We start from the raw sequence: 57,671 nt of genomic DNA, 5'->3' as shown, positions 1-57,671 counted from the left end.
GCTTTATCTTTCACGCACTTGATGCGCTTCGCGCACACCCTCTCCCCAACCCCTCTCCCATCAAGGGAGAGGGGCTTTCAGATTTGCTCAGGGTAGGCTGAAAGTTAGTGGGACAGGAGTGATCATGATTCAGAAACAATCCCTAGGTCGTCCAGGGGAACTTTGTAAGGGCTGCTGGGTGATGACAAACTGTGTGACAAATCGTCATTGCAGAGCGGCTTAAAGAGATGAAACAGATCAATGGCATTTGAATCAGCTGAGCGTATCCGGGTTCAGGGGCTGGTGCAGGGGGTTGGTTTTCGACCCAAAGTCTGGCACCTGGCCCGTGAGTGTGGCTTGCGTGGCTCGGTGTGGAACGATGCCCAGGGGGTGGAGATCCATCTCTGTGGTGAGGCGGCTCAGATCGATCGATTCTGCCAGTTGCTGTTGGATGATCCGCCACCTCTGGCGCGGATCGATGATCTCAAGCGCCAACCAACCGATGATCTACCGGAGCAGGCGTCGTTTGAGATCACCGTCAGTCAGCAGGGTGAGATTCAGACCGGCGTGGTGCCTGATGCCGCTACCTGTCAGGCCTGTGTCGAGGATTTCCAGGATCCACAGAACCGGCGTTATCGCTACCCCTTTACCAACTGCACCCACTGTGGCCCCAGACTGACCATCGTCGAGCGTATCCCCTACGACCGGGCCAACACCAGCATGCGCCACTTTCCTCTCTGTGAGGCCTGTCGCCATGAGTATGAAGATCCGGCCGACCGACGCTTTCATGCCCAGCCCAATGCCTGTCCCGAGTGTGGGCCAAAGGTCTGGTTGTGTGATGCCCAGGGTGACGTGATCGAACCGACTGAGGCCGGTGAGGATGCGATTCAGGAGGCGAGCCGGCGCCTCGCCCAAGGGACGATTCTGGCGATCAAAGGCATCGGCGGCTTTCATCTGGCCTGTGACGGCACCAATGAACAGGCGGTGACGACCCTGCGGGAGCGCAAACGGCGTCATCACAAGCCCTTCGCGCTGATGGCCAGGGATTGTGAGGTGATTATTCGTTACTGCAAGCTCAACGAAAAGGAAGCCGGATTGCTGGCAGAGAGCAGTGCGCCAATCCTGCTGCTCGAACAGCGGGAGGATAATGGTTTGCCGGAGAATCTGGCGCCAGGCCAGGCCTCTCTGGGTTTCATGCTGCCCTACAGCCCCTTGCACCATCTGTTACTGGCCGACTGGGATCGCCCCCTGGTGATGACCAGCGGCAACATGATCGAGGAGCCCCAGTGCATCGATAACCGGGAGGCCACCGAACAGCTGCAGCCTCTGGCCGACCTGTTCCTGCTGCACGACCGGGAGATCATCAACCGGGTGGATGACTCGGTGGTGCGGTTGGTCGATGGAGAGGCCAGACTGTTGCGAAGGGCGCGGGGTTATGCGCCAGCCCCCATACCGCTGCCCGAGGGTTTCGGGCAGGCGCCGGAGCTGCTGGCCCTGGGGGGTGAGCTGAAGAACACCTTCTGCCTGCTGCGTCAGGGAAAGGGGATTCTCTCCCAGCATATCGGGGATCTTGAGAACCTGATCTCCTACCAGGACTACCTGAAAAACCTGGAGCTCTATGCCGGCCTCTACGATCACCATCCCAGCCACCTGGTGGCGGACCGTCATCCCAACTATCGCTCGACCCAGCACGCCAGGACCTTGGCAGAGGAGCAGGGGCTGGAGCTGCTGCTGGTGCAGCACCATCATGCGCATATCGCCAGTGTGCTGGCTGAAAATGAGTGGCCACTGGATGGGGGTGAGGTACTCGGGATCGCCCTGGACGGCTCCGGCTACGGTGACGACGGCACCATCTGGGGTGGCGAATTTCTACAGGCGGACTACCTGGGGTTCAAGCGTCTGGGGCATCTGAATCCTGTACCGCTCCCCGGTGGTGTACAGGCGATCAAACAGCCCTGGCGCAATACCTTCAGTCAACTCAATCACTATCTGGGATGGCAGATGGTTGCCGATCAATGGGGTGATCTGGAAGCGGTGAAATGGTTGCAGCAACAACCCATCGAGGTGCTTCTCCGCATGGTCAGTGGTAGCGTCAACTCGCCCATGAGCAGCTCCTGCGGCCGCTTGTTCGATGGGGTGGCGGGGCTGTTGAACCTCTGCCGGGAGGAGATCAGCTACGAAGGGCAGGCCGCCATCGAGCTGGAGACCCTGGCCCGGCTTGGTCGTGAACCGGAGGATGAGGGCTACAGATTGAACCCGGTCGCGGCCGATGGCGTCCAATGTCTGCAGGCTGAGGGACTCTGGCTGGGTCTGCTGCAGGATCTGCGCAAGGGTGTTGCCATGGAGCGGATCGCCTGGCGTTTCCATGCCGGTTTGGCGATCAGCATCAGCGAACTGGCGGCGCAGCTGGCGCGGCAGGCGGAACTCGACACCATCGCCTTGTCCGGTGGTGTTTTTCAGAACAAGACCCTGTTCGAACTGGTTTCCGCCAACCTCAGCGGGCAGGGGTTCAGACTGCTCAGCCACCGCCAGGTGCCCTCCAACGATGGGGGATTGGCTCTGGGTCAGGCCGCCATCGGTGCGGCTGTCGCTTTGTCCTGAACAGGCTACATTTAAAGTTAGAGGAGGCGGTATTTGGGCGTCACAGATGAACGACCATTTTCCTACAAAATATTGGCACAAACTCACTGAAGACCGGGTGCAGTGCGATCTTTGCCCCCGCTATTGCAAGATCAAGGAGGGTAAGCAGGGCTTCTGTTATGTGCGTGAGAACTACCAGGGTGCGGTGGTATTGAATACCTATGGCCGCTCCAGTGGTTTCTGTGTCGATCCCATCGAGAAAAAACCCCTCAACCACTTTCTGCCCGGTACGCCGATCTTCTCGTTTGGTACCGCGGGCTGCAATCTGGCCTGTAAATTCTGCCAGAACTGGGACATCAGCAAATCGAGACAGCAGCATACCCTGGCTGACGCCGCTTCACCGGAAACCATCGCCCAGGCCGCACACAATAGTGGCTGCCGCAGCGTGGCCTATACCTACAATGATCCGGTGATCTTTCACGAGTATGCGATCGATGTGGCCCAAGCCTGTGCCGAGATCGATATCAAATCGGTGGCGGTTACCGCAGGTTATGTCTGCGAGGAGCCCCGGGAGGAGTTCTACCGCACCATGGACGCGGCGAATGTGGACCTGAAATCGTTCGATGAAACCTTCTATCACAAACTGACCGGTGCCCACCTGCAGCCGGTGCTGGACACACTGCTCTATCTGAAGGCGGAGACCTCCGTCTGGTTCGAACTCACCACGCTGCTGATCCCCGGTGAGAACGACTCCGATCAGGAGTTGCATGCGATGAGTCAGTGGGTGGTGGAAAACCTCGGGCCGGAGGTGCCGATGCACTTTACCGCTTTCCATCCCGACTGGAAGATGCGTGACCATCCGCCCACACCCCATACCACCCTGAGCCGGGCAAGAAGGATCGCCATGGAGAACGGGGTCAGGTATGCCTATGTGGGGAATGTGCATGATCCGCAGGAGTCGAGCACCTGGTGCCATCAATGCGGCAGCCGGTTGATTCAGCGGGATTGGTATGAATTGGGCAGCTGGGCGCTTACCCCGGATGGGTGTTGCCAACAATGCGGCACGAAACTGCCGGGACTGTTTGAAGCTGAACCTGGTGTTTGGGGGAGTCGTCGTCAACTGGTCAATCTTCAAAGAGGTGCGCTATGACAGTCAGGCAACCGGCAGTCGCCGATCTTTTCTATCCTGGCGACCCGGCCGGGCTGAGTGAAATGGTAAAGGGTTATCTGGATGCCGTGGCGCCCGAAGGTGACGCACCCAAAGCACTGATCGCGCCCCATGCCGGTTATATCTATTCCGGCCCTGTGGCGGCCCGGGTCTACGCCCGTCTGAAACCTGTTGCCGACAGAATCAAGCGGGTGGTGTTGCTTGGTCCCTCTCACCGGGTGCCTTTTCATGGATTGGCCGTCAGCAGTGCGGACTCCTTTCGAACCCCCTTAGGGGATATTCCACTCGATAAAGAGCTGATTGCCGGGCTGGAGAACCTGCCTCAGGTGGTTCATCTCGATCAGGCCCATGCCAACGAACACTCGTTAGAGGTTCAACTGCCGTTTCTGCAACAGCTTCTGACCGACTTCACCCTGGTGCCGATGGTGGTTGGGGATGCCATGGGCGAGGCCGTTTCCGAGGTGCTCAGCAAACTCTGGGGTGGGCCGGAGACTTTAATCGTGATCAGTTCAGATCTCAGCCACTTTCACGACTATGAGACCGCACAGCGACTCGATCAGCAGACCAGTGAATCGATCGTCAGTCTCGATCCCGACTCAATCCGCTACGAGGATGCCTGTGGCAGAATACCGGTTCAAGGTCTGCTGCTGCTTGCCAAAAAACTTGGACTGCAGGGTGAAATCGTCGATCTTCGCAACTCCGGGGATACCGCCGGGGATAAGAGCCGGGTTGTGGGTTATGGCGCCTACGCCTTTACCGAGCCATCATTGAGCCTTTGAAAAAAGTTTGAACCTCAACCCATGAAGAGACGTTTTCAGCGGGACCCCTGTGTGGCTCACCTTGCCTCCTGGATCGTGCAGTCAGGTCGTGAGCTTAAACCGGACCGGCAGGAGGCTGAGTCATTTCTGCAGGCACTCGATGCGGAACATCAGCAGTTCTCCTTCCGCACCTTTTCCGATTCAGCCTATACCCGCAACGGCTCAAAGGATCCTTTGGAAACTGCGCTTCACGGCTCGCTTTCCGACTGTTGGGAGAGACTTGTGCAGCTCAACGGCGCAGGTGCCGTGATAACCGCTACCATCAATCAGACCAATGGGATTGGGCGCGGTGTCGAGGATATCTGTCGTGTCCGGGCGATCTTTATCGATGACGATCAGGGGATCGATGTCGAGCGGTTTCCTGTACAACCCCATATACGGGTAGAGACTTCAACGGATCACTACCACTACTACTGGCGGGTTGAAGCGTTGCCGTTGAGTGAGTTTCAGAGCTGTCAGCAGCAACTGGCCAGACGCTATCAGGGTGATAGCCGGGTGCAGGCGCTCAACCAGTCGATGCAACTGCCGGGTTTCTGGCGCAGGAAACGATTAAATTCTCCCAGGCTGCCTAAGATCCGGGCAATATCAGAAGCTCCGTCACTGGATCGGCGGCTGGTCGAAAAGCTGCTTGGTGGATAGTTCGGAGCTGTTTTATTGATGCCGCAAGGGCACATTAGATACCGCAAATTTTCCCCAAATGAGTAGGTGGGTAGGATAGCCCCCCTCTCCCCTTGTGGGTGTATACAGTGGGAGAGGGGCCGGGGGAGAGGGGGGAAATCAACGGCATCATTTCACCAAGAATCGATAGGATAAAAGATGAAGGGTAAAAGCAGTTTTATCTTTTGCTTAGATGAAACGCTTCGCGTACACCCTCTCCCCAACCCCTCTCCCGTAAAGGGAGAGGGGCTTTAAGATATGCGCAGGTTAGACTGAAAGTTATGGGACAGCAATGAGATCACACTGAATACCTTCTATGGATTCACGATTCCAAATACAAAAAAACCCTAGCTAGGGATACCTCGTATACAACTGTTATTCAGTTTCTGAGTTAATTGACTTTTTGTCATCCGGGAGTGGTTGGGGACTGGGTGAATTGATTCAATTAACAGGTCTTGGTGGCGATTCAGAAGAACAGGGAGAAGTTATGAACAAAGTGAATAGTCAAGTGAAGCTGTTTTTAGTGCTGTTTCTGCTCAGCTTGAGTGTCCAGGGAGGCAGTCTGCCGAAGCTGAATATCACATGGAACTGCGGAGCCTGCACGCACAACGCGAAGGTCATTCCATTGATCCGGCAGGCCTACCGGGCTGAAGCCCAAAGCAGTGGTCGTTCCATATCTTCATCCGAGACGGCTGAGGTTGAGATCATCGATTTCAGACAGCGAAATCCCGGTACCCGGGTGATGCTTGGAATCATGGCGGGAAAAGATCGCCTGGGTCTGCGAATCACCTACAAGGATCTGGAGTACTACACCAGTGATACGTCTGCCAATGCGATTCAGGGAATGAATCATCTCTGTGCCGCGGTGGGAGCCGAAACCTATCAGCAGCTTGCTTGGGCAACAAAATAGTTTTTGTTTAATCTGCGAATGAACGCTCATCACCACAAAGCATTGGGAATTTGTATTTGAAACCATGGCTTTCCGCTAACTCAAAATTAGCCAAGGAGATGCATCAAAGCCCCTCTCCCTTGATGGGAGAGGGGTTGGGGAGAGGGTGAGCATCTTGCATTTGGTGTTACTTAGGCATCAATCGTACAGTATGGAAACATCAATCCTTGTAATGCGGATTTTTATACATATGAGGGTGCTGATGGATACTCCCCCTCTCCCCCGGCCCCTCTCCCGCAAGGGGAGAGGGGAGCTACTCTCTCCGTCTGTTTGGTGTGCTGATGATTGGGTGCTTTATTTAACTTTCATCTTCTTCTTGGGTATCGCTTTTCATGTCACAAATTACGATAGGCTGGAGAAACCAACTGAAATTAACCCACTAGTATCAATCTAGGTTAATGGGAGAGCAGTGATTTGAAACAAAACATATACGCACTATTTGCGGTGATTTACGTCCATTTTGTGTCCAGTCTTACGGGCTTATAACTTGAGTGTCTCTATCCGGCCGCTGCGCAGTCGTCTGGCTTCTTCAGGGTTATCGGTCTCTGAACTGGTGATGAACAGGGTATCATTCTCTGCGCCACCCACCATGCAGGCGTAGGGATCGCCGACCGGCATGACTTCACGTACGATCTCGCCGCCTTCTTTAACCAGCAGCAGACGCGATCGGTTTGGTGCGGCAACCCAGAGATTCTGTTGGCTGTCCAGCGCAATTCCGTCAGGGTAGGCGCCGTTCAGATCGGCCCAGAGTCGTCGCTGGGTCAAGCTCCCATCAGTGGAAACCGTAAAGGCGGTGATGCGGGAGGCGAAGGTCTCGGCCACCAGCAGCGTCTTGCCATCCTGACTCAGAGCGCACCCATTGGGAAAGATCAGCTGCTCCGCAGCCAGTTGCGGCTTGGCATCACGATTTACCAGGATCAATTCAGCGGGTGCCTGGGCCTCACCACCATGCAGGTCGTAACCAAAGTTGCCGGCATAGCAACGCCCGAGGGGATCGACCAGCAGGTCGTTGCAGTGAAAGGAGGCAAGCTCATACAAGTCGGCATAGAGAGCGAGTTTGTGATCCGACAGGGCAAGAATCCGGCGCTTGGTCATGGAGACCACAAGCAGACGGCCGTCCGGCAGCCAGCCCAGACCACCTGGCAGGTCATCCAGCTCGGCGACGACATGCGACTCTCCCTGCAGATTGACCCTGACCACCTGTTGGGCGTGCTGATCGGTGAACCAGAGTTGGTTGTCCTGCCAACGGGGTGCTTCAGGGAACATCAATTGTTCGAGCAGTACCTCAGTTTCCGCTCTGCCAGGAGCGAGCTGCATGTGCTTCATGATCTGATCGGCAATCGTATCGGCTGGTTGGTCTATCGGTAGGGTGAGGGCGTTTGATGGAGGCTCCAGGTCATCGAATTGGCTCTGCAGCAGCTCCACTCTCATGAAGTGATCTGGCCGCTGTTTGAGTCGCGCCAGGATCAGTTCATAGGAGCCTTCAAGATAGACAAACTGTACCGCCTCCGGGGATCGCATCAACTGGTCCCGATAGACCTGTTTCAGTGCAGAGCAGGAGAGTACGGCGGAGCGATCCATCTGCAGCTGTCTGTCGATGAGATTCGCCAGGCTGGCCAGCCAGGGTTGGCGGTCCTGATCATTGAGTGGCTCCGCCTCTGCCATTTTGGCCCGGTTTTCAGCCGGGTGATAGTGGTCTCCTTCGATAAACCGCCAGCCTGTCTTCTCAGCAAGCAGCCGACCGACTGTGGATTTACCTGAGCCGGAAACCCCCATCACGATGATAATCACTCCAGATTCCTCCTTGCATACACCCCTGACAGATGCCCCTCATCATAGCCGAGTGGGGCTCGCGCCACATCCGCATAAATAATGCCCCTATAGGCGCGATCATTTTGATTTCAACGCTGAGCCTGTTTAGGGTGTCATTCAACAGTAGGCACTTCATCATCAGGAGGTAGTTTCATGGAGTACGGCCCACGGGAGATCACCACCCCTTTTCGCCCCATACCGCTGGAGGTTCCGGAGGGTATGAAGCCCAATGAGTTTTTCAACAGTACTGAAAACCTCAACGACCTGGTGCATAACAATGGACTGTTGATGAATCCGGAGAATCTGCTGCTCTATCGCAAGGCGCTGGGGCACAGTACCGAGTTCGATACCTCGATCATCTACAACACCTCCCAGGTGATTCTGAATCCTCTTGGTCGACCGGTGCGGCGCACACAGGTGCCTGAGGATGTGCGGCATGTCTGGAACCGGATGAACCAGATCATCATCGAATATATGCTGGAGGCCTATCCCGATCCTGCGGACCATCTGTTGCTCGCCGGTGAAGCCAGTCTCGATGCGACCTGGCCGCTGACCTCGCCGGGTGTGCCGAGTATCCGTATGCTGCACAACCATTTCATCAGCTTCCCCATGGATCAGTTGAGGCAGGCGGAACTGGCCGATCCGAAAAACCCCAATCTCTCCGACGGTGGACAGCACAGTCTGTTTCAGGCCTATATGCGGGATGTCTACCGGGAGTTTTTCGACAGTGCGCTGGAGCTCAAGGTGTTGAAACCGATCAGCTCGGAAGAGTCGGGCATCAAACTGACCGGTTATCCACAAGGGCTACCCTGTTGGGAGATTCGCGGTGGTGGTGCCGCACTGAAGAACATTCGTTTCTGGCATGAGTATGACGCCATCCTGGAAGGCTTTATCGATTTCTATCGAACCTTCTTCAGTCAGGTTTCGACCCGTAACGCACCGATGCCAAGGGATGTCTACTATCCGGAGCAGATCGAGAGCATGCTGCTTTTCAACAACGATTTCCTGGCAACGGCGAAGCGGGTCAGGGACCGTTGTATCGTCGATGCCAAGTATGCCAACTCGGTTCGCTGGCAGCCTGCCTTTAAACAGTTGATCTACAGAAACGAAGCGGGAAAACTGATCGTCACCATCAGTCAGAACTCGATTGGCAATGCGATCACCGAGCTGTTGGGTGTGGTGGTCAAGCGGGTACCCGATGCCGAGGCCTATGAAAAAGCGGAGCCGGCGCTGCTGGAGAGACTGCTGGAAGTACGACGCCGACTCATCGAGGCCGATCTGGGGTCCGGAATCGCAACCGATTACTGGGCTGCCGAGTGATTTTTTGACATCGAGAATGGAGCCGCGAACAGGCTCACCTGGCCGGTATCAAAATTCTGACAACACTGAACAACAGGGCTGCCGCAACCACCACCGATGGTCCAGCGGGGGTGTCCCATTGCCAGGAGCCCGCCAGTCCCAGGATCACGGCGATGGCGCCCATCACGGCCGCCAGCAGCGCCATCTGCTCCGGTGTGCGGCTGAGACTTCTTGCCGCCGCCGCCGGGATGATCATCATCGAGGTGACCAGCAGCACACCAACGATTTTCATCGATACCGCAATCACCAGGGCGATGAGCAGCATGAAGGCCAGTCGTACCGCAACCACGGGTGTGCCTTCCACATGTGCCAGTTCTTCATGAACCGTAGTTGACAGCAAGGGTTTCCAGATCAGCATCAGTATGGAGAGAACCACCAATCCACCACCCCAGACCCACAGCAGATCGGTGGTGTTGACCGCCAGAATGTCGCCAAACAGATAGGCCATCAGATCGACCCTTACCGAGGTTTGAAAGGCCATCACCACCAAGCCCAGAGAGAGGGCGCTGTGGGCCAGAATACCGAGCTGGGTATCGTGTGAAAGATGACGGTTTTTGTTCATGCCGACCAGTATCAAAGCCAGCAGGATACTCAACAGGATCACCGAAAGATTGAGGTTGATTCCCAGCAGGATACCAAGCGCGACACCGAGCAGGGCGGAGTGGGCCAGAGTGTCGCCGAAATAGGCCATTCTTCTCCACACCACGAACACGCCTAACGGGCCGGTCACCAGTGCAACCCCCAGGCCGGCGACCACGGCACGTAGTAGAAAATCATCCATGATCATGCTCCTGGTGATGGGACTCCACATTGCCATGAATGTCATGAGTGTGGTCATGATGATGGGTATAGATCGCCAGCTCGGCCTGGACGGCTGTACCGAATAGTTCCAGATAGGCGGGGTGCTGACTGACGCTGTCCGGATGTCCGGAACAGCAGACATGGTTGTTGAGACAAAGCACCTGGTCGGTATTCGCCATCACCAGGTGAAGATCATGGGAGATCATCAAAACGCCACAGTTGAAACGATCGCGGATACGGGTGATCAGGTTGTAGAGAGCGGCCTGTCCGGTGACATCCACACCCTGAACCGGTTCGTCCAGCACCAGCAGATCCGGTTGCCGCAACAGGGCGCGGGCCAGCAATACCCGTTGATGTTCACCCCCGGAGAGTCGCTGCATGGGGTAATCGGCGAGTTGCTCAATATCCAACTCCTGCAGAACATCCTGCATGCTGAGTTTGCTTTTATTGCCGGCCATTGCGAGAAAGCGCATTACGGTCAGCGGCATATTCTCCGACAGGGTCAGATGTTGCGGCATGTAGCCGATGCAGAGTCCAGGCAGTCGGGCGACTTCGCCGCTGTCTGCTTTGAGCAGGCCCAGCATCACCCGCACCAAGGTGGTCTTGCCAGCGCCATTGGGTCCGATCAGTGTGACAATCTCCCCACGTCGCACAGCCATGTTCACATTCTGCAGTACCGCTCTTCCCCGATGAGAGATGCTAACGGTTTTCGCTTCAATCAGCGTCTCATGCTGGCTACTCATCGGCTGTGCCCTGGTTACACTGGTCGCAGATGCCGCTGATCTCCAGCGTCCATTGCGCTACGGTGAAACCGAGCTGGTCGGCATCTTTCGCGATGACGGAACCGATCCGGGCATCATCCAGTTCCGCCACCTGTCCACAGGTCTCGCAAATCAGAAACTGTGCGGTGTGATCATGACCGGTATGGCTGCAGCCCACATAGGCGTTACGTGAGCTGATGCGGTGTACCAGGCCGTTCTCCATGAGGAAATCCAAAGCCCGATAGACGGTCGGTGGGGCTGCTCTGCGGCCCTTTTGGGTCAACTGTTCCAGCAGTTCGTAGGCGCCAACCGGTTGATGGTTGGCCCAGATCAACTCCAGAACCTGATGACGCAGTTTGGTCAGACGCAATCCCTGTTGTAGACAGTAGGCTTCAGCATTTTTCAGTGCGTTTGAGACACAGCTATTGTGGTCGTGGTCAGCGCTTGGAAAGGCTGGGTTGTTCGGTTTCATAAGGCACCGCCGAGACAGGTAGCAAGGTTGTCAGCCAAGCCATTCAGCAGCTGAAAATAGGCCTCTGGCCCGGGGGTGAGTGCCATCCCCAGAGGATCCAGTATGCCGGCATTCGCCTCAGTACCGGATGTCAGGGTATCCACCAGTTTGGGTTGGAACTGAGGTTCGCTGAAGACACAGATGGCTTCCAGCCGGCGGATTTTCTGCTGCAGTTTATGGATGTGTTTTGCGCCACTCTGGCGTTCCGGACTGATGCTGACGGAACCTACGGCATTCAGACCAAAATGATCCTCGAGATAATGGTAGGCATCATGGAAAACGATAAATGGACGATCTTTAACGGCCGATATCGTGGCATGGAACGCCATCTCATCTCGATCGATTCGCTGCAGCAGTTTTTGCTGGTTGGTTCGGTACTCTGCTGTATGGTCGGTATCGAGTCTGATCAACACCTGGGCGAGGTATTGAACGATTGTGCGGGCATTTTCCGGTGACAACCAGATGTGGTTGTCCCACTCCATCTCATCATCTGAATGAGCCTCTTCATGGTGTTCTGAATGGTCATGTCGCGACCAGTCCAGATCATGGCGTACCGGCAGTAAGTGCAGGTTGGGGATTGTAAGCAGGCTTATGATGCTCTCTGAGCCGGAGTGATTGTCTATCACCCTGTTGAGTGGGGACTCCAAAGATTCGCCGACCCAGACCAAAAGATCGGCCTGGCTGATTGCCCGGACATCCGATGGTTTGAGTGTCATGGTGTGTGGTGACTGATTGCCTTTCAGCAGCAGATAGGGTTCTCCGATACCGCTCATCAGGCCGGAGACCAGTGAGTGTATCGGTAGAATGCTGACCACAACTTTGGGCGCGGCCGAACCGGAACCGCAGAACAGTAGGGTTGTGATGAAGAGCAGTAGAGCGATTGGTTTGGAACTTCTGTGAGTCATGGTACCTGATGATTCAATAAATATTTTTATATTGTTATGTTATATTGTAACATAATGCAGCGCCGTGATCGAAAATCCTAATGGTCGGGATCTTTTGACTTTCCAGTGAGCTTTTAAGTAGCCGATTCTATGCGTACAGCCTTGCTGACAATCCTGATCCTCAATCTCCTGATCTCTCAAGGGATATGGCTTGATCACCTTTACCACGGTCACGACCACGACCACGACCACGACCACGACCAGGAGGAGATTTGCGAAATCTGCTACTCGGCCCATGGCCATGGTCTCAGCACATCACCAAGCTTTCCCGTGACGCTGCCGGATTGGCATTCGATTTCCGTCGTTCGCCTTTTATCCACAACTTGCTCAAACCACTGGGTAAACTCCCAGCTGATCAGAGCCCCTCCATACACTGGTTGATTGGTTACGATTCCAACTGTTTTCAGTCCTGATCGACCGGGGGTATACGCCCTGGGTCAAGCGGATTGGAGTGTGATGATTCCAGTTTTTTGTTGAGGGTTTTATGAGTACACGTCTATTACAGAGTGCTGCCGTGGTGGCAGCGATTTTATCGACCGCAGCCGAGGCCGCTGGCGACAGTAGCTTCAATCCGGAGATCAGTCTTATTCTGGATGGTCGATATGGTTCATTCGACAACGACTCCGACTATGAACTGCCCGGTTTCATGTTGGGCGGTGAGGCCGGTCGTGGCGAAGAGGGGTTTCATCTGGGGCATAGCGAGCTGGTCCTCAGTGCCAACGTGGATAATCTTTTCTACGGCAAGATGACAGCCGCTATTGCCGAACATGACGGTGAGACCGAGGTCGAGCTGGAAGAGGCCTATATCGAGACCTTGGGCTTGGGGCATGGTATTACTGCGAAAGCGGGTCGCTTTTTTTCGGGTCTGGGCTACCTGAACCAGCAACATCCCCACGCTTGGGATTTCACCGATGCGCCGTTGATCTATCGGGGTCTCTTCGGTGACCAGTTACTCGACGATGGTGTGCATCTGAGTTGGGTTGCGCCGACCCCGATGTTTGTCAAAGTAGGTGCCGAGATCACCCGGGGTGAACGCTTTCCTGCCGCCGGTGCCAGTAACGATGGTGTCGGCGCTTCTACCTTCTTCGCCAAGGTCGGGGGTGACCTGGGCGAGAGCCAGGCCTGGCAGTTGGGCATCTCCCATTGGCGGGCGGAAGTCGAGGGCCGAACCTCGGGTGGCCATCACCACCATGAGGACGAAGAGGGCGGTCATGAAACCCCCACCTACAGTGGAGACAGTGATGTTACCGGTATCGACTTCGTCTGGAAATGGGCCCCTCACGGCAATGCCACAGAGCGGAACCTGAAGATCCAGGGCGAGTATTTCATCCGCAATGAGGATGGCGATGTGGTGATGGACGACGAGTCGGATGCACCGGAATCAACCACTTACGACGGCGAGCAGAAGGGTGGCTATCTGCAGGCGGTCTATCAGTTCATGCCCCGCTGGCGGGTCGGCCTGCGCTACGACTGGCTCGATTCGGACAACAAAGGCTCCGATGAAGAGGTACTGGCCGAAGCGGGCCTGGACAACGAGGGCCACACACCTCAGCGCTTTACCCTGATGGGCGACTACTCTCACAGTGAGTACAGTCGGGTCCGGTTGCAGTTCGCCCGGGATGAGTCCTATGAAGATAAGGACAACATCATCACCCTGCAATACATTGTGAGTCTCGGTTCCCATGGTGCCCATCAGTTTTAGGAGCATACTATGTTGAGCAGATTATCGCTGTTGCTGTCGGTGATCGGCATGATGCTCGCCCAATCGGCCAACGCCGGTCTGAATGTGTTTGCCTGTGAGCCCGAATGGGCCTCACTGGCGGAGGCTCTGGGTGGGGATCAGGTCAGAGTCACATCGGCCACGACCGCCCGGCAGGATCCCCACCACATTGAAGCGCGCCCCAGCCTGATCGCCAAGCTGCGCCGTGCGGACCTGCTGATCTGCAGTGGGGCGGAACTGGAGGTCGGCTGGTTACCCATGCTGCAACGGAAAGCGGGTAACCGACAGGTATTGACCGGACAGAGGGGCTATTTCGAGGCGGCCATGTTGGTGGATCGCCTGGATGTGCCTGAAGTCCTGGATCGTTCCATGGGGGATCTGCACGCTTCGGGAAATCCCCATGTGCATCTCGATCCCCACAGGCTGTTGACCATCGCCATGGCGTTGAGTGAGCGGTTGATCGAGCTGGATCCTGAAAATGGTGCCTTGTATGAACAGCGGCGGAATGATTTTAACCAGCGCTGGCAGAACTCGATCGAGGCTTGGGAGCAGTCCGCTGCGCCACTGAAAGGTCTCAGAGTGGTGGTCCATCATATGGATTGGAGCTATCTTTTCGATTGGCTGCAGATGGTCAATGCGGGTGCACTGGAGCCGAAACCGGGACTGCCGGCCAGTGCCAGCAACCTGACCAGTTTGAAGCAGGAGATGGAGCAGAATCCTGCCGCCGCCATCCTTTATACCCACTATCAGAGTCCGAAAGCGGCCAAACGCTTCTCTCAACTGAGTGGCATCGAGGTGGTGGAGCTGCCCTATACGGTAGGTGGTGCAGCGGAAGTGACCGATCTGTTTTCCCTCTACGACGTCACTCTCAAACGCCTGCTGAAGCTGGTGCAATGAACTGGCAGTTGTTGGATCCGGAACTGCTGCTGCCTGCCTTCCTGGCCGGTCTGCTGGTGGCATCGACCCATGTGCCCTTAGGTCGGCAGGTATTGCAGCGGGGAATCATCTTTCTCGATCTGGCTGTCGCCCAGACCGCCGCCATGGGTCTGATTGCCGCTTACAGTTTCGGCTGGGAGCCGGGTGGCTGGCAGGTTCAGCTGATTGCGGTCATGGCTGCGGTCAGCGCCTCACTGCTGCTGCATATTACAGAGCAGCGCTGGGGGGAGATCCAGGAGGCCCTGATCGGAACCCTGTTTGTGCTCACTTCGAGCGGCAGTATTCTGCTGCTGGCGGCCAACCCGCACGGTGGTGAACATCTGAAAGAGATGCTGGTGGGTCAGATCCTCTGGGTCGACTACCAACAACTGCTTCCTGTGGCATTGCTCTATGCGGTGGTGCTTTTGCTCTGGTACGGATTGCAACAGCGCTCTTCGTCGCTGCTCTTCTACCTGCTGTTTGCCATCGCCATCACCGCTTCCGTACAGCTGATCGGTGTCTATCTGGTCTTTGCAACCTTGATCATGCCGGCGCTTGCGCTCAGACGGGCAGGCCGTTGGGGGGATGGTATAGGCTATCTGATTGCCGCATTCGGTTATGGCTTGGGCTTGATCGCGGCGGCACTGCTCGATATGCCGGCCGGGGCGATGATCGTCTACACGCTGGCAGTCACGACATTGGTGGCGGGTTGGCTGGTCAGAAAAAGGGAACACTCCTTTGACTCCTAATCAACATTCGATGTAGATCGTATGGTTGCATTTCTGCTCACAGAATCATCAGTTCCTTTTGACTTGGAAGTGGCGCTGTATTAGACTTCCACCGATATTGAGTTGGTTGATTAACTTGTTGATTTTATAGCAACATTAACCAACAGTAAGAAGGAAAACTCTTACCGAGCGGGCCGGCCCTGATGCGCCGGCTTTTTTTGTTTCAAGTGGCCTCTCGTATGGGCCACCACTGATGAGGATGCACACGAATGCCTGTAATCTCTCTTCCCGACGGTTCCCAACGTAATTTTGACGATCCGGTGACGGTCCATGATGTGGCGGCCGATATCGGTCCGGGCCTGGCCAAAGCGGCGATGGCCGGTCGGGTCAACGGTGAACTGGTCGATACCTCCTTTCTGATCGAGACGGACTGCGAACTCGCCATCGTCACCAGTCGTGACGAGGAGGCCCTGCCACTGTTACGCCACGATGCCGCCCATGTCATGGCGCAAGCGGTACAGGAGCTCTATCCCGGTACCCAGGTGACCATCGGTCCTGCCATTGAAGACGGTTTCTACTACGACTTTGCCCGGGATGAGGCGTTTACTCCGGAAGATCTGAAAAAGATCGAACAGCGGATGCAGGAGATCGTCAAACGCAATCTGCCGATTACCCGGGAGGTCTGGGATCGGGAAGAGGCGATCAAGACCTTCGAATCGATCGGTGAGACCTACAAGGTCGAAATCATCAAGGAGTTCATCCCCGAGGGTGAAGAGGTATCCGTCTATCGCCAGGGTGAGTGGTTCGATGTCTGTCGAGGTCCCCACCTGCCGAGCACAAACATGCTGGGTAAAGGCTTCAAATTGATGAAAGTGGCCGGCGCCTACTGGCGCGGCGACTCCAACAACGAGATGCTGCAGCGTATCTACGGCACGGCCTGGCGGGACAAGAAGGAGCTGAAGGCCTATCTGCACCGACTGGAGGAGGCTGAAAAACGGGATCACCGTAAAATCGGCAAGACCCAGGATCTGTTCCATACCCAGGAGGAGTCTCCCGGTATGGCCTTCTGGCACGACAAAGGTTGGCGTATCTACCTTACGGTTCAGCAATATATCCGGGACAAGCTGAAAGACCATGGTTACCAGGAGGTCCACACGCCGCAGGTGATCGACCGCAGCCTGTGGGAGAAATCGGGACATTGGGAAAAATTCCGTGACGACATTTTTGTCACCGAGACCGATGACCGGGTCTATGCGATCAAACCGATGAACTGCCCGGCACATATTCAGATCTACAACCATGGGCTGAAGAGCTACCGGGATCTGCCGCTGCGCCTGGCGGAATTTGGTTCCTGCCATCGAAACGAGCCCTCCGGCACCCTGCACGGTCTGATGCGGGTGAGAAATTTCGTGCAGGACGATGCCCATATTTTCTGTACCGAAGATCAGATTCTCTCCGAAGTGCAGGCGTTTAATACCTTGCTGCTCGAGGTCTACAAGGATTTCGGCTTCGACGAGGTGCTGGTGAAGCTCTCCACCCGACCGGAAAAACGGGTTGGTTCAGACGAAGTCTGGGATAAAGCGGAAAAAGCCCTGGAAGATGCCCTCAATCAGCAGGGGCTCGATTGGGAGTTGCAGCCGGGGGAGGGCGCCTTCTACGGACCGAAGATCGAATTCTCCCTGCGGGACTGCCTCGGCCGGGTCTGGCAGCTGGGTACCATACAGCTCGATTTCTCCATGCCTGAGCGTCTTGGGGCGAGCTATATTGCTGAAGATAATAGTAAAAAGGTGCCTGTAATGCTGCATCGGGCGATCCTTGGATCGCTGGAACGCTTCATCGGAATCCTCATCGAACACTATGCCGGTGCTCTGCCGATCTGGCTGGCTCCGGTGCAGGCTGTGCTGCTGAATATCACCGATCGACAGTCCGAATATCTGAATAAATGCCTCAAATCACTGCGGGATAACGGTTTTCGGGTCGAATCGGACTTGAGAAATGAGAAGATTGGCTTTAAAATCCGCGAGCATACGTTGATGCGCGTGCCTTATCTGCTGGTTATTGGTGACCGGGAGATGGAGGAAGGGACCGTTGCTGTGCGTACTCGCACGGGTGAGGATCTTGGATCCATGCCGCTGAGCGAGTTCGTGGAACGGGCCAACGCAGAAGTGTCTCGACGAGTAAATTGAGTGTAAAAGCACTGGTTTTCCGGTGCTTTTTCTACTTTTAGGGTTTGGACTTTTTGGAGGAACCGACTATCGCTGCTGTGAAAAAGCACCGTCTTAATGATGACATTACGGCTGTAAAAGTAAGACTCATTGGCGCTGATGGTGAACAAGTAGGTGTTGTATCAATTGACGACGCTCTAAGGGCTGCTCGGGATGCAGCGCTTGATTTGGTAGAGATCGTGCCGAACGGGGAGCCCCCGGTTTGTCGCGTGATGGATTACGGCAAGTTTCTATTCGAATTGAAGAAGACGAAACAGGCCGCCAAGAAAAAGCAGAAGCAGGTTCATATCAAAGAGATCAAATTCCGGCCAGGGACTGGCGAAGGGGATTATCAGGTAAAACTGCGCAACCTGATACGTTTCCTTGAAGATGGGGATAAGACCAAGGTAACCATGCGGTTCCGCGGTCGTGAGCACGCTCACCGTGAATTGGGTTTGGAGCTTCTTGAACGGGTGGAAAAAGATCTGGCTGATTACGGTCAGATGGAACAGAAACCCGCAATGGAAGGCCGCCAGATGGTGATGGTGCTCGGTCCCAAGAAAAAGTAACTTTTTTTACGCCTTAAGGCGTACAAATCGCGGAGTTAAAACGATGCCCAAGATTAAGACTAATCGTGGTGCGGCCAAACGGTTCAAACGCACCTCGTCCGGTTCATTCAAACGTAACTGCTCTCATCGCCGTCATATTCTGACCAAGAAGAGCACCAAGCGGAAACGCCAGTTGCGTGCACCCAACACCATCGCAAAGTCCGATGTGGCAATCGCCCGTCGTATGATGCCTTACGCCTAACCTAACGAACCGGATCTGAACTATGTCCCGAGTAAAACGTGGTGTACAAGCACACGCCCGTCATAAAAAGGTGCTTGATGAAGCTAAGGGTTATTACGGTGCCCGTAGAAAAGTTTATCGTGTCGCAAAGCAGGCGGTCATTAAGGCCGGTCAATACGCTTATCGCGATCGCCGTCAGAAAAAGCGCCAGTTCCGTGCGCTGTGGATTGCCCGTATCAATGCCGGTGCGCGTGACAACGGTCTCTCTTACAGCCGCATGATCAACGGTCTGCATCTGGCTAACATCGAAGTCGATCGTAAGATGCTGGCTGACCTGGCTGTGAACGACAAGGCGGCATTTAGCGTGCTGGCAGAACAGGCCAAGGCCGCGCTTTCCAGCTAAATAACTGCTGATTTCCGGTTCAACCGGCGGCAGAGTAAGCAAAGAAGGGGAAGGCCTGAGGCTTTCCCCTTTTTTTGTCATGGATCCGCTTAACCAGGGTTTGTCAGTTGATCTTTGGTGTATCGGTAACGGTCGGCCACTGGAAAATTGACTGAAACAGCCCCTTAAATCGCTCACTTGAGGTTTAAATAGACAGATGGAAGAATCCACATTGGACTTACAAAGTCTGATTGAAGCTGCCGAAAGTGCAATCAAACAGGCCGACAGTCTGCCCGCATTGGACGAGATTCGCGTCTCCTATCTGGGTAAGAGTGGCCAGTTGACTTCACAATTGAAGAAACTGGGTAGCCTGCCCCCTGAGGAGAGACCCCAGGCCGGACAGAAAATCAACAAAGCCAAGCAGGCCCTGCAACGCTCGATCGAATCGCGAAAAGGTGAACTCGAAGAGGCAGCACTGGCACAACGGCTGGCTGACGAAAAGATCGATGTAACCCTGCCAGGCAGGGGACTGCAACGTGGTGGTCTGCATCCGGTCAGCCGAACCCTTGAGCGTATCGAACGACTCTTCTCCAGTGCCGGATTCGAATCGGTTCAAGGTCCGGAAATCGAGGATGATTATCACAACTTCGAAGCGTTGAATATTCCCGACCACCATCCGGCACGGGCAATGCACGATACCTTCTATTTCGATGCACACCTGTTATTGCGTACCCATACCTCTCCGGTACAGATACGCACCATGGAGAAGGGTGAACCGCCGATGAAGATCATCGCGCCGGGTCGGGTCTATCGTTGCGATTCCGATCTGACCCATACACCGATGTTCCATCAGGTGGAGGGATTCCTGGTGGATGAGGATGTTTCGTTTGCCGATCTCAAGGGTGTGCTGTATGACTTCCTCAGCCACTTCTTCGAGCGGGAGTTGAAGCTGCGCTTCCGGCCCTCCTACTTCCCCTTCACCGAGCCTTCTGCCGAGGTTGATATCGAGTGCGTGATGTGTGGTGGTGAAGGATGCCGGGTCTGTAGTCATACTGGTTGGCTGGAGGTTCTTGGCTGCGGCATGATTCATCCGGAGGTCTTCCGCCATGTGGGCATAGACAGTGAGAAGTACACGGGATATGCCTTCGGCATGGGAGTCGAGCGATTGACCATGCTGCGTTACGGGGTCAATGACCTTCGTCTCTTCTTTGAAAATGACCTGCGCTTTCTAAAGCAGTTTGCCTAGTAAACGGTCTGTTCGGCGTCAGTAGAGCTATAGAGTGGTAGATAAGCATGAAATTCAGTGAAGCCTGGTTAAGGGAGTGGGTCAATCCACCGGTGACAACCCAGGAGTTGGCGGACCAGCTGAGTATGGCCGGTCTGGAGGTGGATTCCGTTGAGCCGGTTGCCGCCGCATTCAATGGGGTGGTGGTTGGTGAGGTATTGGCCCGTGAAGCCCACCCGGATGCGGATAAGTTGAGCGTATGCCAGGTCAGTATCGGTAGTGAGGAGCCACTGCAGATTGTCTGTGGGGCGAAAAACGTTGCTGCCGGGATGCGCGTGCCGGTTGCCACGGTCGGTGCCCGTTTGCCTGGTGATTTCAAGATCAAAAAGGCCAAGCTCAGAGGCGTCAGCTCATCCGGGATGATCTGCTCCGCCAGCGAGCTGGGATTGGCGGAACAGTCCGACGGCATCATGCCGTTGCCGCACGATGCACCGGTTGGAGATGATTTTCGCCAATACCTGGGGCTCGAGGACCAGAGCATCGATGTGGATCTTACTCCGGATCGCAGTGACTGCCTGGGACTGCTCGGCATCGCCCGGGAGGTGGGAGTGATCAATCGTTGTGCGGTTGAGGTTCCGCGATTTGAGTCCCAGCCGGCAAGCTCGGATGAGCGGGTCGATGTAGCGCTGGAAGCGGACCAGGCCTGTCCCAGATATCTTTGTCGGGTGGTGCGTGGTGTGGATGTCAATGCACAGACGCCGTTGTGGATGCAGGAGCGCCTGCGCCGTGGCGATATACGATCGCTCGGGCCGGTTGTGGATGTGACCAACTATGTGATGTTGGAACTGGGTCAACCGATGCATGGATTCGATCTGCAGAAGATCGACGCGGGGATCCGGGTACGGCTTGCCGAGCCTGGCGAAAAGCTGACCCTGATCGGCGGTCAGGAGATCGAACTCACCGATGGGACGCTGGTGATCGCCGATGGCAACCGTCCTCTGGCGCTGGCCGGTATCATGGGTGGTGAGGATTCGGCGGTGTCTGAAGGCACTCAGGATATCCTGCTGGAGAGTGCCTTTTTCGCACCAACCGCAATCAGTGGTAAAGCCAGGGCCTATGGCTTGCATACAGATTCCTCGCATCGTTTCGAAAGGGGCGTCGATCCCTATCTGCAGGCTCAGGCGATGGAGCGGGCGTCACAGCTGCTGGTAGAGATTGCCGGTGGCGAACTGGGTCCGGTGGTGGAAGCCAGCAATGAGTCGATGATCCAACAGCGACCGGAGATTCTTCTCCGTGCGGATCGGGTCAATCGTCTGCTCGGGATTGAAATCGATCGGGCCGAAGTGACTGATATTCTCAACCGTCTCGAAATGAGAATCATCGAAATGACTGCGGGCTGGCGGGTAACAGCGCCAAGCTGCCGATTCGATATCGCGATCGAAGAGGATCTGATTGAAGAGGTTGGGCGTATCTACGGCTATGCAAAAATTCCGCCTCACAGAGGCAAATCCGCGATGGTCATGGCCGATCGTCTGGAGGCTGAGTTCAGTCTGCAAGGTGCAAAAAACCTGTTGGTGGGACGAGATTACCAGGAAGTGATCACCTACAGTTTCATCAGTCCGGAGATCGAGGCACAGGTCGACCCGGAGGCGAAAGGCATCCGCCTCGCCAATCCGATCTCTGCCGATATGTCGGTAATGCGCACCTCACTGTGGCCGGGATTGATCCAGACGGCCGTCTATAACCAGTCGAGGCAGCAGCAGCGGGTGCGGATCTTCGAGTCCGGTCTCTGCTTTCGCCAGGGAGACGGCATTGAGCAGGAGCCGATGATTGCAGGTTTGATCGCAGGTAACGCCCAGGCCGAGCAGTGGGGTGAATCGGGCCGTGCAGTTGATTTTTTTGATATCAAGGCGGATCTGGAGGCGCTGCTGAGTCTGACAGGGCACCATCAAGGTATCGGTTTTACGGCCGTTAAACATCCTGCACTCCATCCAGGTCAATCTGCCGAAGTGCGCATCCAAGACAAGGTCGTTGGCATGTTGGGCATGCTGCATCCGGAACTGGAGCAGAAGATGGGCCTGAATGGGGCGACGTTTGTGTTCGAATTGGCTTTGGAAAACCTGGCCGAGGGTGTGCTGCCGGGATTTGAGGCGCTCTCCAAATACCCATCCATCCGCCGGGATATCGCTTTGGTGGTGGACGAAAACGTCAGTTTTGAGTCGATCAGGAATCTTATTCGTGATGAATCCGGCAAAATTATTACAGACATCCTGCTTTTTGATGTCTATACTGGAGAAAACATAGATTCGGGTCGAAAAAGTCTCGCATTGGGATTGATTTTACAGGAAAAATCACACACTCTTACTGATAAGGAAGTGGATGAGGTGGTCGACTCTGTTTTACAAAGGTTGGCTAAGGATACGGGCGCGAAACTGAGAGATTAGGACAACAAATGGCACTGACAAAAGCAGATATGGCAGCCAGGCTTTTTGATGAGCTTGGACTGAACAAACGTGAAGCCAAGGAGATGGTGGAGATGTTCTTTGAAGAGATCCGCATGTCTTTGGAACGAGGGGCGCAGGTAAAGCTTTCCGGATTCGGAAACTTCGATTTGCGTGAAAAGAAACAGAGGCCTGGACGAAATCCGAAAACCGGCAAAGAGATTCCAATCTCTGCGCGTCGGGTGGTGACTTTCAGACCAGGACAGAAACTTAAGGCACGAGTAGAAGCCTATGCTGGATCCGAGCAGCAGTAATACCGATCTGCCCGCAATACCGGGCAAACGCTATTTTACGATTGGCGAAGTGAGTGACCTTTGCCAGGTCAAACCCCATGTTCTGCGTTATTGGGAGCAGGAGTTCCCGCAGCTCAAACCGGTGAAACGGCGGGGTAATCGGCGCTACTATCAACGGCACGATGTGCTGATGATCCGACAGATACGCAGCTTGCTCTATGAGCAGGGATTCACCATCGGTGGGGCACGTCAGCAGCTTTCCGGGGATACCGCAAAAGAGGATCTGCAGCAGAGCCAGCAGATCATCAAGCAGCTACGCGGTGAGTTGGAAGAGCTTCTGCATATCCTAAAACGATAAACCTTTCCTGGCATTGACATAGGCCGTGTAACTGCCTAGTATTGCCGCTCTTTCCGGGCGTAGCGCAGTCTGGTAGCGCACTACAATGGGGTTGTAGGGGTCGGGTGTTCGAATCACCCCGCCCGGACCAAATAAAAAAGGGGTTACCCATGGGTAACCCCTTTTTTTTGCCGTGATTTCAGTCTTACTTGTTGACTGTGGTCAGGCCCAGGCTTACCCAGTCCTGCATGCCACCACGATACCATTTCAGTTTATAGGCGGGATATCCCAGGTTGAGCAGGGTCTTGATGTTGCTCGAAGACTGGGGGCACCAACTGCCGTTACAGAACATCACCAGAGTCTTGGCATTACGGAAGTCGAGGTTGCCGTTGACATCCTGCACACCAAGCTGATTGATCAGAATGTCATGCAGTGTGTCAGCTTCTGCAGACACGTCAAATGCTCCCTGAACATCCACATTGATCCTGTTCCAGGGAATGTTGACGGAACCAGGAATGGTGCCGCGAATGATCCACTCAGGGGTGCGTGAGTCAACCACCATCACTTTACGATCACCATCACTGACCCGTTTCAGGTAACCCAGAACTTCCAATTCACCCACAGTATCCACCCCGGCTGAGATGGATGCAGGTTGAATGCAGAAGGGTGGGCAGTGGCGAGATGTTTTGGCAAAGGATTTCGGCATCACCGCATTCTTATCGGCAGAGCGTGTGATCATGATCTTTTCACCACCATGCATCACTTCCACTGATTGCAGTCCTGGGGTGATCTGATTTCCTTCTTCCGCACGCAATTGTGTTGTAAGTGCTACGCCACCAACAAGTGTGGTCAGCATGAGTACTTTGACAAACTTCATTATGTCTTCCTCCCGTGGCGTTAGCCGTTATTCGTAGTGTAGGTAAGAGGGCAGTTTAAGCTCTTTCTGTGACATAGCCTGTTCATAGCCCAGGTGCCCCTGCTTGGCTGCTTTATTGGCAAGCTTCGCTGCTGCCACAAAATCACCTTTTTCAAGAAGCCCTTTTGCCTTCTTGATCATTTTACCGGTATCACGCCATTCGCCACCGACTTCGGCGGCCTGTTTTCTGGCAGCATCCGCTGCATCAATCAGTTTTTGCACCTTGGCGGCAGATGCTTCGTCAGCCAAGGCTAAGGTTGTCATGCTGCTGCATAAAATGCCAGCCAGCAGGCTGAATTTGAGAACTTTTCTTTTGTGCATCGCTTTTACTCCGATCACGTAATCTTGTCCTGATAGGGGTTACTTTCTGGCGCCGGGGCCGTTGAGTGGCAGGCCATTGCTCATATAGGTCAGGAAGTACTCCAGATTACGGTATTCCTCACCATGCGCCTTGAAGGGCTTAGCACGGACCTGTTTGTTACAGCCGGTGAAACGGCGATGCAGTGTGCCTACCGTACCCCACTTCGAGCGATAGACAGGAAAGTGAGTGGTATGTCCAAGAGCCGGACTGAGAATCTCGGTACGCAGAATCATACCCGCATTCTGCAAATGACAATGGGCACAGGAGAAGTTCAGCTGTCCACGGCGGGTGTAGTAGAACTTCTTACCATCCTCATAGGCCTGCAGGGCTTTTGGATCATCACTGGGTACGACCACATTGGTGACCTGACCGCGGGACTCATATGAGATATATGAGAGGATGCTATTAATCGGGCCTTTCTTATACTTCATCGGCTTTTCGCCATTCGCTTTGCGGCAATTGTTGAGTGCCAGAGGCAGGGTCATGACCATGCCTTTATCCTTATCCCAGTGAGGATACTTGCCGGCCAGTGCAGGACCATCGGGAAAACAGTCTTTGTAGGTTTTGCCATTGGCAAATGGTTTCTCCCACATGGCTTGCCCTTCATCAATGAAAGGTTCATAGGGGGGGAACTCTTCGATCGCTTCCCAATTTTCACGGCCAACCGGGTCGATGGAGTAGGCACCATTGATATAGTCCTGGGTTTCCACATTGGGAAAGCGCTTTTTGAAGAAATTCTGGAATGCTGCCAGATCTTCTTCAGGGGTTGTAGCCTGTGCGGATGCAATGAAGCCACAGGTCATGACCAGTAAGGTCAACTTACGAAATAGTTGTTTCATGTTATTTCAACCTCAAAGGAGTGCAGTCTTGATCTTTAGGAGTTGTATGACTTAAAGGGTCCAGACGAACTCAACCACTTTTTTGAAATCAGACTCGGAAAGAATGCCGTGCTTGCCAAAAGGTGGCATTGAAGATTCCGGGTTTTTAATGGTGGCGTCCCAGATCTGCTCAGTGAGTGCTTCCTTTGTAGGATAGCGGGATTTCATTGCGATTAATGCCGGTGCGATATTACCCGGTGAGGGTGCGCCGGTGATGTTGTGACAGGCAAGGCAGTTACCTTTTTTTCTGTCGAAAGCGATTTTTTTGCCTTCTGCGATATCTGCATCGCCGGCCAGGAGAGTGGGTGAGACCAGAACTTGGCCGGCTATGACACCAATCATACCGACTTTTCCAATCCACTTTTTGGTATTACCAATCATCGTGTCCTCCAAGATGGGGGTTAATGTGGTTGTAACCTGTTGTTTAATAAGCTTTGTTGAGTTTATTCTAAGCTAACTGGATTACAACAAGTCGTTTTCTTGCCATTGTCTCTCAGGACGAATTTTTGGCTGATTGCATTGTGATACTTTGTAGTAGACCCTGTAAAGTCCTGAAAGTAGCAAAAATTATAGTGGTAAACCATGGTATCGACTATGGGAATCTGATCTGGCTTGAATATCTGGTTATGATTAAAGAAAAAAAACCATTCTGCAGGCAAATTCACTGCAGCTGAAAAGAGTGACTTTGATCGGTCAAGCCTTGGTAAATCGATGACAACAGCAGAGAAATCAGATTGGTATGTTTATATATTGAGATGTACTGATAATACCCTTTACACCGGTATAACAAATGATATCAATCGACGGATTGCTGAGCACAATCGGGGAGTAGGCGCCAAATACACCCGCGGAAGAACCCCCGTCGAACTGGTCTTTACAGAAACCCTGCCGGATCGAAGTGCGGCGTTACGTCGTGAGCTGGCAATCAAACGGATGAAAGCCGCAGAAAAGCAACTGATGATCGAGCAGACCGAATCGTCATGAGGATTCGCTCAGGATCAGGCTGCTACCGCAGGCTCGGCAGAGATAGGTGACACCGGAGATGATTCTGTTGTGCCGGATTGCACTGAGTCGATGTTGTCTGCAAAGACAGTGGTAATCGAAATAGCGCATGCTACGGGCTGCACTATTCGAGGTGTCAAAACTGTGGCAACGGTTTGCCGGTACGTTGAAGTAAGACATGATCGATCGCCACTCTCTGCCATGGGGTTTGATCGATGGCCCGTATAATCTTCGTGCAATCAGGTGCGCCACTTCATGGGGTACGGTCTGCTCAAGAAACTTTTCACCATTTTCTGCCAGCAGTGCTGAGTTGTAACGGATTTTCATATGGCTGTTGCGGTGGATCACCAACAGCCCGGCCGATTTACCCTTCAGATCAAACAGGATCTCTGGACCGCTGGGGGATAACTTGAATCTCTGTTCAGCTGAAGCCAGTAACTGGCGCGTTCTTTCCCGTGCTGCTGATTGCGCTTGTTGTTCAGTCATCTGATCCCTTAGTAACCCGGCATCGGTAAATCAAAGTTGCAATATATCACCAGGTAAGGTCGCACCGGTAGGTCGATAAATCTGCAGCGTTAACAAGCCCTAATAGGTGGTTTATAAAACAATCAGCTGACTCAATTGGATAGAAAAAAAGCCCCTGAGATCAGGGGCTGGAGGGACTACATATAGTTCTTGGCCTCTTCTCCAGGGTTGGGGAGTCCTGAGATACGCCAGGCTTCCCGGCAACCGCCAAACAGACGGGTTACACCATGCTTGCCAAGGTGCATGATTCGACAGATATGAGACATAACCGGGAGTCCACCGGATTCAAGATGTTGCTCACGGAGATAGAGAATCACAGACCAGTGATCGGGGGTTAGCTCTTGGATGCCATCCATTTGGGCAATCAATCGTCCGGTTTCCCGTGTCCATGCCTCAGTGTTGATCAGGAAGCCATCCTCATCAAACTCTAAAGGTATGTTGCCTTTACCTTTCAGAGGCGCTTGTGTGGAAATCTGTGCCATTACCAGCTCCTTTAGTCGTTTAATCAGCGATGTTCTATTGGATAAGTAAAACTAATGCACCAATAAGCTGCTGTATTGGATAATATAGTCTGAAAAATCGCTCAATCAAGTTGAGAGTATTAGCATTACCCGCTGTCTAAATCAGGGATTTCTCTGCTTGCGTACAAACTGGAGAGGGTGCTGTGAAACGAATCCTGTATATGATAATGGCTGTGTTGCATCCGCTTGTGCTAAGTGCCGATGATGAACCGATGATCTCTCAGCCCAACTACGACTCGCCTAAAGTGGTCTACGACTTCTTTCTTGATGAGCCTGAGAAAATGTCAGCGGCCCTGTTCTGGATCCGCTCACTAATGAATCCGTTGACTGAATCCCCCTATGACATGGCGCCGGAGATGATGGACATCAAGGTCGTGATACACGGCACAGAGATCGTGACACTGGTAAAGAAGAACTACGCCAAATACAAAGATGTGGTTGAACGCATGCGTTATTACGCTGCCCTGGGCGTTGAATTCAAGGTCTGTAATCTGGCTGCCAATGATTACGACTATGAGTTGAATGATTTTCATGAGTTCGTCGAGTTGGTGCCTTCGGCATTTACCGAACTGGTGCATTGGCAGCAGCATGGCTATGCCCTGATCATACCTCAGGTGCATATCCGAAGAAGAAGTCTCGAAGAGATACGCTGATCACCACGGATTGCACAAGTCAATCCGTTCAGGCCATTTACCTGTAGCTTCTTACATCAGGATATCAATTGTTATTCTGCAAACCCCTCTGTTTCGTCGTTGTGTAACAAATGGGTAATAAAAAGGGGCGGCAGATCACAATCCAAATCAGCCAAAGGAATTACCATACGCTGTTTTTTAGCAGTACTTACACATGTTACGTCCCAATCTGGTTATTACGCTGGTCATTGCCCTGTTGACGCTGATGATCTGGAATCTGCTTGGCGGAAGTTCCAGTGAGCCACCCTGGCCGAAACGTATCCAGGGTTTCTCGTTCTCTCCGGTCAGGGCCTGGCACGATCCGAGTCTTGGCAGATATCCAAGTGAAGCGGAGATCGAAGCTGATCTGTTGCTGCTGTCGGACAAGACTTATGCGGTTCGAAGCTACTCGGTCAGTGGCAGTTATCAGGCAATACCCGGACTGGCCGAGAAACATGGTCTGAATGTGGCGCTTGGTGCCTGGATCGATGGTGATCCTGCTACCAATTCAGAGGAAATCGAAACGCTGATCTCACTCAGCAGGCAGCATCATAAAAATGTCGTCCGGGTCATGGTCGGCAACGAAGCCCTCTATCGTGGTGATATCACGCTGCAACAGGCGATCGAGAACCTTACCCTGGTAAAGCAGCGGGTCTGGGCGCCGGTCAGTCTTGCTGAGCCCTGGCATATCTGGTTGGAGCATCCACAGCTGGCCGAACATGTGGACTATATTGCTGCCCATATTCTGCCTTACTGGGAGGGGCAGTCTGTGGATGCAGCCGTCGATTTCACAGTAAGTGCTTTTGAAAAGCTGCAACAGACCTTTCCGGACAAGCCGATTGTGATCGCCGAAGTGGGTTGGCCCAGCAACGGCAGACCAAGGCGTGAGGCCACACCATCGCAAGCGAACCAGGCCAGTTTTCTAAGGCGCTTTTTGCAGGTGGCGGAAGAGCGGAGTTTTATCTACTACGTGATGGAGGCGTTTGATCAACCCTGGAAAGAGCGGCAGGAGAGTGGGGTTGGTACCTACTGGGGTGTCTACGACATCGATCGAAATGCCAAATTCACTTTTTCCGAACCGGTTGTCGATGTGCCTCATTGGCGTGAGTTGGCGGCAATCTCGATACTCTTCGGTGTCATTGCTCTGCTGTTCCTGTTTCGCGACAGCGAGGGTTTACGCTCCAGTGGCCGGGGTTTTCTGGCACTGGTTGCCTATGGTGCAGCGACTGGTGCGGTATGGATGTTCTACGACTATACCCGGCAATATATGACGCTGAATACCGTACTGGTAGGTATCGTGCTTTTTATTGGCATGCTGGGTGTTCTGGTCGTGCTGTTTGCCGAAGCGCATGAATGGGCAGAATCTTTGTGGTTGAGGCAATGGCGCCGGCAGCCGAAGCGTAAGCTGTTGAAAGATGATGATCTGCCAATGGTTTCGATTCATGTTCCGGCCTACAATGAACCGCCGGATATGATGATCGAAACCCTGGACGCTCTGGCGAAGTTGGATTACCCCAACTATGAAGTCCTGGTTATCGATAACAACACCAAAGATCCGCAGGTCTGGAAACCGGTTGAAGCGCACTGTGAAAAACTGGGCCAGCGGTTTCGTTTTTTCCATCGATCACCATTGGCTGGATTCAAAGCCGGGGCATTGAATCTTACCTTAAAGAAGAGCCATCCGAATGCCCAGGTGATTGCTGTAATCGACAGTGACTATCAGGTTGAGGCGAGTTGGTTACGTGATCTCGTGCCTCTTTTTCAACGCCAGGAGACAGCCATAGTCCAGTCCCCGCAAGACTATCGGGATGGTGGTGAAAGCTGTTTCAAGGCGATGTGCCTGGCTGAGTACCGTGGTTTTTTCCACATCGGCATGGTCACACGTAACGAGCGAAATGCGATCATACAACATGGCACCATGACCATGGTCAGACGCAGTGTGCTGGAAGAGATTGGCGGTTGGGGAGAGTGGTGCATCACTGAGGATGCCGATCTCGGATTAAGGGTATTCGAGCAGGGACATGAGGCGGTCTATATCCCTAAGAGTTATGGTCGAGGCTTGATGCCGGATACCTTTCTCGATTTCAAGAAGCAGCGTTTCCGTTGGGCCTATGGCGCGGTTCAGATTCTCAAGCACCATCTGGGAATGCTGTTTGCAACCAGAACCAGTCAATTGACCCCTGGTCAACGCTACCACTTCATAGCCGGATGGCTACCCTGGTTCGCAGACGGATTCAATCTGTTTTTCAATATCGCCGCGATCACCTGGTCCGCCTGTATGCTGATCTGGCCGGTGGATTTTACGGCACCATTGCCGCTGTTTGCCGTACTGCCGATGAGTCTGTTCGTGTTTAAGATCTTGAAGATGTTTTTTCTCTATCGACGCCGAGTTGAAGCAACAGTACGTCAAAGTATTGCGGCTGCACTGGCGGGTTTGGCACTCTCCCATACGATAGCTTTAGCAATCGTCCAGGGTATCTGGACCAGTGGTTTGCCCTTTTTCAGAACCCCCAAACAGGCCAATAACTCGGGGCTTTTAAAGGCGTTGCAGGATGCCCGTGAAGAGGCACTGTTCTTTCTTGCCTTGTTGCTGGCAGCGACCGCGGTCAATTGGCAGTATGGTGCGGATTCCCCTGATGCACAGATTTGGTCGATCGTGTTGTTGCTACAGGCCATACCCTATGGAGCGGCAATTGTTGTTTCCATGATAAGTGCCTTTCCCGGCTTGTCGGCAAGGATTGTGGGTCCGATGGGAGTGATGCCAGATACGCTTGAAGATCAAGCTACTGAGATCGAATCGGGTTTGTTACTGCAAAATCCCGACAAATAATTTTCCATTCAAACAATTCAACATCCAGTGGGCCTGTTATTGCACCGGTATCTTGGTCTATTTCCATGAGAATTTGAGTGGAATATCTCAGTGATCGCGTGTCGGGACAAACGGCCAGGCGGATGCCGGGTTTATGGATAAATACTATTCTGCGTAGTCACTATGTGAATCCAATCTGCACCGATCATCGTACTAAATAGAGTGCGTCGCACACTGTTTATCCTCTGTACTTATTTTAAACAATAATGAGGTATTGGAATGGATTTGGTTTTGCCTGTCCTGGCAGTTTCAATTGCACTGGTATCGATATTGTTGGCACCCAAGGCGAGCGGGGAGGGAGCCTTTTACAAAGGACTTTCACCTGCGGGAGAGACGCCTGGTCTGGTGATGTTGATCTTTTCCCAGGTGACGACCTGGATTTTCGCCCGCTCACTGATGAATGCGGCGATACTCGGTTTCTACTACGGTTTGTGGGGTACGCTGGCCTACGGGCTCTACTATCTCTCATTCATTACCGGAGGCATGATTATCGATGATCTGCGCTTTCGCAAAGGTTACGATAGCATTCAGGCCTTTCTATTTGATCGGTTTGGCGAGTGGGGAACCGCTTGCTACAACCTGGTAATCGGGGTGCGTTTGACCAGTGAGGTATTTGCCAATTTGCTGGTCATCGGCATTCTGTTTGGAGCAGCCGGCAGTGGCTCCTACGCCTTGGCGGTTGTGGGTCTGGCTCTGGTTACCCTGGTCTATTCCATGCTGGGGGGATTGCATGCGTCATTGAGATCCGATCTGTTCCAAATGGTTATCTTTTTGGTTGTCTTGCTTATGTTGTTGGTAGTGGCCTTCAGCGGCGGACATGTAAGCCTCGACAATCTACTGTTCAAACCTTTTGAGATCGATCAACCGGGACCGATCCTGATGCTGGTGGCACTGTTGCAGATCTGGAGCTATCCAATGCATGATCCGGTGATGATGGATCGGGGCTTTCTCGCCGATCGACAGACAACGCGCCGCAGTTTTTATCATGCCGCCTGGATCAGTACGACCTGTATACTCTTATTTGGTGGCTTGGGAATATTAGCCGGTTCGCAGGCGGCAACGGGTGAGGCCATGAACGTTGTTCTGATGCGCCTGCTGGGGGATGTTCCGATGCTGCTGTTCAATGCTGCATTAGTGATTTCGGCCATGTCCACACTGGACAGTACACTTTCGAGCTCAGCAAAACTGGTGGTTGTGGATATGAAATTCCTTTCACCCACGATGAGAAATGGGCGTATGGTGATGGCGCTGTTTATGTTGCTGGGTTTGTTGATGGTCTTCGTCGGTAACAAGGATCTGTTCAGTGCCGTGGCGGTAAGCGGTACAGCCTCCCTCTATCTGGCGCCGGTGATCTTCTTTTCTCTATGGCGAAGTTGGGAACGAATCCCCGCTTGGAGTTATTTAGCAAGTTTTACACTTTCAATCTCTGGAGCTGTGCTCTATTTCATGGAGTCCACCGGTTACACCATGTGGCTGGGAGAGAGTCATAAATACACCAAACTGCTCTATATCTCCTTGAGTGTGTTAACCCTGGGGTGTTTGATGTTTTGGCTTGGGCGCCGGCAGAGTAATAGCTATAGGGCCATGCCAGCAAATGTCAGTGACTACTGAACGGTTGGTCACTTCAGGTTGATTAGGGTTATAAACCTATGCCATAGGAGTAAAAAGATTGACTGATAACACCGTACTCAATCTGGGTTGTCTGCAGCGTGCTGTAATGATCTTTGGTGGTCCTTATGGAAACCTGCAGGCGACACAGGCTCTGTTACAGGTTGCCACTGAGCTGAAGCTGCCACCAACACAGGTGATTTGCAATGGCGATTGTGTTGCCTATTGTGGCCAACCGGCAGAGACCGTGAAACTGATCAGAGAGTGGGGAATTCCTGTCGTTATGGGTAATTGTGAGGAGTCACTTGCAACAGGACGTGAGGATTGTGGCTGCGGTTTCGAATCGGGCAGTCGCTGCTCTTTGCTGGCGGAGTCCTGGTATCCCTACTGCAGTGAACATCTTAACGAAACGGATAAAACCTGGATGGGGACGCTGCCCAGGGCAATCCAGTTTACAATGAATGGCCACAGTTTCCATCTTGTACATGGTGCTGTCAGCGCAATCAACCGATTTGTTTTTGCTTCATCTCCAACGGATATAAAGCAGCATGAGTTATCCTTGGCAGGCACCGATGTGTTGATTGCTGGCCATGCCGGAATCCCGTTTGCTGAAAAACTGAAAAACAGACATTGGCTGAATAGTGGTGTGATCGGTATGCCGGCCAATGATGGAACCCGGGATGGTTGGTATCTGCTGCTCATACCCAATGAGAACTCTGTTGAGTGTCAATGGCATCGCTTGAAATATGATTACCGACAGACCCGGCAGGTGATGAAGTGGGCTGGTCTGGATAATGGTTATTGTCAGGCTTTAGAGAGTGGCTTGTGGCCAAGCATGGATAGTTTGCCGGAAAGTGAGCGCGAACAACAGGGCAGGACAATTACACTTCAACCACTCTCTTTGTGATAACTTATCAAGCCTCAGGTAATTTGAAGCTTGTGCTTTTCATTTTACCACAGGGTTACGGTTGTTCATTGAGATACCGCCTGCAGCAGGTTAACAGGCCCGATCTCTTCCAGCCTCTTTAATCCCTCCTGATTCATCACAAACAGTGAACCGACATAAGCCATGGCATTGACAGAAATCTTCTGCCAGCACTCAGTGGTGCGTGGTACCAGCAGCATCCACTGTCTCGTTATCAGTAGATTGTAGGGGGTAGAGTGGTGCTGCTCCTTTGAACCGGTCAATCTGGCGATCTCAAGCTGTTTCAGCATCTTGTGGTAGAGATGATGACAGTGATTTGACGCCAGGTTCGGGTTTTCGAACAGACCCTCCGGCAGGCAGCAAAAGGTGTGTTTGAATGGCAGTTGGGTGAGTTGTGAGATGGTGTCGGTTTCACTCTGTTTTGCAAAAACCGTTGAGAATGGGAAGGGCTCTGTTTCCCCGTAGAGTGGTAAGGGCACCATTTGCAGATGTTTGTGTTTCTGGCTGGCGCCGGCATCTTCCCCGGCGTTGTAGAAACCGAGACTGGGATACTCAGGCAGGCAGTGGCAAAGAGCAGAAAAATCCGCCATGGTCAGCAGACTCTGCTGTGATTCGAATTGTCGCGTGACAATCAGCAGGTGGTGTTCTACCACATTGAATTTATTCAGTACTGCGATGTGGGATGGGGAGATGTCACAAACCGTCAACGCGGCTTCCGGCGGTAGAAATGGATTGAAATCAGGTTCTACTCGCTTATGTTCTCGCTTGCGCTTGATGTTTTCAGCGACCCGAACCGTAAAATTCAAACCCTGCTGCCGGATGTTGTAGGAGAGGGTTTCGATGGTAAGCAGGCTTTTGTTGTCAATGGCCCGTTGTGTCGTGTCGACAACCTTTTTCCACAGGGTGCCTTTTTCAAGCTCGTTCGACATTCTTGATGACAGCTTTAGATCAATTATCCGCCTGATTCTGCGTCATTCGCTGATACAGCTCTGGCAGCAGGTTGGTCACCGTATCGACGATCGCCTGGGTTTGCGGATCAATCTCAATGTTCACCCGGTCACCGGTTTGACGACTGCCGATATTGGTGCGCTGCAAGGTCTCCGGGATCAGGTTGACTTCAAACTCATTGGCCTGTACATCACCGATTGTCAGACTGATGCCATCGATGCCTATGTAGCCTTTGGTGAAGATGTACTTTGTCCAGGCGTGCGGCAGGGAGAATCTGATTTGATGATTGTTTTCGGAGATCCTCACATCAACCACCTGGGCGGTACAAAGGATGTGCCCGGACATGGCATGTCCACCTATCTCATCGCCATATTTTGCAGCACGCTCAAAGTTGACCTTATCGCCTATCTCAAGTTCACCAAGATTGGTAATGTTCAGGGTCTTCTGCATCAGATCGAAATCGACCATTTCACCGTCGATCCGGGTTACGGTCAGGCAGCACCCGTTGTGGGCAATGGATGCTCCCGGGGTTAATCCGCTCAGTGCCTCTGATGGGAAGCGTGCCCGGTGAGTGCGGAAGTTATGTTTCTGTTCAATGGCGACAATTTCGGCGGTGCCCTGAACGATGCCGGTAAACATCAAGAATCTCCTCAACTGATGGTCTGATTCTGTTTATGATAACAACACTGAAGCCGGTCTGGTCAGTAACTCTTCGATCCCTGTTCCTGGCGACCGTATAGGGTACTGTAGAGGCCATTGTTCTCAATCAGCTCATCATGCCGTCCCTCTTCGACCACCAGGCCATCTTCAAACACCAGCACCCGGTCCGCCTGTTTCACGGCGCTTAACCGGTGCGCTATGATAATGGTGGTACGCCCGTCGAGAAATGCCTGCAGCGCCGTGTGAAGGTTACCTTCTGTGGTGGTGTCGAGTGCGGATGTGGCTTCATCGAGTATCACCACGCTGGGATCGGTGAGGACCATTCGGGCGATGGCCAGACGTTGCCGTTGACCACCGGACAGTCTGACGCCGAAACGACCAATCAGGGTTTCCAGCCCCTGATCCATCTCCATGACGGTATTTTTCAGTTGTGCAATCTCCAGCGCCTGCCAGAGTTTTTCATCGTCAATATCCCGTCCCAGGGTGAGATTGATTCTGACACTGTCATTGAGCAGTGCCGGGTGTTGCAGGACAGTGGCCACGTGGTCGCGCACGATGTCCATGCCGATCTCTTCAACGGGTACATCATCAAAATAGACGTGACCGGACTTGACCGGGTAGAGACCCAGAAGGATCTGTACCAGGGTGGTCTTGCCGCCACCACTGGCACCGACGAAGGCTACTTTTTCCCCGGCAGCGATGTTCAGCTCAATCCCGTTGAGGACTAGAGGGCCGTCTCCATAGGCAAATTTCAGATCCTGCAGCCGAAGGCTGACCGTTTTTTTACCACTGAACGGGTTTTGGTTATGTGGGTAGGCCGGTTCCAGGTCGACCTGCATCATCGCATTGATACGGCCCAGTGCGGCCTGGGCTCCGTTATAGGCATACTGGATATTCAGTACCTCCTGGACCGGCCCCATCATAAACCAGAGGTAGGCGTAGACACCCAGCATTTCGCCAATGGTGAGATCTGACCAGAGCACCATGAACATACTGACGCCGCGAAAGATGTCGAAACCGAACAGGAATACCATGAATGAGAGTCGGTTTGCCGCATCGCTTTTCCAGGTGAATGCGGCTGAGTGCTTACGGATATTATCGGCCTTGTCGATAATGCGGTGTATGTAGTGCCGCTCCCGATTACTCGCTCTGATCTGCTGAATGGCATCCAGAGTCTCTTCCAGGGATTCCTGAAAAGCCTGAAAAGCAGAGTTCTCCCTTTTTTTGAGATGTTTGACTTTGCGTCCGAATATCGTGGTGAAGTAGATCACCAGGGGATTGAGAAACAGAATGAACAGGGCCAGTGGCCAGTTAATCCATAACAGCACCACGGCTGTACCGATGATGCTCAATGCCGCGACCAGGAATTTACTGGTAGTGACACTGACAAAAGTGTCGACCGCTTCCAGGTCAGTGACCAGGTGAGAAGCGACCGTACCGCTGCCCATGGTTTCATAGGAGGACATGGAGATCCGTTCCAGCCGATGCAGCAGATCCCGGCGGATATGGAAAATCACATCCTTGGCGATCCGGGTAAACTGCCAGGTCTGCCAGACGCCGAAGATGAGGGCAAAAATACGCAGAATCAGGGTTAAGACCAGGACCGCCATAATATAGAGCACCGGGCCATGCCAGTGCTCCGGAAACAGACTGTTCATGATGCCCACAGCTGTTCCGGGCTGATTGAGCAGAACTTCATCAACCAAGAGTGGAATCAGCAATGGAACCGGAACGGCAGCGACAGCTCCCAGGATCGCAATCAGGTTGGCGGCAACCAGCTCCCGACGGTGCTGAAACACCATCTGGGTCAGCTCGCTCCAGCGGTAACTCTTTTCCCTTATGGCAGGCGGTGAGGCTATCTGATCGGCATCAATACTCATAACAGCGAAGTCTGGCCTTCATTCGTCGTAGCGCCTCAATCCGGTTCTGTGCTTCACTGACCCGATCCTGTTCGTAATATTCTGCAGCACCTGAATAACCCAGATAGGCCAGTGCACCCGGCGCCCAAACGGCACCGACAAATATCGAAGCTCCGGCATACGGATCTTCATAGAACCCTGGTTTGGCGCTGTAAGTATCGCTTTCAAGGCTGGCAAGCTGCTGATCCAGCTGGCGGCAATTCAGCCTCTCATCACCGGATTCAAAGGCTGGTCCCATCGGGCGTGGATAGAATCGTGGCTCACTGCTCTCGGCAGTTTGGCTTGATGCGGGCTGTTCGGGTGCCCTGGTCGAGCTTGTTAATAGAGGGTCTATCGGGCTGGGATGGTTTTCGATTTCAGCCAGCAGATTCTGTGAAAAGAGTACCAGAAGGGTAGAGATCATGAGTTTGAGTGGGATTGTTTGCATGATAATTCACCTCCGGTGCACATTAATCAGTCAAGCTTATGGCCTGAATTCGTGAAAAAACATGCATTTTACGAGCCAAAATCCCGGATTCAATGGCTGAAATCCTCTCTTTTTGAATGCGATACAAGTCAAGCTTCCAGCCAGTCGTCAAAAATGAGTGAGCTTGACCCGTGACCGTCGGGTTGCTGTCAATTGACTCCTGGTGGGGGATCAGAGGTCAGCCGTGTGACCAGCCTCAGAGCACTGATTCATTGAAATCGTAGATGAGGTTGCTCTCCGGTCTCTGCACAAAGTTGCCCTGTACATAGTCGGCGCCGCTGCTCCATAACAGAGCGATACTGCGTGGATCCTCAACCTGGGGAGCAATGACTTTGATGTTGCGCTCATGAACCATTTCAACCAGCTGTTTCACCTCATCCCCGGCATCGAGCAGGAGACTTCTATCCAGTTTGATATAACTGATCGGCAAATGTTGCAGTACCCGCTCGGTTTCCGGGTTTACTGAGACCCGGGTCAGAAGGGTGGAGATGCCCATTTTGTTCAACACTTCGAAGCAGATCTTTGCCGATTTCATCGATTTGGCTACTTCATGAATATTGAATTCGAAGGTCATCGTGTTTTGGGCCAATTGCCCACTGCGCCGCTTGTCTTTCAACCAGGTCAGTCGCTCCATGTTGTCCAGCAGATCGGCTGATTGGGAGACGAACAGATGCAGTGGCGTACCGTGTTTGCGGTGTTCATTGATCACGGCAACGGCGCGTCGGGTTGTCCACTGGTCCACTTTACTGATCAGACCGGCTTCTTCCGCGGCGGGTATGAAATCGGCTGCAGCATGCAGGTTTCCGTCAGGTTCCTGCAGCCTCAGCAGAGTCTGGTAGTGGGCGAGGGAGGATCCCTGCAGGGCCACCACAGGTTGGAAGAAGACTTCGAAATAGTCCTCATCCAGAGCTTTCAGGATCAATGCCTCCATATCGTGGGCTTTGTCCTCTTCACTCGCGCTCTTTTTCTCAGGAACAAAGACTTGTATCTGATTGCCGCCCGCTTCAGTCGCCTGACGGCTGGCGATCTGTGCATGTGCAATGATCGCGCGGGAATCCTGATTGCCCGGCTCCACCGGGTAGATACCGATGCTGAGGGTGACACCGAGGGTGGAGTTTTCAACTTCGATGATCTGCTGACTGAGGTATTTGCACAGATTTTCACCAAGTGCTGTCAGTGCTGCCTGATCGCTGCGCATGGCAAGCAGGCTCAGGCTGCTGTTACCAAACCGGGTCAGAATATCCTGTGATGTCAGTTGGCTTTTCAGGTGCTTGGCGACTTCCGCAAGTACCACATCCAGTCCACCTATGCCGACCGAGGCAACCAGATCTTCCGGTTTGTCGATCTTCAGAAAAAATACCCCGGTCACTTCGTTGAGGGCTGAATCCGCCAGCAGGAGCGCATCCAGACGCTCCAAAAGATAGTTTCTGCTGTGCAGACCGATCTCTTTCTCACTGCGGAAGTGGCCTGGCAAACGGTGACTGAGCTGGCTGGCGCGCCGTATCCTGTTGGTTACCGTGCTGATCAGATGTTTCGGCGCAATCGGTTTGGAGAGGAAGTCTTCGCCGCCAAAGCTCAATGCCGCCAGCTGTTTATCCAGATCCTGTTCACCGGAGAGGAATACAATCGGTATGTCGACATATTCATTCTGTTCCCTGATCACCGCCGTCAGTTCTGATCCACTGGCTTCGGGCATGTAGAGATCCATCAGAATCAGATCCGGTTTGAAATCGTTCAGTGCGTCCAGCACCTTCAGGGGGTCGGTGACACTTTGGCAATCAAAATTGGCTTTGCTGAGTATTGCATCGGCAAAATCTGCCTGGGCAGGATCGTCTTCAACGATCAAAATCCGATAGTTCTTATGGGTACCGGCGGTGGAGAGCTCTTCGATCCGTTTTGCCACCAGATAGGGGTCAACCGGTTTGGACCAGTATCCGCAGGCATCGATCCGCATGGCAGCCAGCCTAGTCTTCAGGTCCGGTGAATCGGCGATAAAGGCTACGGGAAGACCGGGCAGGCCATTGCTCTTGTTCCATAACCCGCCCGATTTCGATTCGGGAAACAGCTCGTCAAGCATCTCAATATGGCTGATCAGAAAATCGGCCTCGTTGGGATCGAGATCATAGTGACGGATGATCTCGGCAGGTGTATCAATCAGTACAGCTTCCAGGTTCTTGGCTTGAAAGTTTCTTATCAAACCTGCAGCAAGTGATTCTTCTATGCCCAGCAGATAGACTTTATGCTCTCCGTTGAGTCGCTGGCCATCCTCCGCTGGAGCCTCATGCTGTTTACTTGCCAGAGCTTCGGCCTGTTGATTGCAGGCTTGTATCGAGGCGTCTTTAAACGCATGAATCAACCCATCCAGGGCCACCACGTCATCGTGTTGAGGCTTCAGGCCGGTATTATGGTAGTCACTCAGATGGCCGATCAGCGAGTTGCCGCTCTGGGTGATTTGCGGAACGCCAAACTTGGTGCCCGATTCCGCAAGGGTGGAGATTCGTTCGATCAGGGTATCAATCAGGTCCCCTTTCCAGTCGCTTTGTACCAGTTGATGCCAGTTTTCCAGGATGGCAGAGATCCTGCCGGGTACCTGATTGAGAAAAGATTCGATCAGGCTTGTGCTGGCGGCTGTTTTACTGGAAATATCACTACTCATAGGGGTCGAGTCTTTAGCCCAGGGTTGATGACGAATGAATTTTTGGCGCAAAACCGACAAGCGGCGGTGTGGCCATCCTCTCAGGAAACTTAAGTTATCCGAAGTGCTACCTTCGATTTTAAGTCTAACTGTTTGTCTCTAATTGAGAATCATAACGTTTTGTCGTGTTCGCCGAAAGGGGGGATATCCTAGATAGGCCGCTTTTTTAGAGATTTTAACAACTCCGTGGCCACAGAGTGGCGATCTCTCTCACCGCAGATTGATTCAAGCAAACGGTTGATCGCTGAGCGGAGACAATTCAGTGATCAGATATCGGTCGTCTTCAACCTCCCAAATGATGTTGAAATCGTAAAGCCGCATGCCGAATCGGTTACGTTTTTCCTGCTCCAGATAGGATGGACGGGGATTGTTGGACAATATCTGATAAATCAGCCGTTTCAGCTGGATAACCTGCTCAGCAGAGTGCTTTTGTAACTCAGACTCAGCTTGCCGGCTGAAACTGAGTTGAATCTCTCTGCCTGGAGGTGTCGGTGCAAAACCGGCCTCAGCATCCGGGATGGCGTCGGAATAGGGTACATAGGGCTTAATGTCCAGTACAGGTGTGCCATCCAACAGGTCCACGCCACCCAGCTTCAGTTTGATCTGTTGTGCCGAGATATCCAGATCGATCAGCTTCACCACAGAGAGCCCGATGGGATTGGGCCGAAACGGGCTGCGTGTGGCAAACACCCCGACACGCTGGTTTCCGCCAAGCCGGGGTGGGCGTACAGTTGGTTTCCACTGATCCCTGATCGCTGCGTGAAACACAAAACTGAGCCACAAGTGTGAATAGCCCTCGATATCACGAAACGCTTCCGCCCGATTGTAGGGTGGGAGGATAGTCAATATCGCCTCGGCCTCAGGGATCAACCCCGACTGACGTGGAATACCGAACTTCTCCTTGAAGCAGGATTGGATGATGCCGATGGGCTGGAATTCATATTTCATGAGGGGTTGGACTGGATGACTCTCTTCAGCGGATTGAGATTGATCTCATCGAACACAGTGCCTGGATGGGCACTCAGAACCCAATGGACCACCTCTGCAATGTCCTCGACCCGCAGGTAATTTTCCGGGGCATCACCCGGCCTGAAATCCAATTCGTTGAAAAAATCACTGTCGACCATACCCGGATTGATCAGGCAGACCCGGGCTCCGCTGGTGCTGCATTCAGCCCGCAGGGACTGGGCAAATCCCCGCAGGGCAAATTTGCAGGCGCTGTAGAGGCTGCCGCGTTTGCCACCACTCAGGGCCGATTCCGATCCGATGATGATGATGTCACCTCGGCCCAGCTTTTTCAGCTGGGGTACCATCGCTCTGGCAATATAGATGTGCTGTGTCAGATTGACATCGATCATCTGACGGATCTGCTGAAACGAGAACTCCTCAAGTGAACCGAATTGGCCATAGCCTGCATTCAGAACAACGCCGTCAAGGTCCGGGTGGCTACGAATGACCTCATTCAGACAGCCAGGCAAGCGCTCAAGATCGGACAGATCGAATGTTACCTTGTGAAGCCGGTCGGGTGGATCTGTCCATGCGCTGAAGTCCCGGCCAATACCGACTACCTCATTACCCTGCTCAAGCAGGAAGCGGGAGATGGCCTTGCCAATGCCGTGCGTGGCACCGCTTATCAGCAGCTTGCGGCTGGCTTGATTACCCATCTTCAGCGACCCTTTCGATAAACTCCCTGATCTGGGAGATTTGATCTGTTATCAATTTGTTTACCCGTTTGGCATTAATCGTTTCAATTCCATTTTCGGGATTGTCGGAGACAACCTTGAGAATATGCACACGATCCAGAGGCGTTGTTGGCCTCAGGGATGCGAGGAATCCTGAAGACTCCATATCATAGGCCATTTGTGGTTGGTAGACAGCCTGAGGCGAGGCAACACAATTCAATTGTCCGTGGTTTGTAATTGAACCCGCCGGGCTCTCGAGTTTCCAATGCAAACCGTCTGGTGTTGTAACCTGATCGGCAAGCAGCAGTTCTCCGGTGGCCAGGGAGCCGTGACCGCAAATCCCAAGATTGATCCAGACCGGTTGGCTTCCCTTGGGGGTCATCGCTTGCAGATAGCTGATCGCTGGCTTTATCGATTTCAAACCGGGACCTGAAACAGCCAGATGGATGCCTTGTGTCGTGTAGAGCGGGATGGCGCCAACCGGCTGATGCCGTTGCAAAGCAAAACATTTGATCAGTGGTTTGGCTTCTGCAGGCAGGGCAGTGAGCAGATTTAGTTGTCGCTTGTGTTGCAAGCTGGCAACTCCTGTTGATATCGGGCATGGATCGACATGAAATGGTCAGCGCGCTCCTGATGGCCACGCTTCCCGGCGCCCTGGCTGAGGATCAAGCATTTCTTACAGAGTATTTCGATGGCAGCGCACCGGTCAGCATGATTCAACTGCTGGTTATCGAGCAGCTTCTGTAAGGCGTAGACTCGAAAACGGTCCATTCCCCAGTGTTTGCGCGAAAGCTGATCCTGGTGTCCTCCATATTTGACAACCAGTGGCTTTTCTACGAAATCCACCGCTTCTTGTGCGCAGATTCGAAGCCAGAGGTCATAATCCTCACAGGCGGGTAAATTGGTGTCAAAGAGACCGTACTCCTGGAAAACTGAATGGTGTATGAGCGCAGCCGACGGGGAGATCACGCATAACGGGAGACAGTTTCTAAAGATGTGCCCGCCCTGTTTAGTGTGTTTGTCCATTGGATTAACCCGGACTCCGTTTCTGATCCAGATTTCATCCGTGTGACTGATACGAAGTTGAGGTGAGTCGTTCAAACTCGCCATCTGCAATTGCAGTTTTTCCGGAAGCCATGAATCATCAGAGTCGAGCAGCGCCAGCCATTCACCTTTGGCGTGCCTGATGCCGGTATTGCGTGCATGGCTTACGCCTGAATTGGTCTGCGACAGATAGATCACATCCGGATAGTCCCGCTCAACCACTGTTTTGGTCTCATCCTCAGAGCCATCATCAATGACGATCACTTCCAGAGGAGGCTGGGTTTGGGCGAATACGGAATCCAACGCCCGGGGGAGGGTGGAGGCGCGATTATAGGTGGGGATGATTACCGATACAGACATTCCTGAAAGCCTAACCTTTAAGCTTTCGGTTGTTAATATGTTTGTTAAAATTGTGAGGCAGGTAATAAAAAAAATCTATTTTCCAAATGCCCCTTGCCAGACAAAATGTAATAATTGCTTTATACTGACCAATGGTGTTTGCCGTTATTAAGTGCTCATGAAGGAATACTAAGTGCTTATTTGGAAAAGGATTTTGCGGAACGTTATCTCCTACCTTCCTATGGTGGGTAGACATGGAGCCTCTGCTAAAGTGAAATCGAGACGATTTGATACAGAAGCGGTACTAAAAAAGATCTTAAAACATGACAAAGAGGGATTCTCCTCTTTTTACGAGCGATATCGGGGGCGTGTCTACCGCTTTATCGTTCGCCAATACGGCACCAGTGAATTTGGTAAAGCAGCCTACTATTCAACCTGGCGGCATCTGGTTGTGGCGGGAGACAGCAGCAAGACTCCCAAAGAGTTGAAACTCTCTTTCTTTCAATATCTTGGTACATCTGTAGGCTCACTGATGTCAGCCCAGCGTACCCAAGAGCAGACCAACTACTTGCCGAAAGACATCGAGCAGGATGAAAACTGGAGTCTGGCTCTGATCGAGCATATGAAACAGTTGGGCGATGATCAGAAACGCTACTTCCTTTTCAAACACGAAATTGGCATCAGTGAAGCGGCGATTGCCAGGACATTCAGTGTTAAAAGAAAGGCGGTTGAAAGCTGTATTGATGCCGCTGAGGAGACGCTGAAGAGCAGTCTGCATGAAGCCGGAATGCCACAAAAACTCTCTTTGGAAAAGGTCTACCGTGAGAGTCGGGTGGTGAAGCCGCCGCACTCCTGGGATAAAGAGATACTCGAATCATTCGACATGTGGGTCAAGCAGGCGAATGGCCCCGTCAGCAGAGCAGTCAAACGCGAAGATCCTCCGAGCAGTGAGGGCATTTCCGGAAAGTGGCAACAGCTTCGCGATCAACTGAAAAGCAAGTTTACATCCTTGAATCGAAAGTCACCGGCAAAACAGAGTCGAGACCGAAAGCTCTCATCTTCACACAACTGAGTGACGAGGTTTATCAATGCGTAGATCCTTTACGCATTGACAGCAACCCCTATCAATCCAATCGGACCCTAATGAGCGCTAAATCTCATTGTGGTGTCTGATCCGTCGATAACAACACATCAGCGGTTGGTTTTTCAACCGGTGGATAGAGTTCATTCAATGGCAGGGATTTTCCATTCTCGACCACCATACGGGCATGAAACCTTTTCAGTTCACGTGGTTCCTTAACTCCACAGGAGTGGGCCAACAGACCAACTTCATAGCTCATGTTTTTCACATAATTGGCAACCCGCTCTGCCTTCTCGGTAGAGACCAGGCCACGTTGCAGTTTCTTGTTATGGGTGGTGATGCCGGTGGGGCAGGTGTTTTTATTACACTGCAGAGCCTGTATACAACCCAAAGCGAACATGAATCCCCGTGCTGAAACCACAAAGTCAGCACCGATCGCCAGCGCCCAGGCAACCCCGGCGGGGGTGATCAGTTTTCCTGAACAGATCACCTTGATCCGGCTTCTGAGACCATACTCACAGAGCATATCGACTACCATGGGCAGGCTTTCGTGCAGGGTCAAACCCACATAGTCCATCAGCGCCATCGGTGCAGCGCCTGTACCGCCGTCCGCACCGTCAATGGTGATGAAGTCGGGGGCACAGTCATCACCCCGTTGGATGATTCGCTCACATAGGATTTCCAACCAGCCGTAAGCGCCAACCACCGTCTTGAAGCCAACCGGTTTTCCAGTAACACGTCGTATGCGCTGGATCATGTCCAATAGATCATCCGGATTGTTGATATCCGGATGACGGTTAGGGCTGATCGCATCTGCGCCTGCCTTGATGCCACGGATTTCAGCGATCTCAGGAGTGACTTTAGCGGCTGGAAGAATGCCTCCCTTACCCGGTTTTGCACCTTGGCTGAGTTTGATTTCAAACATCCGTACTGCCTGGTGGGCTGCGACTTGGCGCAGTTTCTCATCTGACAAATCACCCCGTTCATCCCTGACACCGAATTTTGCCGTACCGATTTGAAATACCAGATCGGCGCCCCCTTGCAGATGGTAGGGGGAGAGACCGCCTTCTCCTGTATTCATCCAACAGCCTGCCGCCTTGGCACCCAAGGAGAGGGCTTTGACGGCAGGCACGGAGAGTGCACCGTAGCTCATTCCGGAAATATTGATTAAAGAGTCGGTTTCATAGGGTGTATTGCAGTTTGGTCCGATGACGACCTTTTGGGTTGGTACCGCATCCTCACCAAGGGTTGGGTAGGGACAGTTAACAAACAGTATGGAGCCGGAGTGGCGCAGATCCCGTGTAGAACCGAAACCGATGGTGTTGTTGACATCCTTGGCTGCCCGGTAGACCCAGGATCGCTCTGCCCGGTTGAAGGGGAGTTCCTCCCTGTCCATGGCGAAAAAATATTGACGGAAAAATTCTCCGAGATGTTCGAAGAAGTAACGGAATCGTCCGATTACCGGATAGTTTCGCCGAATCGTCTGGCGGGTTTGTGTCACATCGATCACATAGATCACTGCAACGGACAACACCGCTATGCCAATCAGAAAAATGAAAATTACCGTTAGAATTTCAATAAAACCAAAAAACCAGCTTTCTGCGAGTGTCGTCATCATAGTTATTATATCCTCCTGGTATAGGGTACGGCGGATTGATCTGGTTGGATGTGGTCAATCGAAACAATTTATCGCTCTTCTCCTGGAGGATGGCTGAGTATTCAAAAATGCGTGTCACTTTTTTATAACTTTTTTATAAGTTTATAAGCTGTCCAACAAGAGAGGGGATGCAGTTGTCATGGCTTTTCCTTTCGATGTTCACTGGGGTTAACACTGATAGGGTAATTCCTAGCTTGTTGCCCTGTTTTGAAAGTGATTTATTGAACAGCAGTTGTCGCCTGGTACGTAATAAGGAGTGTTCCAATGACATTTTTCTCGCCAACCAACGCAATGAATGCGACCGGGCTCTGTTCCCTGTTGAGCAAAGCCGCCAATCAGCAGTTCTGTTTACCCGCTCTATTCAAAATACGCTGCATGTTTCAGCCTCAAGGGCAGGCTATCAACTCCATCATGGCGGGTGGGTGCGTCAGGCCCGACCCGCAGTTGGACCTCCCAGGCTGTCCACCCCAGTGCCCACCGGAACCAGCCTGTCCCGAGGAGCAGGAGTGGACGGTATGTCAGCAAGAGAATGGACGGGCAACCATCGATCTCGGTGATCAGTACGAACTCGAGCTGAATGAAAACAAGTCACAAGTGATCGTTCGCAACAAGGAGAATGGTGAAGAGACCAACATCTGGGGTGATCCCCATGTGGATTGGAACCGGGATGGCAAAACCGATGTGGATTTCTGGGGTAAGACCACATTCCAGCTGGAAGACGGTACCAAGATCACCATCGATACCGAAAAATGGAAAGGCAATGAAGATATGTATGTTGCCAACGAGCTGACCATCACCAAAGGTGACAAGGTGATACAGGTTACCGGATTGAGTCAGAATGAGACTGGGGATATGCAGATCAATCAGAGTGACAGGGGAGGTCAACTGATGGATCTGCTGGTAACTGGTGGCTTCGTGGTGAATGAAAACGCCTGTGGTGAGGGTTGGATCAATCCGCAGACTGGGGAAATGGCCACTCAAGAGGATTTCAATGTGACCAGACCCGGAGCTGAGAAACCCTATGAATTTTGTCAGGACTTCGGCCGCGCTTTGGGCTTGTTCCTGGTTACCGGTCTGATGGACTGGCGCTGGAACGGGTGATGATGTTGAGGCTGACCAGCAAGACTTAGTCGACTGCTTGGCTCAGAGGTGCCGGATGTGACCCTCTTTCAGATCCGACACCGCAAAAACTTGCTGATTTTTATCACCTGGCCAGTAACCACAATCAACTGACGGTCTGTGATACTGATGCTTAGCACCATGTTTTTCCTCGACTGTTCTGACATCAACTGGCGCGTGGTTTTATCAAACTGATAATCGACAGTTATTTATCGCTAACTATCTAAAAATATTGGCATTAGTTAATCTGGTCAGTCTGATGGCCCGAGTTTGCCAGGTCCTCGTCTGATCGATATGGGGTGGATTTCACTTCTCCACCTCCATTGGCATACTCGAACCGTTTTCAGCAATGGATGGTTTTATCACTCCATTGGCATCCTCTCTGCGGCTTTGAAAAGCCCCCGGACGACTCAAATGGTCTGCCACTTGGTTTGTATGGAAAGTGTTGAGGCTTTCTGCTACATCTCAGGTAGTGTAGAATCCCCGCTTTTTCCCGGCCGGTGTTGCAATGCAAGATATCAATCCCATCAACCATCTGATCGATGACCTGAAGAGACGGGCGGCATCCCTCAGGGGGTATCTTTGACTATGAAGCCAAACAGGAGCGTCTCACAGAAGTCCTGAGAGAGCTGGAAAACCCCGAAATCTGGAATGATCCGGAAAGGGCTCAGGCACTCGGGCGTGAACGATCGACCCTTGAAAATGTGGTATTGACCCTGAATGAACTGGACCAGGGTCTGGGTGATGCCTCGGAGCTGCTGGAAATGGCGGTGGAGGAGGGTGATGAAACCGCTGTCTCCTCGATAGAGAGCGATCTCTCCGAATACGAAATTCAGGTCTCAGGCCTGGAATTCAGACGCATGTTCTCCGGCGAGACGGATGGCTGTAATGCCTTTCTCGATATTCAGGCCGGTTCCGGTGGAACTGAGGCTCAGGATTGGGCGGAGATGCTGCTGCGCATGTATCTGCGCTGGGGTGAGCATCGTGGTTTCAAGACCGAACTGATCGAGGTCTCTGCCGGGGAGGTCGCGGGAATCAAAAGTGCCACGGTACGTTTTGAAGGTGAATATGTATTCGGCTGGTTGCGTACCGAGATCGGCGTCCACCGGTTGGTGAGGAAATCCCCTTTCGATTCCGGCAATCGGCGCCATACCTCCTTTGCCGCGGTATTCGTTTCACCGGAGATTGATGACTCCATCGAAGTCGATATCAATCCTGCCGATCTGAGAATCGATGTCTATCGGGCCAGTGGTGCGGGTGGACAGCATGTAAACCGGACGGAATCCGCAGTACGTATCACCCACAACCCCACCGGTACCGTGGTGCAGTGTCAGAACGACCGATCACAGCATAAGAACAAAGCAACGGCAATGAAGCAGTTGAAAGCCAAGCTCTATGAACTCGAGATTCAGAAGCGCAGCGCTTCACAGCAGGAACTCGAGGAGACCAAATCCGATATCGGATGGGGTAGCCAGATTCGCAGTTATGTCCTGGATGCTTCCCGTATCAAGGATCTGCGAACCGGTGTCGAGACCGGTAATACCCAAGCGGTGCTCGATGGTGGACTCGATATGTTTATCGAAGCAAGCTTGAAAAGTGGTTTGTGACAAAACCTCAGCCAAGACCAGTAAGCCAAGTATTAAAGAAGTTAGACCAAACTGAGTTGACAAGATTATGAATGATCAGACACAGGACGAAAACAAACTCATCGCCCAGCGTCGTGAAAAACTGCAACTGATGCGTGATAGCGGTAACGCCTTCCCCAATGATTTCCGGCGCAACAGCATGGCCGGCGAGTTGCATGCTGAATATGATGCTAAAAGCGATGAAGAGCTGGAGTCCCTCTCACTGAGAGTCAGTCTGGCCGGGCGAATGATGAGTCGCCGGGTGATGGGAAAAGCCAGTTTTGCCCATCTGCAGGATATGTCCGGTCGTATGCAGCTGTTTGTTCAACGGGATCTCCTGGAGGAGGGTTTGTACAATCAGCAGTTCAAGAAGTGGGATATTGGCGACATCATCGGTGCTGAAGGTGTGCTGTTCAAGACCAAGACCGGGGAGCTCTCGGTAAAGGTCGATAGCTTGAAGTTGCTGACCAAAGCGCTGCGTCCGCTGCCTGAAAAATTTCACGGCCTGTCTGATCAGGAGCTGCGTTATCGTCAGCGCTATGTGGATCTGATCATGAATGCGGCCTCCCGGGAGACCTTTCGTCAGCGCACCCGGATTGTGCAGTTTATTCGCAGTTATCTCGATGGGCGCGGTTTCATGGAAGTTGAGACTCCGATGATGCAGGTGATTCCGGGGGGCGCCACAGCCCGACCCTTTGCCACCCGGCATAATGCACTGGATATGGACATGTTTCTGCGTATCGCACCGGAGCTCTATCTGAAGCGCCTGGTTGTGGGTGGCTTTGAGCGGGTGTATGAGATCAACCGAAACTTCCGCAATGAAGGGCTCTCAACAAGACACAATCCCGAGTTCACCATGCTGGAGTTCTATGAAGCCTATGCGGACTATCATGATCTGATGGATCTGACGGAATCCATGTTGCGGGATCTTTGCCAGCATGTGCTGGGTACTCAGCAGGTCAGCTACCAGGGCGACAGTTACGATTTCGCCACACCCTTCCAGCGTATGACAGTGAAAGAGTCGATCCTGCATTTCAATCCCGATATTACCGATGAACAGATCGATTCTCTGGAACAGGCAACAGCCATCGCGGAGAGACTGCAGATTCCCATCAAGCCCAGTTATGGGTTGGGAAAAGTACAGATCGAGATTTTTGAAAAGACAGTGGAACATCGGCTGATGAATCCAACTTTCATCACGGCCTATCCCACTGAAGTTTCACCTTTGGCAAGGCGTAATGACAACGACCCATTCGTTACAGACCGTTTCGAGTTTTTTGTCGGTGGCCGTGAAATCGCCAATGGCTTTTCCGAGTTGAACGATGCGGAGGATCAAGCTGAGCGGTTTCGCAAACAGGTGGCCGAAAAAGAGGCTGGTGACGATGAGGCCATGCACTATGACGATGACTATGTGCGGGCCCTGGAACACGGTATGCCGCCCACCGCCGGGGAGGGCATCGGCATCGATCGGTTGGTGATGTTGTTGACCGACTCGCCCTCCATCAGGGATGTGTTGCTGTTCCCCCATATGCGACCTGAATAGGATCTGCCGCCACAGACAGGGCGGCATCGATCATTCTGTTGTAGTCTGGTCGGATGCTGATGGTCGGTTAGTGACCATACAACAGTAAACCTTCGGCATGCTCCAGGTGGTGTGGTGTACCGGCAAGCACCAGTACATCACCCTCCTTCAAGCGGGTCTCAGGCTCCGGTGCTTCGCCCCGGATGCCGCCGCGACGCACGGCTGTGACACTCACCTCCCAGTCCCACAGGTGCAGGTCTTCGATGGTGTGACCTACGGCAAAAGCCCGTTTCGGCAGGGTTACCGTATGCAGACGTTCCTGGAATCCCTCATCATGCTCGATATCGATTGCCTCCTGGCCATGATAGAAATCCCTGAGCAACTTGTAGTGATTCTCGCGGATCTCTCGCATGATTTTGAGGATTCGGGAGCCGGGGACCTTGAGCAGCAGCAGTAGCTGACCCCCCATCATCAGACTCGCTTCCACCGCTTCCGGCATAACCTCTGTCGCTCCGGCCAGCTCCAGGGTTTCCATGTGCGTGTCGTCCCGGGTGCGCACCAGCACCTGGATATCCGGGTAGTTGGATTTCAGAGGGTGGAGGATTTTCAGTGCTGTGGTGTGCTCTTCAAAGGTGATCACCACCACAGCGGCTCTGTTGATACCCGCGGCCTGGATGATCTCCTGCCGGCTGGCGTCGCCGAAGTGTACCGGTTCACCCGCTTCATGTGCCTCCTGCACAACCGTCGGATCCAGGTCGAGGGCAACATACGGAAACCCCTCATTTTGCAGTAACCGCCCCAGGTTTTGCCCGATACGGCCGTAGCCGCAGATGATCACATGCTGTTCGAGATGCTCCGCCTCATGCACCAGGTCATCGATGGGTCTCTGATTTGCTGTGGAACTGCGTAGTGAGCAGAACAGCTGCGCCAGGCGGCCGTTATAACGGATCAGAAAGGGGGATATCACCATACTGATGATGATCGCCGCGAACAGTATTTGACTCGTCTCCGAGGGAAGCAGTGACGATTCCAGGCTCAAATCGAGTAGTACAAAACCGAATTCGCCACCCTGGGCGAGCAGCAGACCGGAACGGAAACTGGCTTCGATCGGACGTTTGCTGAGAGATCCGATGAGAAAGATGATGCCGGCTTTGAGGGCGATCAGCACAATGGCTGCGAGGGTGACCCAGTGGAGTATCGGCAGCAGTGAGCTGAGATCCACCCGCATGCCCACGGTGATGAAAAAGAGTCCGAGCAGCACATCCTGAAAAGGTCGGATGTCCGCTTCAATCTGGTGGCGATACTCTGTTTCGCCCAACATCATACCGGCGAGAAAGGCGCCAAGGGCCAGGGAGAGTCCCGCTTCATGGGTCAGCCAGGCTGCAGCCAGCGAGACCAGCAGTACGGTCATGGTAAACAGCTCGGCAGATCGGGCGCGGGCAATCTCGTGAAAAAGTGGCCGCAGGATCCAGTGGCCGAAGGCCATGATTACCGCAAACACCGCCGTCGCCTTGACCAGCGCCCAGGCAAGCGGCATCAGCATACCTTCAGAGCCGCCTGCCGAGAGCAGGGGAATGATTACCAGCATTGGAATCACCGCCAGATCCTGGAACAGCAGGATACTGATCCCTAAACGTCCGTGATCCGTATTCAATTCAACCTGTTCAGAGAGTTGTTTGGTGACAATGGCTGTGGAGGAGAGTGCCAGAACCGCTCCGGTGATTAGCGCAGCGGAGGTCTCCAATCCAAACAACCAGGCAATCAACGCGGCCACGATGCCGGTTAACAGAACCTGGGTTCCGCCCAGGCCGAAAACAGCGCCTTTCATGGCCATCATCTGCGGAAGGGAGAACTCAAGACCGATGGTGAATAGCAGAAAAACCACCCCGAATTCAGCCAAAAACCTGGTGTCTTCGTTGGAAGCGATCAGTCCGCCGCCGAAGGGGCCGACCAGGATACCGACAATCAGATAGCCGAGTATGGGCGGCAGGTGCATGCGTCGGAACAGGGTAACCGTCAATACCGAGACAGCAAGCAGTAGGAGAATGATCTGAAGGGTATGGATGTTCATTAGTGCTTGTTTTTGGATTCTTAGGGGGGCAGTGTGCGCAAATCGGCCGAAGAAATCCATTCAACATGAGTGCGGAAATAGGAGCCCTGTGACCAAACTTTCCGCTTTCTGGGCATCTTGTCTGCCATTGATCAAGGTGTGGCGCTCAGAGAGCAGCTCTCCCGCTGTTACCTGCCACAAGCCTGAGCAAAGGCTCACTTGAGCTCCCTAACATTATGATTCTGTTAAAGACTGGTTACGTTGAGCGAACAATTTGGCTGCCGAGTCAATATTTCATGGGGTAAAAAACACATAAGTGTTAAAATCAACGGATTCGAAGCAATAGAATGTAATATCGTGGCTAAAAGATCTAAAAAAGGCGCTACTCATAAAGATCCCTATCGGGATCGCGAATCGCGAAAATACGAGAACCCCATCCCCAGTCGTGAGTTCATCATGGAGACCCTGGAGGAAGAGGGGATTCCGATGAATCGCCATGCCCTGGCGGATAAACTGAAGATTGAGTCGGAGGAGCAGTTAGAGGCACTGCGACGCCGTCTGCGGGCCATGGAGAGAGACGGCCAGTTACTCTGCAACCGCAATGAGAACTACTGTCTGGTCAATAAACGGGATCTGATCGTCGGCCGGGTGATCGGTCATGCGGATGGTTTCGGTTTTCTTCGTCCGGATGACGGGGGTGACGACCTCTATCTCTCCTATAAAGAGATGAGACCGGTATTCCATGACGATCGGGCGGTGGTTCGGGTGACCGGACTGGACCGCAGGAACCGGCTGGAGGGTGCCGTGGTTGAGGTGCTGGAACGCAATACCAGCCGAGTGGCCGGCAGACTCTATATGGAGAGTGGTGTCGGTTTCGTTGTACCCGATTCGAAACGCCTGAGCAAGGATATCATCATACCCTCCAGTGAGATCAATCAGGCTGATCAGGGGCAGATGGTGGTTGCGGAGATTCTGGATCAACCCACCAAACGCACACCACCCATCGGTCGTATCCAGGAGGTGCTGGGGGATCACATGGGTCCGGGTATGGAGACAGACATCGCAATCCGCACCCATAGCATACCGGTTGACTGGCCGGACGAGGTCACTCAACAGATCAAAACCCTGACCACCGAAGTCGCCGAGAAAGATAAACAGGGCCGGGTCGATTTGAGAGCGCTGCCACTGGTCACCATCGATGGTGCGGATGCCAGGGATTTTGACGATGCGGTCTACTGTGAACCGAAACCCAAAGGTTGGCGGCTACTGGTCTGTATCGCCGATGTCTCCCACTATGTGGAGCCTGCCAGCGCCCTCGATCAGGAGGGGAGAACCCGGGGTAACTCCGTCTATTTTCCAGACCGGGTGATCCCGATGCTGCCGGAGGTGCTGTCAAACGGTCTCTGCTCCATCAATCCGCAGGTTGACCGACTCTGCATGACCTGCGAACTCTATGTCAGCAAACAGGGTACGATTACCCGCTCCAGGTTTTTCACCGCGGTAATGCGTTCCCATGCCCGCCTGATCTATGACGATGTGGCGGCAATGCTGGAGGGTGATGCGGAGCTGACGGCACAACACGCTGAGCTGTTGCCTCATCTGCACAATCTCTATCAGCTCTATCAGGTGTTGCAGTCACAGCGTGCCGAACGGGGCGCCATCGACTTCGATACCACAGAGACCCGGATTGAGTTCAATGATCTTAAGCGGGTGGAACGGATCGTTCCTGTGGTCAGAAATGATGCCCACCGTATCATTGAGGAGTGCATGCTGGCGGCAAATGTGGCCGCTGCACGGTTTCTCCTGCGCAACAAAGTACCGGCCCTCTATCGCATTCATGAAGGGCCGGCAGAAGAGAAGTTGACCGATCTGCGCGAGTTTCTTGCCGAGCTGGGCCTGAGTCTGCCAGGTGGTAAAAAGCCGACTGCCGGAGACTATGCCATCCTGTTGGATCAGATTCGGCAGCGACCCGATCGGCATCTGATCCAGACCGTACTGCTCCGTTCACTCTCCCAGGCGGTCTACAGCACTGATAATGTGGGCCACTTCGGGCTCTCCTATCAGGCCTACACCCACTTCACATCACCGATACGCCGCTATCCTGATCTGATTGTTCACCGTGCTCTGAAACATGCGATCTCAAAACGCAAGCCCGATGATTTCGAGTATCCGAAATCTGAGCTGCAGAGTCTTGGAGAGCACTGTTCCAGTACTGAACGCCGAGCTGATGAGGCGACCCGCGATGCCCTGGACTGGCTGAAATGCGAATACATGCAGGACAAGGTTGGTGAGACCTTCAGCGGCATCATCACCAGCGTCAACTCGTTTGGTGTGTTCGTTGAGCTTGAGGAGATCTATGTCGATGGTCTGGTCCATATCACGGCGCTCGACAACGACTACTACCACTATGATCCGGTAGGACACCGACTCACCGGCGAACGCACCGGCAAAGTGCTACGCCTGGGGGATCCGCTGACGATCATTGTGGCCAAGGTCAACCTGGATGATCGCAAGATCGATTTCGTGCCGGCCAAACCGTCATTGAGCGAAGTCGAATCAAAACCTAAGCCGAAGCGAAAAAGATCGAAACGGAAAAGTAAAAACAGCACCAGCACCAGCACCTCTGGAAAGCCCGATAACAGTAAGAAAAAAAGCAGCAAAAAGAAGCGCCGTAAAAGCAAATCCAATTAATGTCTGATCAACGATCCTGGATATTAGGCCTGCATGCAGTAAAAGCCGCCCTGCAACAGAACAGGGCGGCTGAATTGCTGCTGGTTGATGCCGCTCGTCATGATGCCCGAATCCGGGAGGTGATATCCCTGGCTGAGGCTGCCGGTGTCAGCTGCCAGAAAATTGCCGGAAAAAAACTCGATGAGCAGGTCGAGGAGAGCCACCATCAGGGGGTGGCGCTTCGCATCAGACAGCAACAGATACAGGATGAACCCTATCTCAAGGCGCTTCTCAAGCGACTTGATGGACCACCGCTGCTGTTGATACTCGATGGGGTTAAGGATCCGCACAATCTGGGCGCCTGCATGCGCACTGCGGATGGTGCAGGAGTGAATGCCATTGTGATACCAAAGGATCGCTCGGTCGGCTTGACAGCTACGGTGCGAAAAGTGGCGAGTGGGGCGGCGGAGACGGTGCCGCTGATTCAGGTGACCAATCTTGCTCGAACCCTGAAATGGCTGAAGGCCGAGGGCATATGGTTGATCGGTACCGCCGGCGAAGCGCAGCAAACTTTGTATCAGGCTGACTTGAGCGGACCGCTCGCCCTGATCATGGGGGGAGAGGAGAAGGGACTTCGCAGACTCACCCGGGAAAACTGCGATCTGTTGGTCAAGTTGCCAATGCAGGGAAGTGTGGAAAGCCTCAATGTTTCTGTGGCGGCCGGTGTGTCACTCTATGAAGCGCTCAGGCAACGCCAGTAGCCGCCGGGTTCATAGGATTCAAAATCTATTTTTGGGAATGATTCAGTCTTATTGGAGATTTAATGTGATGAGAAAACTTTCCTGTCTCGCCTTGCTGTCTGTTCTCTCAAGCGCTCAGGTGCAGGCAGATACGCTGCTTGGATTTACCGCAGGCATAGAGCTATGGAATATTGACTCATCCGGTTCCATTTCCGATATCTCTGAATCGGATCTGCAGTTTTTCGACCTGGGAACCGAGGTCAAAGGGGTCGCTTCGATAGCCTTTGAGCATCCCGTACCACTGGTACCGAATCTGAAGGTCAGAACCAATGATTTGAGCTCAGACGGGGATATGGTTCTTAGCGAGACATTTCGTTATGCGGGCATGACATTTTCCGCCGGTCGTGAAGTGGATGTCGAGTTCGACATGCAAAGCACCGACTTCGTCTTCTATTATGAACTGTTCGACAATGATCTTGTGTCATTCGATTTCGGACTGAATCTGAAATATCTGGATGGTGACATCCGGGTCGAGGATATCGCTACCAGTCAGGCCTCACAGGACCGCTTCAAAGGTTATGTGCCGATGTTCTATGGCGCCGCACAGGTTGGTATACCGTCAACACCGCTGTGGGTTTACGGTGATCTCAACATACTCAGTGTTGGTGACCATAAACTGCAGGACTACCAGTTCGGTCTGGCCTATAGCCTAATCGACAATCTGGCGATGGATCTGCGCCTGAAAGGTGGCTACCGAAGCTTTTTGCTCGAGCTGGACGATCTGGATGGGGTCTATACCGATTGGGATTTCGACGGCTTCTACCTGGGCCTGGAAGTTGATTTCTAAGGACTCATGCTTCGCCGCATCCTAAGTGATCAACCGCAAATGCACGCCAATGAAGGCAGCAAATAAATAGTCATTTGCGACATTTTGCGGTGATTGGCGCTCATTTACAGCATAGTGGCCAATTATCTGTATAAGATTGCAGTGACAAATCTTGCGGTTTTCCAGGCAAAAAGGTAGAATCCGCCGCTTTCTGATCCCCGATTGCCAAAGGCAAACCCTCTCCGGGGGGTGAATCGACTGCCGATCGGGTATCGCTCCTTGCCTTACTGCACATGCGGAAGGCTGCCTAAACCGTAAGGAGATACAATGAGGCACTATGAAGTTGTGTTCCTGGTTCATCCGGACCAGAGTGAACAAGTACCCGCTATGATCGAGCGTTACCGCTCGGGTATCGAAACCAAGGGTGGTTCCATCCACCGGCTTGAGGATTGGGGACGCCGTCAACTGGCCTATCCGATCAACAAGATCCACAAAGCACACTATGTTCTGATGAACATTGAGTGTGATCAGGAAGCACTGGATGAGTTGGAAAGCGCCTTCCGTTTCAACGATGCCGTCATTCGCAATATGGTGATTCGTCGGGAAGAGGCGATTACCGAGCTCTCTCAGTTGGCCAAATCCCAGGAAGCTGACGAACGCCCAGCGAGCCGTGGCAATGATGAAGATGCGCAGGACGAAAACGAGGATTCGGTTGCTGAAGCGACTGAATCAAGTGACGACTGAGCAGCAGGAACAGAGAGAGGACAAATAGATGGCACGTTTTTTTCGACGTAAGAAATATTGCCGCTTCACAGCGGAAGGCATCAGCGAGATCGATTACAAGGATCTGAATCTCCTCAAGGCCTATGTCAGTGAGAGTGGCAAGATCGTACCCAGCCGTATTACCGGTACGAAAGCAAAGTATCAGCGTCAGCTGGCGAGCGCGATCAAGCGTGCTCGCTATATCGCGCTGCTGCCA

The 57,671-nt window shown here is 53.1% G+C and carries 54 protein-coding genes and 1 tRNA gene (1 of these 55 only partly in view); 33 read left to right on the top strand and 22 right to left on the bottom strand.

Translation table 11 applies throughout. The features are described from left to right. Positions 1–240 precede the first annotated feature (240 nt). The 5 genes from hypF to A3193_RS09310 all read left to right on the top strand — a co-directional run bounded on the left by hypF (position 241) and on the right by A3193_RS09310 (position 6,112). The gene (gene hypF / locus A3193_RS09330; RefSeq protein ID WP_069014585.1) at positions 241–2,580 is read left to right on the top strand and encodes a carbamoyltransferase HypF; all 2,340 of its coding nucleotides are present in this window, start codon (positions 241–243) and stop codon (positions 2,578–2,580) included. A 46-nt stretch (positions 2,581–2,626) separates the two neighbouring features. Beyond that, a complete protein-coding gene (gene amrS / locus A3193_RS09325) occupies positions 2,627–3,709 on the top strand; it encodes an AmmeMemoRadiSam system radical SAM enzyme (protein WP_069014584.1) in 1,083 nt (360 codons plus the stop codon). Next, on the top strand, positions 3,706–4,506 hold the full coding sequence (amrB, locus tag A3193_RS09320; RefSeq protein ID WP_069006700.1) for an AmmeMemoRadiSam system protein B: 801 nt from the start codon (positions 3,706–3,708) through the stop codon (positions 4,504–4,506). The genes amrS and amrB overlap by 4 nt, the downstream gene beginning before the upstream one ends. A 21-nt stretch (positions 4,507–4,527) precedes the next feature. Then, positions 4,528–5,184 (top strand): DNA-primase RepB domain-containing protein, encoded by a 657-nt coding sequence (locus A3193_RS09315; RefSeq protein WP_069014583.1) that lies wholly within the window; start codon positions 4,528–4,530, stop codon positions 5,182–5,184. 505 nt (positions 5,185–5,689) lie between these two features. After that, positions 5,690–6,112 carry a hypothetical protein gene (locus A3193_RS09310; protein ID WP_069006702.1) on the top strand — a complete coding sequence of 141 codons (423 nt, stop codon included), beginning with the start codon at positions 5,690–5,692 and terminating at the stop codon, positions 6,110–6,112. A gap of 519 nt (positions 6,113–6,631) precedes the next feature. On the opposite strand, the gene A3193_RS09305 is transcribed toward A3193_RS09310, so the two are convergent. Next, positions 6,632–7,942, bottom strand: a complete 1,311-nt coding sequence (locus A3193_RS09305) for a gluconokinase, GntK/IdnK-type (RefSeq protein ID WP_083218640.1) — start codon at positions 7,940–7,942, stop codon at positions 6,632–6,634. A 174-nt stretch (positions 7,943–8,116) separates the two neighbouring features. On the opposite strand from A3193_RS09305, the gene A3193_RS09300 reads away from it, so the two are divergent. After that, entirely contained in the window at positions 8,117–9,283 is a 1,167-nt protein-coding gene (locus tag A3193_RS09300; protein WP_069006061.1) for a hypothetical protein, read from the top strand. A gap of 34 nt (positions 9,284–9,317) precedes the next feature. Here A3193_RS09300 and znuB read toward each other — a convergent pair whose 3' ends face one another. The 4 genes from znuB to A3193_RS09280 are packed head-to-tail and all read right to left on the bottom strand — an operon-like array spanning position 9,318 to position 12,300. Continuing rightward, positions 9,318–10,103, bottom strand: coding sequence for a zinc ABC transporter permease subunit ZnuB (znuB, locus tag A3193_RS09295; protein ID WP_069014582.1), 786 nt, complete (start codon positions 10,101–10,103; stop codon positions 9,318–9,320). Next, positions 10,096–10,866 (bottom strand): zinc ABC transporter ATP-binding protein ZnuC, encoded by a 771-nt coding sequence (znuC, locus tag A3193_RS09290; protein WP_069006059.1) that lies wholly within the window; start codon positions 10,864–10,866, stop codon positions 10,096–10,098. Before znuC ends, znuB begins: the two co-directional genes overlap by 8 nt. Further along, complete coding sequence (locus A3193_RS09285; RefSeq protein WP_069014581.1) at positions 10,859–11,356, bottom strand: Fur family transcriptional regulator; 498 nt, start codon at positions 11,354–11,356, stop codon at positions 10,859–10,861. Before A3193_RS09285 ends, znuC begins: the two co-directional genes overlap by 8 nt. After that, positions 11,353–12,300, bottom strand: coding sequence for a zinc ABC transporter substrate-binding protein (locus A3193_RS09280; RefSeq protein ID WP_069014580.1), 948 nt, complete (start codon positions 12,298–12,300; stop codon positions 11,353–11,355). The genes A3193_RS09285 and A3193_RS09280 overlap by 4 nt, the downstream gene beginning before the upstream one ends. Before the next feature lie 129 nt (positions 12,301–12,429). Between A3193_RS09280 and A3193_RS21085 the strand changes: the two genes are divergently transcribed. The 13 genes from A3193_RS21085 to A3193_RS09215 all read left to right on the top strand — a co-directional run bounded on the left by A3193_RS21085 (position 12,430) and on the right by A3193_RS09215 (position 23,524). Next, complete coding sequence (locus tag A3193_RS21085; RefSeq protein WP_141694775.1) at positions 12,430–12,720, top strand: DUF2946 family protein; 291 nt, start codon at positions 12,430–12,432, stop codon at positions 12,718–12,720. 103 nt (positions 12,721–12,823) lie between these two features. Then, on the top strand, positions 12,824–14,041 hold the full coding sequence (locus tag A3193_RS09270) for a hypothetical protein (RefSeq protein WP_069006055.1): 1,218 nt from the start codon (positions 12,824–12,826) through the stop codon (positions 14,039–14,041). Positions 14,042–14,050: 9 nt separating this feature from the next. Beyond that, positions 14,051–14,956, top strand: coding sequence for a metal ABC transporter substrate-binding protein (locus A3193_RS09265; protein ID WP_069014578.1), 906 nt, complete (start codon positions 14,051–14,053; stop codon positions 14,954–14,956). Beyond that, the gene (locus A3193_RS09260) at positions 14,953–15,723 is read left to right on the top strand and encodes a metal ABC transporter permease (protein WP_069014577.1); all 771 of its coding nucleotides are present in this window, start codon (positions 14,953–14,955) and stop codon (positions 15,721–15,723) included. The genes A3193_RS09265 and A3193_RS09260 overlap by 4 nt, the downstream gene beginning before the upstream one ends. Positions 15,724–15,971: 248 nt before the next feature. Next, positions 15,972–17,888, top strand: coding sequence for a threonine--tRNA ligase (gene thrS, locus A3193_RS09255; protein ID WP_069014576.1), 1,917 nt, complete (start codon positions 15,972–15,974; stop codon positions 17,886–17,888). Between the two features lie 77 nt (positions 17,889–17,965). Continuing rightward, positions 17,966–18,475: a translation initiation factor IF-3 gene (gene infC, locus A3193_RS09250; RefSeq protein ID WP_479686392.1), complete on the top strand. Its 510-nt coding sequence runs from the start codon at positions 17,966–17,968 to the stop codon at positions 18,473–18,475. Between the two features lie 43 nt (positions 18,476–18,518). Next, positions 18,519–18,716 (top strand): 50S ribosomal protein L35, encoded by a 198-nt coding sequence (rpmI, locus tag A3193_RS09245; RefSeq protein WP_068993829.1) that lies wholly within the window; start codon positions 18,519–18,521, stop codon positions 18,714–18,716. Between the two features lie 22 nt (positions 18,717–18,738). After that, a complete protein-coding gene (rplT, locus tag A3193_RS09240; RefSeq protein ID WP_068993825.1) occupies positions 18,739–19,098 on the top strand; it encodes a 50S ribosomal protein L20 in 360 nt (119 codons plus the stop codon). Between the two features lie 196 nt (positions 19,099–19,294). After that, positions 19,295–20,323: a phenylalanine--tRNA ligase subunit alpha gene (gene pheS / locus A3193_RS09235; RefSeq protein ID WP_069006051.1), complete on the top strand. Its 1,029-nt coding sequence runs from the start codon at positions 19,295–19,297 to the stop codon at positions 20,321–20,323. A 47-nt stretch (positions 20,324–20,370) separates the two neighbouring features. After that, a complete protein-coding gene (pheT, locus tag A3193_RS09230; protein ID WP_069014575.1) occupies positions 20,371–22,746 on the top strand; it encodes a phenylalanine--tRNA ligase subunit beta in 2,376 nt (791 codons plus the stop codon). Between the two features lie 8 nt (positions 22,747–22,754). Beyond that, positions 22,755–23,057, top strand: coding sequence for an integration host factor subunit alpha (gene ihfA / locus A3193_RS09225; RefSeq protein WP_068993812.1), 303 nt, complete (start codon positions 22,755–22,757; stop codon positions 23,055–23,057). Then, the gene (locus A3193_RS09220; protein ID WP_068993809.1) at positions 23,035–23,394 is read left to right on the top strand and encodes a MerR family transcriptional regulator; all 360 of its coding nucleotides are present in this window, start codon (positions 23,035–23,037) and stop codon (positions 23,392–23,394) included. Before ihfA ends, A3193_RS09220 begins: the two co-directional genes overlap by 23 nt. Before the next feature lie 53 nt (positions 23,395–23,447). Next, positions 23,448–23,524 (top strand) — tRNA-Pro (locus A3193_RS09215). 54 nt (positions 23,525–23,578) lie between these two features. On the opposite strand, the gene A3193_RS09210 is transcribed toward A3193_RS09215, so the two are convergent. The 4 genes from A3193_RS09210 to soxX are packed head-to-tail and all read right to left on the bottom strand — an operon-like array spanning position 23,579 to position 25,909. Then, positions 23,579–24,250: a rhodanese-like domain-containing protein gene (locus A3193_RS09210; RefSeq protein WP_069006049.1), complete on the bottom strand. Its 672-nt coding sequence runs from the start codon at positions 24,248–24,250 to the stop codon at positions 23,579–23,581. A gap of 27 nt (positions 24,251–24,277) precedes the next feature. Next, positions 24,278–24,610: a hypothetical protein gene (locus A3193_RS09205; RefSeq protein ID WP_069006100.1), complete on the bottom strand. Its 333-nt coding sequence runs from the start codon at positions 24,608–24,610 to the stop codon at positions 24,278–24,280. A gap of 39 nt (positions 24,611–24,649) precedes the next feature. Continuing rightward, positions 24,650–25,489, bottom strand: a complete 840-nt coding sequence (gene soxA, locus A3193_RS09200) for a sulfur oxidation c-type cytochrome SoxA (RefSeq protein ID WP_069006048.1) — start codon at positions 25,487–25,489, stop codon at positions 24,650–24,652. Positions 25,490–25,540: 51 nt separating this feature from the next. After that, complete coding sequence (soxX, locus tag A3193_RS09195) at positions 25,541–25,909, bottom strand: sulfur oxidation c-type cytochrome SoxX (RefSeq protein WP_083218427.1); 369 nt, start codon at positions 25,907–25,909, stop codon at positions 25,541–25,543. A 330-nt stretch (positions 25,910–26,239) separates the two neighbouring features. Between soxX and A3193_RS09190 the strand changes: the two genes are divergently transcribed. Then, positions 26,240–26,512 carry a GIY-YIG nuclease family protein gene (locus tag A3193_RS09190; RefSeq protein WP_069006047.1) on the top strand — a complete coding sequence of 91 codons (273 nt, stop codon included), beginning with the start codon at positions 26,240–26,242 and terminating at the stop codon, positions 26,510–26,512. Here A3193_RS09190 and A3193_RS09185 read toward each other — a convergent pair. Together A3193_RS09185 and A3193_RS09180 are read right to left on the bottom strand one after the other, a co-directional pair. Further along, a complete protein-coding gene (locus tag A3193_RS09185) occupies positions 26,507–27,016 on the bottom strand; it encodes a SprT-like domain-containing protein (protein WP_069006046.1) in 510 nt (169 codons plus the stop codon). The genes A3193_RS09190 and A3193_RS09185 overlap by 6 nt on opposite strands. Before the next feature lie 176 nt (positions 27,017–27,192). Then, on the bottom strand, positions 27,193–27,537 hold the full coding sequence (locus tag A3193_RS09180; RefSeq protein WP_069006045.1) for a TusE/DsrC/DsvC family sulfur relay protein: 345 nt from the start codon (positions 27,535–27,537) through the stop codon (positions 27,193–27,195). 182 nt (positions 27,538–27,719) lie between these two features. Here A3193_RS09180 and A3193_RS09175 point away from each other — a divergent pair, with 182 nt between their 5' ends. The 4 genes from A3193_RS09175 (at position 27,720) to A3193_RS09160 (ending at position 33,631) form a co-directional block, all read left to right on the top strand. Further along, the gene (locus A3193_RS09175; RefSeq protein WP_235614937.1) at positions 27,720–28,229 is read left to right on the top strand and encodes a DsrE family protein; all 510 of its coding nucleotides are present in this window, start codon (positions 27,720–27,722) and stop codon (positions 28,227–28,229) included. A 193-nt stretch (positions 28,230–28,422) separates the two neighbouring features. Continuing rightward, on the top strand, positions 28,423–31,077 hold the full coding sequence (locus tag A3193_RS09170) for a glycosyltransferase (protein ID WP_069014573.1): 2,655 nt from the start codon (positions 28,423–28,425) through the stop codon (positions 31,075–31,077). A 258-nt stretch (positions 31,078–31,335) separates the two neighbouring features. Beyond that, positions 31,336–32,727, top strand: a complete 1,392-nt coding sequence (locus A3193_RS09165; protein ID WP_069014572.1) for a sodium:solute symporter family transporter — start codon at positions 31,336–31,338, stop codon at positions 32,725–32,727. 58 nt (positions 32,728–32,785) lie between these two features. Beyond that, positions 32,786–33,631 carry a metallophosphoesterase family protein gene (locus tag A3193_RS09160; protein ID WP_235614936.1) on the top strand — a complete coding sequence of 282 codons (846 nt, stop codon included), beginning with the start codon at positions 32,786–32,788 and terminating at the stop codon, positions 33,629–33,631. Positions 33,632–33,696: 65 nt separating this feature from the next. On the opposite strand, the gene A3193_RS09155 is transcribed toward A3193_RS09160, so the two are convergent. From A3193_RS09155 to A3193_RS09115, 9 genes are all read right to left on the bottom strand, one after another. Beyond that, positions 33,697–34,578: an ATP adenylyltransferase family protein gene (locus tag A3193_RS09155; RefSeq protein ID WP_069006041.1), complete on the bottom strand. Its 882-nt coding sequence runs from the start codon at positions 34,576–34,578 to the stop codon at positions 33,697–33,699. A gap of 19 nt (positions 34,579–34,597) precedes the next feature. Further along, positions 34,598–35,236, bottom strand: a complete 639-nt coding sequence (locus A3193_RS09150) for a riboflavin synthase (RefSeq protein ID WP_069014571.1) — start codon at positions 35,234–35,236, stop codon at positions 34,598–34,600. Positions 35,237–35,298: 62 nt separating this feature from the next. After that, positions 35,299–37,137, bottom strand: a complete 1,839-nt coding sequence (locus tag A3193_RS09145; RefSeq protein ID WP_069014570.1) for an ABC transporter ATP-binding protein — start codon at positions 37,135–37,137, stop codon at positions 35,299–35,301. Beyond that, the gene (locus A3193_RS09140) at positions 37,127–37,603 is read right to left on the bottom strand and encodes a hypothetical protein (RefSeq protein ID WP_083218426.1); all 477 of its coding nucleotides are present in this window, start codon (positions 37,601–37,603) and stop codon (positions 37,127–37,129) included. Before A3193_RS09140 ends, A3193_RS09145 begins: the two co-directional genes overlap by 11 nt. A 235-nt stretch (positions 37,604–37,838) precedes the next feature. Next, complete coding sequence (locus A3193_RS09135) at positions 37,839–40,298, bottom strand: EAL domain-containing response regulator (RefSeq protein ID WP_069014569.1); 2,460 nt, start codon at positions 40,296–40,298, stop codon at positions 37,839–37,841. Positions 40,299–40,562: 264 nt separating this feature from the next. Further along, the gene (gene tsaA / locus A3193_RS09130; RefSeq protein WP_069006037.1) at positions 40,563–41,285 is read right to left on the bottom strand and encodes a tRNA (N6-threonylcarbamoyladenosine(37)-N6)-methyltransferase TrmO; all 723 of its coding nucleotides are present in this window, start codon (positions 41,283–41,285) and stop codon (positions 40,563–40,565) included. Then, positions 41,282–42,001: an SDR family oxidoreductase gene (locus tag A3193_RS09125; RefSeq protein WP_069014568.1), complete on the bottom strand. Its 720-nt coding sequence runs from the start codon at positions 41,999–42,001 to the stop codon at positions 41,282–41,284. The genes tsaA and A3193_RS09125 overlap by 4 nt, the downstream gene beginning before the upstream one ends. Then, positions 41,994–42,593: a hypothetical protein gene (locus tag A3193_RS09120; RefSeq protein ID WP_069014567.1), complete on the bottom strand. Its 600-nt coding sequence runs from the start codon at positions 42,591–42,593 to the stop codon at positions 41,994–41,996. The genes A3193_RS09125 and A3193_RS09120 overlap by 8 nt, the downstream gene beginning before the upstream one ends. Next, positions 42,572–43,423 (bottom strand): glycosyltransferase family 2 protein, encoded by an 852-nt coding sequence (locus A3193_RS09115; protein WP_069006034.1) that lies wholly within the window; start codon positions 43,421–43,423, stop codon positions 42,572–42,574. The genes A3193_RS09120 and A3193_RS09115 overlap by 22 nt, the downstream gene beginning before the upstream one ends. Positions 43,424–43,673: 250 nt before the next feature. On the opposite strand from A3193_RS09115, the gene A3193_RS09110 reads away from it, so the two are divergent. Continuing rightward, entirely contained in the window at positions 43,674–44,474 is an 801-nt protein-coding gene (locus A3193_RS09110) for a hypothetical protein (protein ID WP_139117046.1), read from the top strand. An 85-nt stretch (positions 44,475–44,559) separates the two neighbouring features. On the opposite strand, the gene A3193_RS09105 is transcribed toward A3193_RS09110, so the two are convergent. Further along, complete coding sequence (locus tag A3193_RS09105) at positions 44,560–46,101, bottom strand: FMN-binding glutamate synthase family protein (RefSeq protein WP_305782016.1); 1,542 nt, start codon at positions 46,099–46,101, stop codon at positions 44,560–44,562. A gap of 303 nt (positions 46,102–46,404) precedes the next feature. On the opposite strand from A3193_RS09105, the gene A3193_RS09100 reads away from it, so the two are divergent. From A3193_RS09100 to lysS, 3 genes are all read left to right on the top strand, one after another. Further along, positions 46,405–47,241: a DUF1521 domain-containing protein gene (locus A3193_RS09100; RefSeq protein WP_069014566.1), complete on the top strand. Its 837-nt coding sequence runs from the start codon at positions 46,405–46,407 to the stop codon at positions 47,239–47,241. Positions 47,242–47,767: 526 nt separating this feature from the next. Further along, positions 47,768–48,866 (top strand): peptide chain release factor 2 gene (gene prfB, locus A3193_RS09095; protein WP_141694609.1). Its coding sequence is split into 2 segments (ribosomal slippage): positions 47,768–47,842 and positions 47,844–48,866, totalling 1,098 coding nucleotides; the frame shifts between segments, so codons are not numbered across the junction. A 67-nt stretch (positions 48,867–48,933) separates the two neighbouring features. Continuing rightward, positions 48,934–50,427 (top strand): lysine--tRNA ligase, encoded by a 1,494-nt coding sequence (gene lysS / locus A3193_RS09090; RefSeq protein WP_069014565.1) that lies wholly within the window; start codon positions 48,934–48,936, stop codon positions 50,425–50,427. Positions 50,428–50,494: 67 nt separating this feature from the next. Here lysS and A3193_RS09085 read toward each other — a convergent pair whose 3' ends face one another. Further along, positions 50,495–52,477: a monovalent cation:proton antiporter-2 (CPA2) family protein gene (locus tag A3193_RS09085; protein ID WP_069014564.1), complete on the bottom strand. Its 1,983-nt coding sequence runs from the start codon at positions 52,475–52,477 to the stop codon at positions 50,495–50,497. Positions 52,478–52,810: 333 nt separating this feature from the next. On the opposite strand from A3193_RS09085, the gene rnr reads away from it, so the two are divergent. The 5 genes from rnr to rpsR all read left to right on the top strand — a co-directional run. Further along, positions 52,811–55,147, top strand: a complete 2,337-nt coding sequence (rnr, locus tag A3193_RS09080; protein ID WP_069014764.1) for a ribonuclease R — start codon at positions 52,811–52,813, stop codon at positions 55,145–55,147. Next, positions 55,147–55,887 carry a 23S rRNA (guanosine(2251)-2'-O)-methyltransferase RlmB gene (gene rlmB / locus A3193_RS09075; protein WP_069006028.1) on the top strand — a complete coding sequence of 247 codons (741 nt, stop codon included), beginning with the start codon at positions 55,147–55,149 and terminating at the stop codon, positions 55,885–55,887. The genes rnr and rlmB overlap by 1 nt, the downstream gene beginning before the upstream one ends. Positions 55,888–55,954: 67 nt before the next feature. After that, on the top strand, positions 55,955–56,713 hold the full coding sequence (locus tag A3193_RS09070; RefSeq protein ID WP_069006027.1) for a TIGR04219 family outer membrane beta-barrel protein: 759 nt from the start codon (positions 55,955–55,957) through the stop codon (positions 56,711–56,713). Positions 56,714–57,019: 306 nt separating this feature from the next. Then, positions 57,020–57,436 carry a 30S ribosomal protein S6 gene (gene rpsF, locus A3193_RS09065; protein ID WP_069006026.1) on the top strand — a complete coding sequence of 139 codons (417 nt, stop codon included), beginning with the start codon at positions 57,020–57,022 and terminating at the stop codon, positions 57,434–57,436. Positions 57,437–57,464: 28 nt separating this feature from the next. Beyond that, positions 57,465–57,671: the 5' portion of a 30S ribosomal protein S18 gene (gene rpsR / locus A3193_RS09060; RefSeq protein WP_068993710.1), read on the top strand. Its footprint extends 18 nt past the window's final position; only the first 207 of its 225 coding nucleotides appear in the window; the start codon lies at positions 57,465–57,467; its stop codon lies off the right edge, out of view.

Origin of the sequence: Candidatus Thiodiazotropha endoloripes (assembly GCF_001708965.1) — a bacterium.
GTDB lineage: Bacteria > Pseudomonadota > Gammaproteobacteria > Chromatiales > Chromatiaceae > Thiodiazotropha > Thiodiazotropha endoloripes.
This window is presented reverse-complemented; position numbering and strand designations above follow the sequence as displayed.

Bases quoted from the DNA above. Each gene is read 5' to 3' on its own strand.
- hypF (WP_069014585.1), top strand. From the start codon at position 241: ATGGCATTTGAATCAGCTGAGCGTATCCGGGTTCAGGGGCTGGTGCAG.
- amrS (WP_069014584.1), top strand. From the start codon at position 2,627: ATGAACGACCATTTTCCTACAAAATATTGGCACAAACTCACTGAAGAC.
- amrB (WP_069006700.1), top strand. From the start codon at position 3,706: ATGACAGTCAGGCAACCGGCAGTCGCCGATCTTTTCTATCCTGGCGAC.
- A3193_RS09315 (WP_069014583.1), top strand. From the start codon at position 4,528: ATGAAGAGACGTTTTCAGCGGGACCCCTGTGTGGCTCACCTTGCCTCC.
- A3193_RS09310 (WP_069006702.1), top strand. From the start codon at position 5,690: ATGAACAAAGTGAATAGTCAAGTGAAGCTGTTTTTAGTGCTGTTTCTG.
- A3193_RS09300 (WP_069006061.1), top strand. From the start codon at position 8,117: ATGGAGTACGGCCCACGGGAGATCACCACCCCTTTTCGCCCCATACCG.
- znuB (WP_069014582.1), bottom strand. From the start codon at position 10,103: ATGGATGATTTTCTACTACGTGCCGTGGTCGCCGGCCTGGGGGTTGCA.
- znuC (WP_069006059.1), bottom strand. From the start codon at position 10,866: ATGAGTAGCCAGCATGAGACGCTGATTGAAGCGAAAACCGTTAGCATC.
- A3193_RS09285 (WP_069014581.1), bottom strand. From the start codon at position 11,356: ATGAAACCGAACAACCCAGCCTTTCCAAGCGCTGACCACGACCACAAT.
- A3193_RS09280 (WP_069014580.1), bottom strand. From the start codon at position 12,300: ATGACTCACAGAAGTTCCAAACCAATCGCTCTACTGCTCTTCATCACA.
- A3193_RS21085 (WP_141694775.1), top strand. From the start codon at position 12,430: ATGCGTACAGCCTTGCTGACAATCCTGATCCTCAATCTCCTGATCTCT.
- A3193_RS09270 (WP_069006055.1), top strand. From the start codon at position 12,824: ATGAGTACACGTCTATTACAGAGTGCTGCCGTGGTGGCAGCGATTTTA.
- A3193_RS09265 (WP_069014578.1), top strand. From the start codon at position 14,051: ATGTTGAGCAGATTATCGCTGTTGCTGTCGGTGATCGGCATGATGCTC.
- A3193_RS09260 (WP_069014577.1), top strand. From the start codon at position 14,953: ATGAACTGGCAGTTGTTGGATCCGGAACTGCTGCTGCCTGCCTTCCTG.
- thrS (WP_069014576.1), top strand. From the start codon at position 15,972: ATGCCTGTAATCTCTCTTCCCGACGGTTCCCAACGTAATTTTGACGAT.
- rpmI (WP_068993829.1), top strand. From the start codon at position 18,519: ATGCCCAAGATTAAGACTAATCGTGGTGCGGCCAAACGGTTCAAACGC.
- rplT (WP_068993825.1), top strand. From the start codon at position 18,739: ATGTCCCGAGTAAAACGTGGTGTACAAGCACACGCCCGTCATAAAAAG.
- pheS (WP_069006051.1), top strand. From the start codon at position 19,295: ATGGAAGAATCCACATTGGACTTACAAAGTCTGATTGAAGCTGCCGAA.
- pheT (WP_069014575.1), top strand. From the start codon at position 20,371: ATGAAATTCAGTGAAGCCTGGTTAAGGGAGTGGGTCAATCCACCGGTG.
- ihfA (WP_068993812.1), top strand. From the start codon at position 22,755: ATGGCACTGACAAAAGCAGATATGGCAGCCAGGCTTTTTGATGAGCTT.
- A3193_RS09220 (WP_068993809.1), top strand. From the start codon at position 23,035: ATGCTGGATCCGAGCAGCAGTAATACCGATCTGCCCGCAATACCGGGC.
- A3193_RS09210 (WP_069006049.1), bottom strand. From the start codon at position 24,250: ATGAAGTTTGTCAAAGTACTCATGCTGACCACACTTGTTGGTGGCGTA.
- A3193_RS09205 (WP_069006100.1), bottom strand. From the start codon at position 24,610: ATGCACAAAAGAAAAGTTCTCAAATTCAGCCTGCTGGCTGGCATTTTA.
- soxA (WP_069006048.1), bottom strand. From the start codon at position 25,489: ATGAAACAACTATTTCGTAAGTTGACCTTACTGGTCATGACCTGTGGC.
- soxX (WP_083218427.1), bottom strand. From the start codon at position 25,909: ATGATTGGTAATACCAAAAAGTGGATTGGAAAAGTCGGTATGATTGGT.
- A3193_RS09190 (WP_069006047.1), top strand. From the start codon at position 26,240: ATGACAACAGCAGAGAAATCAGATTGGTATGTTTATATATTGAGATGT.
- A3193_RS09185 (WP_069006046.1), bottom strand. From the start codon at position 27,016: ATGACTGAACAACAAGCGCAATCAGCAGCACGGGAAAGAACGCGCCAG.
- A3193_RS09180 (WP_069006045.1), bottom strand. From the start codon at position 27,537: ATGGCACAGATTTCCACACAAGCGCCTCTGAAAGGTAAAGGCAACATA.
- A3193_RS09170 (WP_069014573.1), top strand. From the start codon at position 28,423: ATGTTACGTCCCAATCTGGTTATTACGCTGGTCATTGCCCTGTTGACG.
- A3193_RS09165 (WP_069014572.1), top strand. From the start codon at position 31,336: ATGGATTTGGTTTTGCCTGTCCTGGCAGTTTCAATTGCACTGGTATCG.
- A3193_RS09155 (WP_069006041.1), bottom strand. From the start codon at position 34,578: ATGTCGAACGAGCTTGAAAAAGGCACCCTGTGGAAAAAGGTTGTCGAC.
- A3193_RS09150 (WP_069014571.1), bottom strand. From the start codon at position 35,236: ATGTTTACCGGCATCGTTCAGGGCACCGCCGAAATTGTCGCCATTGAA.
- A3193_RS09145 (WP_069014570.1), bottom strand. From the start codon at position 37,137: ATGAGTATTGATGCCGATCAGATAGCCTCACCGCCTGCCATAAGGGAA.
- A3193_RS09140 (WP_083218426.1), bottom strand. From the start codon at position 37,603: ATGCAAACAATCCCACTCAAACTCATGATCTCTACCCTTCTGGTACTC.
- A3193_RS09135 (WP_069014569.1), bottom strand. From the start codon at position 40,298: ATGAGTAGTGATATTTCCAGTAAAACAGCCGCCAGCACAAGCCTGATC.
- tsaA (WP_069006037.1), bottom strand. From the start codon at position 41,285: ATGAAATATGAATTCCAGCCCATCGGCATCATCCAATCCTGCTTCAAG.
- A3193_RS09125 (WP_069014568.1), bottom strand. From the start codon at position 42,001: ATGGGTAATCAAGCCAGCCGCAAGCTGCTGATAAGCGGTGCCACGCAC.
- A3193_RS09115 (WP_069006034.1), bottom strand. From the start codon at position 43,423: ATGTCTGTATCGGTAATCATCCCCACCTATAATCGCGCCTCCACCCTC.
- A3193_RS09105 (WP_305782016.1), bottom strand. From the start codon at position 46,101: ATGATGACGACACTCGCAGAAAGCTGGTTTTTTGGTTTTATTGAAATT.
- A3193_RS09100 (WP_069014566.1), top strand. From the start codon at position 46,405: ATGACATTTTTCTCGCCAACCAACGCAATGAATGCGACCGGGCTCTGT.
- lysS (WP_069014565.1), top strand. From the start codon at position 48,934: ATGAATGATCAGACACAGGACGAAAACAAACTCATCGCCCAGCGTCGT.
- A3193_RS09085 (WP_069014564.1), bottom strand. From the start codon at position 52,477: ATGAACATCCATACCCTTCAGATCATTCTCCTACTGCTTGCTGTCTCG.
- rlmB (WP_069006028.1), top strand. From the start codon at position 55,147: ATGTCTGATCAACGATCCTGGATATTAGGCCTGCATGCAGTAAAAGCC.
- A3193_RS09070 (WP_069006027.1), top strand. From the start codon at position 55,955: ATGAGAAAACTTTCCTGTCTCGCCTTGCTGTCTGTTCTCTCAAGCGCT.
- rpsF (WP_069006026.1), top strand. From the start codon at position 57,020: ATGAGGCACTATGAAGTTGTGTTCCTGGTTCATCCGGACCAGAGTGAA.